Source organism: Acrocarpospora pleiomorpha (genome assembly GCF_009687885.1).
In the GTDB taxonomy this organism is placed as follows: Bacteria; Actinomycetota; Actinomycetes; order Streptosporangiales; family Streptosporangiaceae; genus Acrocarpospora; species Acrocarpospora pleiomorpha.
Genome location: NZ_BLAF01000041.1, coordinates 1 through 57,671, shown reverse-complemented (window position 1 = coordinate 57,671; position 57,671 = coordinate 1). Strand labels below are relative to the sequence as shown.

The 57,671-nt window shown below is 69.9% G+C and carries 52 protein-coding genes (1 of these 52 running past the window's edge); 34 read left to right on the top strand and 18 right to left on the bottom strand.

Annotation, left to right across the window (positions count from 1 at the left end):
- Positions 1-1,886 carry the 3' portion of a glycosyltransferase family 2 protein gene (locus Aple_RS31260; protein WP_246264903.1) on the top strand. The gene continues 907 nt to the left of window position 1, outside the view, so 1,886 of the gene's 2,793 nt are visible here — the last part of the coding sequence; its start codon lies beyond the left edge, outside the window; the stop codon is at positions 1,884-1,886.
- Positions 1,883-3,295, top strand: coding sequence for a DUF5719 family protein (locus Aple_RS31255; protein WP_155348312.1), 1,413 nt, complete (start codon positions 1,883-1,885; stop codon positions 3,293-3,295). The genes Aple_RS31260 and Aple_RS31255 overlap by 4 nt, the downstream gene beginning before the upstream one ends.
- Here Aple_RS31255 and Aple_RS31250 read toward each other — a convergent pair whose 3' ends face one another.
- The gene (locus Aple_RS31250; protein WP_155348311.1) at positions 3,296-3,724 is read right to left on the bottom strand and encodes a metallopeptidase family protein; all 429 of its coding nucleotides are present in this window, start codon (positions 3,722-3,724) and stop codon (positions 3,296-3,298) included.
- 127 nt (positions 3,725-3,851) lie between these two features.
- On the opposite strand from Aple_RS31250, the gene Aple_RS31245 reads away from it, so the two are divergent.
- Genes Aple_RS31245 through Aple_RS31225 form a run of 5 tightly spaced genes read left to right on the top strand, consistent with a single transcriptional unit; the run spans position 3,852 to position 7,852 of the window.
- Positions 3,852-4,217 carry a DUF3499 domain-containing protein gene (locus tag Aple_RS31245; RefSeq protein ID WP_155339014.1) on the top strand — a complete coding sequence of 122 codons (366 nt, stop codon included), beginning with the start codon at positions 3,852-3,854 and terminating at the stop codon, positions 4,215-4,217.
- Between the two features lie 55 nt (positions 4,218-4,272).
- The gene (locus tag Aple_RS31240; protein WP_155348310.1) at positions 4,273-5,625 is read left to right on the top strand and encodes a phosphomannomutase/phosphoglucomutase; all 1,353 of its coding nucleotides are present in this window, start codon (positions 4,273-4,275) and stop codon (positions 5,623-5,625) included.
- Positions 5,622-5,795: a Trm112 family protein gene (locus tag Aple_RS31235; RefSeq protein WP_155348309.1), complete on the top strand. Its 174-nt coding sequence runs from the start codon at positions 5,622-5,624 to the stop codon at positions 5,793-5,795. The genes Aple_RS31240 and Aple_RS31235 overlap by 4 nt, the downstream gene beginning before the upstream one ends.
- Complete coding sequence (locus Aple_RS31230; RefSeq protein ID WP_155348308.1) at positions 5,792-6,877, top strand: SIS domain-containing protein; 1,086 nt, start codon at positions 5,792-5,794, stop codon at positions 6,875-6,877. The genes Aple_RS31235 and Aple_RS31230 overlap by 4 nt, the downstream gene beginning before the upstream one ends.
- A 33-nt stretch (positions 6,878-6,910) precedes the next feature.
- A complete protein-coding gene (locus Aple_RS31225) occupies positions 6,911-7,852 on the top strand; it encodes a cation diffusion facilitator family transporter (RefSeq protein ID WP_155348307.1) in 942 nt (313 codons plus the stop codon).
- Here the strand turns inward: Aple_RS31225 and Aple_RS31220 are convergent.
- Positions 7,835-8,167: a MerR family transcriptional regulator gene (locus Aple_RS31220; protein WP_155348306.1), complete on the bottom strand. Its 333-nt coding sequence runs from the start codon at positions 8,165-8,167 to the stop codon at positions 7,835-7,837. The genes Aple_RS31225 and Aple_RS31220 overlap by 18 nt on opposite strands.
- A 105-nt stretch (positions 8,168-8,272) precedes the next feature.
- Between Aple_RS31220 and ahcY the strand changes: the two genes are divergently transcribed.
- Positions 8,273-9,700, top strand: a complete 1,428-nt coding sequence (gene ahcY, locus Aple_RS31215) for an adenosylhomocysteinase (RefSeq protein ID WP_155348305.1) — start codon at positions 8,273-8,275, stop codon at positions 9,698-9,700.
- Between the two features lie 45 nt (positions 9,701-9,745).
- Positions 9,746-10,978: an adenosylhomocysteinase gene (locus Aple_RS31210; RefSeq protein ID WP_155348304.1), complete on the top strand. Its 1,233-nt coding sequence runs from the start codon at positions 9,746-9,748 to the stop codon at positions 10,976-10,978.
- Here Aple_RS31210 and Aple_RS31205 read toward each other — a convergent pair.
- Both Aple_RS31205 and Aple_RS31200 read right to left on the bottom strand, forming a co-directional pair.
- The gene (locus Aple_RS31205; protein WP_155348303.1) at positions 10,975-11,625 is read right to left on the bottom strand and encodes a response regulator; all 651 of its coding nucleotides are present in this window, start codon (positions 11,623-11,625) and stop codon (positions 10,975-10,977) included. The two genes, Aple_RS31210 and Aple_RS31205, sit on opposite strands and share 4 nt — an antisense overlap.
- A complete protein-coding gene (locus Aple_RS31200; RefSeq protein WP_170321745.1) occupies positions 11,622-12,596 on the bottom strand; it encodes a HAMP domain-containing sensor histidine kinase in 975 nt (324 codons plus the stop codon). Before Aple_RS31200 ends, Aple_RS31205 begins: the two co-directional genes overlap by 4 nt.
- Positions 12,597-12,790: 194 nt before the next feature.
- On the opposite strand from Aple_RS31200, the gene Aple_RS31195 reads away from it, so the two are divergent.
- Both Aple_RS31195 and Aple_RS31190 read left to right on the top strand, forming a co-directional pair.
- A complete protein-coding gene (locus Aple_RS31195; protein WP_246264902.1) occupies positions 12,791-13,303 on the top strand; it encodes a CBS domain-containing protein in 513 nt (170 codons plus the stop codon).
- Positions 13,304-13,485: 182 nt separating this feature from the next.
- Entirely contained in the window at positions 13,486-14,772 is a 1,287-nt protein-coding gene (locus Aple_RS31190) for an ArsB/NhaD family transporter (RefSeq protein WP_155348301.1), read from the top strand.
- Here the strand turns inward: Aple_RS31190 and Aple_RS31185 are convergent.
- The gene (locus Aple_RS31185) at positions 14,765-15,139 is read right to left on the bottom strand and encodes a winged helix-turn-helix transcriptional regulator (protein ID WP_174889898.1); all 375 of its coding nucleotides are present in this window, start codon (positions 15,137-15,139) and stop codon (positions 14,765-14,767) included. The genes Aple_RS31190 and Aple_RS31185 overlap by 8 nt on opposite strands.
- Positions 15,140-15,237: 98 nt before the next feature.
- Here Aple_RS31185 and Aple_RS31180 point away from each other — a divergent pair, with 98 nt between their 5' ends.
- Positions 15,238-15,882, top strand: a complete 645-nt coding sequence (locus Aple_RS31180; RefSeq protein ID WP_155348299.1) for an NADPH-dependent F420 reductase — start codon at positions 15,238-15,240, stop codon at positions 15,880-15,882.
- Between the two features lie 47 nt (positions 15,883-15,929).
- Here the strand turns inward: Aple_RS31180 and Aple_RS31175 are convergent, their stop codons facing one another.
- Positions 15,930-16,556 carry a DUF305 domain-containing protein gene (locus tag Aple_RS31175; protein ID WP_246264901.1) on the bottom strand — a complete coding sequence of 209 codons (627 nt, stop codon included), beginning with the start codon at positions 16,554-16,556 and terminating at the stop codon, positions 15,930-15,932.
- A gap of 162 nt (positions 16,557-16,718) precedes the next feature.
- Between Aple_RS31175 and Aple_RS31170 the strand changes: the two genes are divergently transcribed.
- Positions 16,719-18,131, top strand: coding sequence for an LVIVD repeat-containing protein (locus Aple_RS31170; protein ID WP_155348298.1), 1,413 nt, complete (start codon positions 16,719-16,721; stop codon positions 18,129-18,131).
- Positions 18,132-18,387: 256 nt separating this feature from the next.
- On the opposite strand, the gene Aple_RS31165 is transcribed toward Aple_RS31170, so the two are convergent.
- Positions 18,388-19,380 (bottom strand): RDD family protein, encoded by a 993-nt coding sequence (locus Aple_RS31165; protein ID WP_218038576.1) that lies wholly within the window; start codon positions 19,378-19,380, stop codon positions 18,388-18,390.
- 27 nt (positions 19,381-19,407) lie between these two features.
- Between Aple_RS31165 and Aple_RS31160 the strand changes: the two genes are divergently transcribed.
- Positions 19,408-20,400 carry a stage II sporulation protein M gene (locus tag Aple_RS31160; RefSeq protein WP_155348297.1) on the top strand — a complete coding sequence of 331 codons (993 nt, stop codon included), beginning with the start codon at positions 19,408-19,410 and terminating at the stop codon, positions 20,398-20,400.
- 1 nt (position 20,401) lies between these two features.
- Here the strand turns inward: Aple_RS31160 and Aple_RS31155 are convergent, their stop codons facing one another.
- The 5 genes from Aple_RS31155 to Aple_RS31135 are packed head-to-tail and all read right to left on the bottom strand — an operon-like array spanning position 20,402 to position 25,634.
- Positions 20,402-21,724, bottom strand: a complete 1,323-nt coding sequence (locus Aple_RS31155) for a DUF58 domain-containing protein (RefSeq protein ID WP_155348296.1) — start codon at positions 21,722-21,724, stop codon at positions 20,402-20,404.
- Between the two features lie 7 nt (positions 21,725-21,731).
- Positions 21,732-22,685: an AAA family ATPase gene (locus tag Aple_RS31150; protein ID WP_155348295.1), complete on the bottom strand. Its 954-nt coding sequence runs from the start codon at positions 22,683-22,685 to the stop codon at positions 21,732-21,734.
- Positions 22,682-23,806, bottom strand: a complete 1,125-nt coding sequence (locus Aple_RS31145) for a DUF4350 domain-containing protein (protein WP_155348294.1) — start codon at positions 23,804-23,806, stop codon at positions 22,682-22,684. The genes Aple_RS31150 and Aple_RS31145 overlap by 4 nt, the downstream gene beginning before the upstream one ends.
- Entirely contained in the window at positions 23,803-24,423 is a 621-nt protein-coding gene (locus Aple_RS31140; protein WP_155348293.1) for a DUF4129 domain-containing protein, read from the bottom strand. Before Aple_RS31140 ends, Aple_RS31145 begins: the two co-directional genes overlap by 4 nt.
- Positions 24,420-25,634: a DUF7847 domain-containing protein gene (locus tag Aple_RS31135; RefSeq protein WP_155348292.1), complete on the bottom strand. Its 1,215-nt coding sequence runs from the start codon at positions 25,632-25,634 to the stop codon at positions 24,420-24,422. Before Aple_RS31135 ends, Aple_RS31140 begins: the two co-directional genes overlap by 4 nt.
- Before the next feature lie 305 nt (positions 25,635-25,939).
- On the opposite strand from Aple_RS31135, the gene mtrA reads away from it, so the two are divergent.
- The 6 genes from mtrA (at position 25,940) to Aple_RS31105 (ending at position 32,964) form a co-directional block, all read left to right on the top strand.
- Positions 25,940-26,617 (top strand): MtrAB system response regulator MtrA, encoded by a 678-nt coding sequence (gene mtrA, locus Aple_RS31130; RefSeq protein WP_061299380.1) that lies wholly within the window; start codon positions 25,940-25,942, stop codon positions 26,615-26,617.
- A gap of 10 nt (positions 26,618-26,627) precedes the next feature.
- Positions 26,628-28,397, top strand: a complete 1,770-nt coding sequence (mtrB, locus tag Aple_RS31125; protein WP_155348291.1) for an MtrAB system histidine kinase MtrB — start codon at positions 26,628-26,630, stop codon at positions 28,395-28,397.
- Positions 28,387-30,141, top strand: coding sequence for an LpqB family beta-propeller domain-containing protein (locus Aple_RS31120; protein WP_155348290.1), 1,755 nt, complete (start codon positions 28,387-28,389; stop codon positions 30,139-30,141). Before mtrB ends, Aple_RS31120 begins: the two co-directional genes overlap by 11 nt.
- A gap of 33 nt (positions 30,142-30,174) precedes the next feature.
- The gene (locus Aple_RS31115) at positions 30,175-30,885 is read left to right on the top strand and encodes a ComF family protein (RefSeq protein WP_155348289.1); all 711 of its coding nucleotides are present in this window, start codon (positions 30,175-30,177) and stop codon (positions 30,883-30,885) included.
- A 521-nt stretch (positions 30,886-31,406) separates the two neighbouring features.
- On the top strand, positions 31,407-32,075 hold the full coding sequence (gene hpf / locus Aple_RS31110) for a ribosome hibernation-promoting factor, HPF/YfiA family (protein WP_155348288.1): 669 nt from the start codon (positions 31,407-31,409) through the stop codon (positions 32,073-32,075).
- Positions 32,076-32,250: 175 nt separating this feature from the next.
- Positions 32,251-32,964 carry a response regulator gene (locus tag Aple_RS31105; RefSeq protein ID WP_155348287.1) on the top strand — a complete coding sequence of 238 codons (714 nt, stop codon included), beginning with the start codon at positions 32,251-32,253 and terminating at the stop codon, positions 32,962-32,964.
- A 283-nt stretch (positions 32,965-33,247) separates the two neighbouring features.
- Here Aple_RS31105 and Aple_RS31100 read toward each other — a convergent pair whose 3' ends face one another.
- Entirely contained in the window at positions 33,248-34,540 is a 1,293-nt protein-coding gene (locus Aple_RS31100) for a winged helix-turn-helix domain-containing protein (RefSeq protein ID WP_246264900.1), read from the bottom strand.
- Positions 34,541-34,667: 127 nt separating this feature from the next.
- On the bottom strand, positions 34,668-34,985 hold the full coding sequence (locus Aple_RS31095; RefSeq protein ID WP_155348286.1) for a hypothetical protein: 318 nt from the start codon (positions 34,983-34,985) through the stop codon (positions 34,668-34,670).
- Between the two features lie 250 nt (positions 34,986-35,235).
- On the opposite strand from Aple_RS31095, the gene secA reads away from it, so the two are divergent.
- Entirely contained in the window at positions 35,236-38,037 is a 2,802-nt protein-coding gene (gene secA / locus Aple_RS31090) for a preprotein translocase subunit SecA (protein ID WP_155348285.1), read from the top strand.
- 46 nt (positions 38,038-38,083) lie between these two features.
- On the opposite strand, the gene Aple_RS31085 is transcribed toward secA, so the two are convergent.
- The 3 genes from Aple_RS31085 to Aple_RS31075 form a co-directional block, all read right to left on the bottom strand.
- Positions 38,084-38,539 carry an Rv3235 family protein gene (locus Aple_RS31085; RefSeq protein ID WP_155348284.1) on the bottom strand — a complete coding sequence of 152 codons (456 nt, stop codon included), beginning with the start codon at positions 38,537-38,539 and terminating at the stop codon, positions 38,084-38,086.
- Between the two features lie 178 nt (positions 38,540-38,717).
- Entirely contained in the window at positions 38,718-40,040 is a 1,323-nt protein-coding gene (locus Aple_RS31080; RefSeq protein WP_155348283.1) for a PTS transporter subunit EIIC, read from the bottom strand.
- Positions 40,041-40,069: 29 nt separating this feature from the next.
- Positions 40,070-40,801: a GntR family transcriptional regulator gene (locus tag Aple_RS31075; protein WP_155348282.1), complete on the bottom strand. Its 732-nt coding sequence runs from the start codon at positions 40,799-40,801 to the stop codon at positions 40,070-40,072.
- 109 nt (positions 40,802-40,910) lie between these two features.
- Between Aple_RS31075 and Aple_RS31070 the strand changes: the two genes are divergently transcribed.
- From Aple_RS31070 to nagZ, 7 genes are all read left to right on the top strand, one after another.
- Entirely contained in the window at positions 40,911-41,945 is a 1,035-nt protein-coding gene (locus Aple_RS31070; RefSeq protein WP_155348281.1) for an SIS domain-containing protein, read from the top strand.
- A gap of 35 nt (positions 41,946-41,980) precedes the next feature.
- On the top strand, positions 41,981-42,217 hold the full coding sequence (locus Aple_RS31065) for a PTS sugar transporter subunit IIB (RefSeq protein ID WP_155348280.1): 237 nt from the start codon (positions 41,981-41,983) through the stop codon (positions 42,215-42,217).
- 11 nt (positions 42,218-42,228) lie between these two features.
- Complete coding sequence (locus tag Aple_RS31060) at positions 42,229-42,675, top strand: PTS sugar transporter subunit IIA (RefSeq protein WP_155348279.1); 447 nt, start codon at positions 42,229-42,231, stop codon at positions 42,673-42,675.
- The gene (locus Aple_RS31055) at positions 42,666-43,316 is read left to right on the top strand and encodes an HAD family hydrolase (protein ID WP_155348278.1); all 651 of its coding nucleotides are present in this window, start codon (positions 42,666-42,668) and stop codon (positions 43,314-43,316) included. Before Aple_RS31060 ends, Aple_RS31055 begins: the two co-directional genes overlap by 10 nt.
- 13 nt (positions 43,317-43,329) lie before the next feature.
- Positions 43,330-43,593, top strand: coding sequence for an HPr family phosphocarrier protein (locus tag Aple_RS31050; RefSeq protein ID WP_155348277.1), 264 nt, complete (start codon positions 43,330-43,332; stop codon positions 43,591-43,593).
- A gap of 1 nt (position 43,594) precedes the next feature.
- Positions 43,595-45,289 carry a phosphoenolpyruvate--protein phosphotransferase gene (ptsP, locus tag Aple_RS31045; RefSeq protein WP_155348276.1) on the top strand — a complete coding sequence of 565 codons (1,695 nt, stop codon included), beginning with the start codon at positions 43,595-43,597 and terminating at the stop codon, positions 45,287-45,289.
- A gap of 245 nt (positions 45,290-45,534) precedes the next feature.
- Positions 45,535-46,839 carry a beta-N-acetylhexosaminidase gene (nagZ, locus tag Aple_RS31040; protein WP_246264899.1) on the top strand — a complete coding sequence of 435 codons (1,305 nt, stop codon included), beginning with the start codon at positions 45,535-45,537 and terminating at the stop codon, positions 46,837-46,839.
- A gap of 80 nt (positions 46,840-46,919) precedes the next feature.
- Here the strand turns inward: nagZ and Aple_RS31035 are convergent, their stop codons facing one another.
- Positions 46,920-49,310 (bottom strand): tetratricopeptide repeat protein, encoded by a 2,391-nt coding sequence (locus tag Aple_RS31035; protein ID WP_155348275.1) that lies wholly within the window; start codon positions 49,308-49,310, stop codon positions 46,920-46,922.
- 541 nt (positions 49,311-49,851) lie between these two features.
- On the opposite strand from Aple_RS31035, the gene Aple_RS31030 reads away from it, so the two are divergent.
- The 6 genes from Aple_RS31030 to Aple_RS31005 all read left to right on the top strand — a co-directional run bounded on the left by Aple_RS31030 (position 49,852) and on the right by Aple_RS31005 (position 57,657).
- Positions 49,852-50,496, top strand: a complete 645-nt coding sequence (locus Aple_RS31030; protein WP_246264898.1) for an HAD family hydrolase — start codon at positions 49,852-49,854, stop codon at positions 50,494-50,496.
- A 268-nt stretch (positions 50,497-50,764) separates the two neighbouring features.
- A complete protein-coding gene (locus Aple_RS31025) occupies positions 50,765-51,271 on the top strand; it encodes a DUF6912 family protein (RefSeq protein ID WP_155348273.1) in 507 nt (168 codons plus the stop codon).
- Positions 51,272-51,649: 378 nt separating this feature from the next.
- On the top strand, positions 51,650-52,483 hold the full coding sequence (locus Aple_RS31020) for a siderophore-interacting protein (RefSeq protein ID WP_170321744.1): 834 nt from the start codon (positions 51,650-51,652) through the stop codon (positions 52,481-52,483).
- 93 nt (positions 52,484-52,576) lie between these two features.
- Positions 52,577-53,209: an HAD family hydrolase gene (locus Aple_RS31015; RefSeq protein ID WP_155348271.1), complete on the top strand. Its 633-nt coding sequence runs from the start codon at positions 52,577-52,579 to the stop codon at positions 53,207-53,209.
- A gap of 271 nt (positions 53,210-53,480) precedes the next feature.
- Entirely contained in the window at positions 53,481-54,188 is a 708-nt protein-coding gene (locus Aple_RS31010) for an HAD family hydrolase (RefSeq protein ID WP_246264897.1), read from the top strand.
- A gap of 67 nt (positions 54,189-54,255) precedes the next feature.
- Positions 54,256-57,657, top strand: coding sequence for an ATP-binding protein (locus tag Aple_RS31005; protein WP_155348269.1), 3,402 nt, complete (start codon positions 54,256-54,258; stop codon positions 57,655-57,657).
- Positions 57,658-57,671: the final 14 nt, after the last annotated feature.

The following is a 57,671-nucleotide window of genomic DNA, read 5'->3' as shown; positions in this document are numbered from 1 at the left end:
TGCTCTTCCATCCCGGCAAGCTGCGGCGCGCCCGCAAAGCCCGCAAGAAGAACCGCAAGCAGGGCTACGCCCTCGTCAAACCCCTGTTCACCCCGCCGAGCGCGGCCATCCGCCGGATCTTCGACATGATCCGCGGCCAGCTCGCGGGCGCGGGCCCCATGGACTCCGCCGGACGCCACCACGCCGTCGCCGCCTCTCCCGAGGAGGAGGGCGAGGAGCTGCTCAACGACGACGGCAGCGTGCTGCGCAGAGTGTTCGGCAATCCTGGCGTACGGCTCTGCCTGCTCCTAACCGCCGTCACGGTGGCCGCGCACTGGCGGATGGCCACCGGCGGCCTGCTCGGCGGGGGCGCGCTGGTTCCGGTGGTGGGCGGCGCGTCCGATCTGTGGGATCTCTACCTGGAAGGGGAGCAAGCTCCCTACGTGGCGGTCCTCGCGGCCCTGTCCACGCTGTTCTTCGGGAAGATCTGGCTGGCCGTCGCGGTGCTGCTGCTCGGCTGCGTCCCATTGGCGGGATTTTCGGCCTATGTGGCGACGCGCCGAATCATCCCGTACGTCCCGGCGAGGGTCTGGCTGGCCGCCACCTATGCGCTGCTCCCGGTGGCGACCGGAGTCGTGGCCGAAGGGCGGATCGGCTCGGCCGTCGTGATCGTGCTGCTGCCCGCCTACGCGTCCCTGGCCACCCGGGTGCTCTCCGACGAGGGCCGCCCGGCCCGCAGAGCCGCCTGGGGGCTCGGCTTACTGCTGGCGGTTGGAACGGCCTTCGTTCCGCTCTTGTATGGCTTCGTGTTCGTTCTGGGCGCGCTGGCGGCCCTCTCCTTCGGCGGCGTACGGCGCGGCGTCGGCGTCTCACTGGCGATCAGCCTCGCGGTCCCCATCCTGCTGCTGTTCCCATGGCTGGCCACATTCGCCGCGAATCCAATCAGAATCCTCCAAGAGGCCGGGCTCCCCCTGCCAGCGGACCCCCGCCTGCCCCCGGAAGCCCTCCTCACCCTCAACCCGGGCGGACCCGGCACCCCGCCGCTCTGGACCACCGCCGGACTGCTCGCCGTCGCCCTGGGAGCACTGCTGCTCCGCCGCCACCAGCTGATCGTCGCCGTCGGCTGGGGTGTGGCGATCTTCGGTGTGCTGGTGGCCACCGTGGTCAGCCGCCTGTCGGCGTGGCCGGGCGTGCCGCTGGCGTTCGCGGCCACCGGCCTGCTGGTGTGCACCGCGCTGGCCGCGCACCGGGTCGCCGAGTTCCGCAAGGCCGGCGGCTGGCGCAAGTTCGGCGCGCTGCTGATCTCGCTGGTGGCGTTCGCGACCCCGCTGGCCGCCGCCGGGCTGTGGATCTACGTGGGCGCGCGCGGCCCGCTGACCTGGAACATCCGGGACCCGCTGCCGTCCCTGGCCGCCGTCAAGTCCGCCAACGGCGAGGGCACGCTGGTGCTGCGATCCTCGGGCGGCGCGTTGTCGTACACGCTGCTGCGCGGCCGCAGCCTGCTCATCGGCGAGTCCGACGGCGTGACCCCTGACCAGCAGGTCACGGGCGCTGTCGCCGGGCTGGCCTCCGGCCGGGGCGGGCAGGACGCGGCGGCGCTCGCCGCCCGGGGCGTGCTGTTCGTGACCGTTCCCGCGCCCATCGACCCGCTGCTGCGCCGCGCGCTCGACTCGGAACCGGCGCTGACCCGGGTCAGCCTGTCCAAATCGTCGGGACTCTGGCGGATGGTGGTCCCGGTGGCTCCGCCGACGCCGCCTCCGCCGCTGGACTCCTTCCAGCGCGGCTGGCTGTGGGCGCAGGGCGGCCTGGTGGTGCTGGTGCTCATCCTGGCCGCGCCGGGCGCCCGCCCAGCCGAGCCGGAGGCCCAGTTCGAGGAGCAGGTCGCCGGAGAGCGGGTGCTGGTGTGAGACGCCTGATCGAGAACCGCTTCGGCCTGCTGGCCCTGGTCCTGATCGCGCTGGCCGCCGTGTACGGCGGCGCGTTCGTCAGCCGCCCCGCCCCCGTCAGGGTCGCGCCCGTCCAGCCGGTCAAGGCCGCGATCGAGTCGGTCTCCACCGTCTGCCCCGACCCGGGCGGCGCGACCATCAGCGCGGTGACCCCGCCGGGCCCGCGCGGCTCCGGCAAGGCCGAGGTCCTGGACGGCGACAAGCCCGTCACCCTCTCCGAGGCCGGGCGGCTCTGGCAGAAGACCGCCGCCAAGGACGCCGACCCGATCAGGGTGGTCGCCACCGGCGCGATGGCCTCGGGCCTGGAGGCGGCCCGGATCAGCAGGACGCTGTCCGGCGACGCCCGCGGCCTGTCCGGCGTGCGCTGCGTCGAGCCGGGCGCCAGCGCCTGGTTCGTCGGCCCCGGCCCGGCCGCCGCCGACCTCACCCTGCACCTGTCCAACGTGGAGGCCGCCCCCGCCGACGTCTCCTTCGTCGTGTACGCGGGCGAGGGCCTGGTCGTCACCGAGCAGTCCACCGGCATGGTCCTGAAGCCAGGCGAGCACCGGACCGTCAAACTCCGCGACGTGACCACCTCGCCCCTGGTCATGGGTCTGCACGTGATCGCGAGCCGGGGCCGGGTGACCGCCGCCGTGGAAGTCCTGCTCGGCGGTGGCAAGGGCGCCGACTGGCTGCCCCTGGCCGGGGAGCCCGCGACCCGCGTGGTCGTCCCCGGGATACCCGGCAGCGCGGGCCAGCGCAAGCTGTACATCACCGCCCCCGGCGAGCAGGACACCGTGGTCCAGGTCAAGGCCGTGCTCAAAGACGGCTCGTACGCCCTGAAGAACCGCGAGGACGTCAGCGTGCCCGCCGGCGCGACCACCACCATGGACCTGTCCACGGGCATCGGCGGCCAGCCGGCCGCGCTCGTGCTCACCTCGCCGATCCCGATCGTGGCCGGACTGGAGATCACCGGCACCGGCGACCAGCGGGACGTCGCGTTCACCGCGGGGGCGCCCTCCATCGACCTCGGCAGCGTCGTGGCCGACGGCAGGGCGGGCAAGACGCAGACCTCGCGCCTGATCCTCTCCGCGCCCTTCGAAGCCGCCACCGTCCAGGTCCAGCTCCTCCCGAAGGAGGGCGCACCCTCGGCCCCGACCGAGGTCGCGATCCCGGCCGGGCGCACCCGCGAGATCAAACTCAGCGGCGACGAGAAGGGCTTCAGCGTCGTGATCACCCCGCAGCCGGGCTCGGGTCCGGTCTACGGCGGCCGGGTGATCGAGGAGAAGACCTCCTCGGGCCAGCTCATCACCGCCCAGCCGCTCCAGATGGCCAGAACCTGGGCCCTGGTCCCGCCGACCACCGATTCACCGCGAACCGTGCTGCCCTGATCAGCTGTCGTCGTACCCCGGATCCACCGCCTCCGGGGTGAGGCCCAGCAGGTTGGCGACCTGCTCCACGACCACCGAGTGCACCAGACCGGCCAGATGTTCGCGATCCCGGGCGCGCGCCTCCATCGGCCGCCGGTAGACCACGATCATGGCCGGTTCGCCGCGCGCCGCCGGTTCGGCCCGTCCGAACGGGATCGGATCGGAGGCCAGCCGCCCGGGACCGTCGATCAGCTCGCTCGCCCTGGGCACCTCCTCCACCCCGAACTCCACCGCGGACAGCTCCCTGGACCAGCGCACCCGCAGCCGGTCCACCGCGTCCAGCACGAGGTCGTCGAAACGCTCGCCGCGTGACTTGGCGATCGGCACGTGGGAGGGGGCCAGCGGGCCACGCATGCCCCGGCCGTGGCGGTCGCGTCGTCGAGGACTCATCCGGCCAGCTTATTTGAGCCACGGAAAGGTCACGGACGGCCTCCTTAGGTGTCCGGATTGTGGCGACACGCTCGTTAAGAGGCGCGGGGTGGTGGCAATGTGAACGCGGACCGGATACGGTCCCTCCGTGAGCCCCGTCCGCAGCTGTTCCCGTACCGCCTGCAGGCAGCCTGCCGTCTTCACGCTCACGTACGTGTACGCCGACTCGACCGCAGTTCTGGGCCCGCTGGCGACGTACGTCGAGCCGCACTGCTATGACCTGTGCGCGGAACACGCCGAGCGGCTCACCGCGCCCCGAGGCTGGGAGGTGGTGCGGCTGCCGTACGAGCCGGGCGCCCCGAGTGGAGACGACCTGGAGGCCCTCGCGAACGCCGTGCGCGAGGCGGCGCGACCCGCGCCCGCCGCCGGGGAGCCGACCGGGCAGGCGGTCGAGGTGGGCCGCCGCGGTCACCTCCGCGTGCTGAAGTCCGCTCAACCTAACCGCGAACGGTGACCGGTTCGGCCCGATAGGCTCGAACCGTATTGTTCGCGAATACTTAGGGGCTGGAGTGGGCGACCTCGCCACGATCTTCAAGGCGTACGATGTGCGCGGCGTGGTTCCCGGCGAACTGGACGAGGAGATCGCCGAAGCCGTGGGGGCCGCTTTCGCCGAGGTCACCGGGGCGACGTCACTGGTGATCGCCCATGACATGCGGGACTCCTCCCGGCCGCTGGCCGCCGCCTTCGCGCGCGGCGCGACCGCCAGGGGCGCGGATGTGATCAACGCCGGGCTCGGCTCCACCGATCTGCTCTACTACGCCAGCGGCAGCCTGGACCTGCCCGGCGTGATGTTCACCGCCAGCCACAACCCGGCCCGCTACAACGGCATGAAGATGTGCCGCGCGGGCGCGGTGCCGATCGGCGGCGACACCGGCCTCATCGAGATCAGGGATCGAGCCGCCGAGCTGCTGGGCCGCCCGCTCGGCCACTCGACCGGCAGCGTCACGGAGAAGAACCTGCTGGCCGGTTACACCGGCCATCTCAGATCCCTGGTGGACCTGTCCGGCATCCGGCCGCTTCGGGTGGTGGCGGACGCGGGCAACGGCATGGGCGGGCTGACCGTCCCCGAGGTGTTCGCCGGGCTGCCGATCGCGCTCAGCCCGCTCTACTTCGAGCTCGACGGCGACTTCCCCAACCACGAGGCCAACCCGCTGCAGCCGGAGAACCTGCGCGACCTGCAGCAGGCCGTGCTCGACCAGGGCGCCGACCTCGGGCTCGCCTTCGACGGCGACGCCGACCGCTGCTGGGTGATCGACGAGCGCGGCGAATCGGTCTCGCCGTCCACGATCACCGCCCTGGTCGCCGCCCGCGAGCTGGCCAAACACCCGGGTTCGACGATCATCCACAACCTGATCACCTCGACCGGGGTGCCGGAGATCGTGCGCGAGCACGGCGGGGTGCCGGTCCGCACCCGGGTCGGGCACTCCTTCATCAAGGCCGAGATGGCCAGGACCGGCGCGGTCTTCGGCGGCGAGCACTCGGCGCACTACTACTTCCGGGACTTCTGGTTCGCCGACTCGGGCCTGCTGGCCGCGCTGCACGTGCTGGCCGCGCTCGGCGAGCAGGACCGCCCGCTGTCGGAGGTGCTCGCCGGTTATGCCCGGTACGCGTCCTCCGGCGAGATCAACAGCACGGTGGCGGACCAGGCCGCCGCGATCGCCCAGGTGCGGGCGGCGTTCCAGGCCCGCGACGGTGTTACGTTCGATGAGCTGGACGGTCTCACCGTGACCGGCCCCGACTGGTGGTTCAACTTGCGCGCGTCCAACACCGAGCCGCTGCTCCGGCTGAACGCCGAAGGCGCGGACGCGGCCTCGATGGCTGCGGTGCGCGACGAGGTTCTGAGAGAGGTACAAGGGATTTGAAGATCGACGACTGGCTGCTGGACATTCTGGCCTGCCCCTCGTGCAAGTCCCCGCTCCGGGCGTCCGCCGACAGCGACGAGCTGGCGTGCACCTCCGAATCCTGCGGGCTGGTCTATCCGGTGCGTGACGACATTCCGGTGCTCCTCGTGGACGAGGCCCGCAAGGCATGAACTGGCAGCCTGAGCAGCTCGACGACCAGGCGTACCTGGCCGGAGGGGATAGCGCGGGCATGCTGGTCTCGGTCGCCTCCTCGGCCGCCCAGATCCGCACGGCGCATCGGGCCGCCGTCGAGGCATCCGTGGACACGATCGCGTCCGAGGGGCGGCCACGGGCGATCGTGGTGGCCGGGATGGGCGTCGCCGGGCTCGCCGGAGAGGTGCTGGACGCGGTCTGCGGGTATGGCTCGTCGGTGCCGATCACGACCGTCCGGGATTACCGGCTGCCCGGGTGGGTGGGCGCGGCCGACCTGGTGATGGCGGCCGGTGACGACGAGGAGACCCTGACGGTCGCCGCCGAGGCCGCGCGGCGCGGCTGCCGCCTGCTGGCCGTCGGGGGTAAGGCCTCGTCCCTGCAGGCATTGGCCACCCGCAGGAACGCGCCTTTCGTGTCGGCATCCTCCGGGCAGGGCCTGTGGGGTTATGCCGTCCCGCTGCTCACCGCCGCGGCCTCGCTCGGCCTGGTGGACGCGGGTGTCGATCTGTTCGAGTCGGTGGCCAAACGGCTGGAGGATGTGGCCCACCGGTGCCGCCCCTCCAGCGAGTCGTTCATCAACCCGGGCAAGACGCTCGCCGACGAGATCGCCGAGACGATCCCGATGATCTGGGGCTCGTCCCGGTTGATGGGCGTCGCCGCGCACCGGCTGGCCACCCGGCTCAACGAGACCGCGCGCTATCCCGCCCTCTGGGGCGAACTCCCCGAGGCCGGGCACAACCAGGTCGCCGCCTTCGACGGCCCGCTCGCCCAGCGCGACATCTTCGCCGACGAGCCGACCCGCTCGCTGCGCCTGCTCGTCCTCCGCGACGCGGACGAGCATCCGCAGGCTGCCAAGGCCCGGCAACTGGCCGTACGGCTCGCGCAGGACCGCGGCGTGCACGTCTCCGAAATCGCCGCGGAACCCGGCCATCCACTGGAACGCCTGGCCACGGTGATCGGCCTGGGCGACTACGCCGCCGTCTATCTGTCGCTCGGTTACGGCATCGATCCGGCCCCTGTCTCGGCAATCACCGAACTGAGGGCAAGAATTGGCCAATAGGATCTCCTTGGTCGAGTTCTTGAGGAGTGTTGAGTGAGCGCGGGTGGCGGAACCAAGGCGATCATCGCGGCGTTGGCCGCCAATGCGGCCATCGCGGTGGCCAAGTTCGTGGCGTTCCTGTTCACGGGTTCGTCGTCCATGCTCGCGGAATCGGTGCACTCGGTCGCCGACTCGGGCAACCAGGCGCTGCTCCTGGTCGGCGGGAGGCGCGCGGCCCGGGATCGCACCCCGGCGCACCCCTTCGGCTACGGCCGGGAGCGCTACTTCTACGCCTTCGTGGTCGCGGTCGTGCTGTTCACCATCGGCGCGGTCTTCTCGCTGTACGAGGGCTATCACAAGATCTCGCACCCGGAGGAGATCACCTCGCCGCAGTGGGCGTTCGGGGTGCTGATCTTCGCGATCATCGCGGAGACGTTCTCGTTCCGCACCGCCATCGTGGAGTCCAACCACGTGCGCGGCACGCAGTCGTGGGTGTCGTTCATCCGCAGGTCCAAGTCGCCCGAGCTGCCGGTGGTGCTGCTGGAGGACCTGGGCGCGCTGCTCGGCCTGATCTTCGCGCTGTTCGGCGTGGCGATGGCGGTCATCACCGGCGACGGGATCTGGGACGGCATCGGCACCCTCATGATCGGCGTGCTGCTGGCCGTCATCGCGGTGATCCTGGCCCTGGAGACCAAGTCGCTGCTGATCGGCGAGGGCGCGGGCCCCGAGATGGAGGCGCAGATCCGCACCGCGCTGGAGAGCGCGCCCGAGGTGACCAGGATCATCCACATGCGGACGCTGCACCTCGGCCCCGAAGAGCTGCTGGTGGCCGCCAAGATCGCCGTGGACCACGACGACACGGCGGCCGAGGTGGCGCGCGGCATCGACGAGGCCGAGCAGCGCATCCGCGCCCAGGTCCCGATCGCCCGGGTGATCTACCTGGAGCCCGACCTCGACCGTTCGAACGGTGCCGCGAAGCTACCGGCCGCGGAGTAGCCGCAGGGCCTTCTCCTTCTCGAAGTCCAGGGCTCGGCGCGGCGCCTGGATCCGCCCGATCCGCAGGCCCAGGTCCCGCACGGCCTGGGCCACCGCCGGCTCCGACAGCGCCCGGAGCGCGAAGGCCAGCTCCGCGGGGGACACGTCGAAGCGCCGTTCCAGCTCGACCGCCTGGGTGACGGCCGCCAGCTCCTCCTCGCCGAACCGCCGGTGCGACCCCTTCTCGCGGACCGGCGGCAGCAGCCCGAGCGCTTCTCGGTAGCGGAGCATGCGCGGGGACATCCCCAGCCGCGCCGCCGCTTCGGTTATCCGCATCCGCCTATTCTTACATTCTTGTGTGAGGTTCGGCCCCTCGAGTAGGCACGAAGGCCGATCGGGCCCTTAAACTCGCAGATGTCGTTACGAGAGGGGACACCCCAGATGGACTTCAAGGTCGCCGACCTTTCGCTTGCCGGCTTCGGCCGCAAGGAGATCCGACTCGCTGAGCACGAGATGCCGGGCCTGATGGCGACCCGCAGCGAGTTCGCCGCCAGCCAGCCCCTGCGCGGCGCGAAGATCATGGGCTCGCTGCACATGACCATCCAGACCGCCGTCCTGATCGAGACGCTGGTCGCGCTCGGCGCCGACGTGCGCTGGGTCTCGTGCAACATCTTCTCCACCCAGGACCACGCCGCCGCCGCGGTCGTGGTCGGCCCCGAGGGCACCCCCGAAGAGCCCAAGGGCGTGCCCGTCTTCGCCTGGAAGGGCGAGACGCTGGAAGAGTACTGGTGGTGCACCGAGCAGGCGCTCGCCTGGCCGGACGGCACCGGGCCCAACATGATCCTGGACGACGGCGGGGACGCCACCCTGCTCGTGCACAAGGGCGCCGAGTTCGAGAAGGCCGGCGCCGTGCCGACCGCGAGCGAGGACGACCCCGAGGAGTGGGGCATCATCCTCGACCTGCTCCGCCGCACGGTGAACGACTCCAAGCGCTGGACGGCCATCGCCGCCGAGATCAAGGGCGTCACCGAGGAGACCACCACCGGCGTGCACCGGCTGTACGAGATGTTCAACAACGGCCAGCTGCTCTTCCCGGCCATCAACGTCAACGACTCGGTGACCAAGTCCAAGTTCGACAACAAGTACGGCACCCGCCACTCGGTGCTGGACGGCCTCAACCGGGCCACGGACGTGCTCGTCGGCGGCAAGGTGGCCGTGATCTGCGGCTACGGCGACGTCGGCAAGGGCTGCGCGGAGGCACTGCGCGGCCAGGGCGCCCGGGTCATCGTCACCGAGATCGACCCCATCTGCGCCCTCCAGGCCGCGATGGACGGCTACCAGGTCACCACCCTGGAGGACGTGGTCGGCAGCGCCGACATCTTCGTCACCACGACCGGCAACTTCGGCATCATCACCGCGGACCACATGTCGCAGATGAAGCACAACGCGATCGTCTCCAACATCGGCCACTTCGACAACGAGATCGACATGGCCGGTCTGGCCCGCATCCCGGGCATCGTGAAGGAGGAGGTCAAGCCCCAGGTGCACACCTGGACCTTCCCCGACGGCCACCAGATCATCGTGCTCGCCGAGGGCCGCCTGATGAACCTGGGCTGCGCGACCGGCCACCCGTCGTTCGTGATGTCCAACTCCTTCACCAACCAGGTGATCGCCCAGATCGAGCTGTTCACCAAGACCGAGCAGTACCCGATCGGGGTCTACGTGCTGCCCAAGCACCTGGACGAGAAGGTCGCCCGGCTGCACCTGGACGCGCTCGGGGTGAAGCTGACCACGCTCACCAAGAAGCAGGCCGAGTACATCGGGGTGGATGTCGAGGGTCCGTACAAGCCGGATCACTACCGGTACTAGGACGTTGAGGGGCCCCTTCACGGGGGCCCCTCGAACGGGGGAGTTGTGGACGGATCGCTGGCCGAGGCCGGGGAACGGCGGATCGGCTGGGCCTCGCGGTCGATGCCGGTGCTGACGGCGGTCGGGGCGCGGTTCGCCGGGGAGCGTCCTTTCGATGGCGTACGGATCGCGGCCTGCCTGCACGTGACGGCGGAGACCGCGGTGCTGATGGGCGCGCTGCGGGCGGGGGGCGCGGAGATCGCGCTCGCCGCCTCCAATCCGCTGTCCACGCAGGATGACGTGGCGGTGGCGCTCGGCGACTACGGGATCGCCGTGCACGCCCGTGCCGGGGTGGATCGGGACACCTACTACCGGCACATCCATCGTGCGCTCGACATCGCGCCGGATCTGGTGCTGGACGACGGCTGCGATCTGGTCAACATCCTGCACACCGAGCGGACCGAGATTCCGGTTCTCGGCGGCTGCGAGGAGACCACGACCGGGATCATCCGGCTCCGCCAGATGGCCGCGGAGAACGCGCTGAAGTTCCCGATGGTGGCGGTCAACGACACGCGTACCAAGCGCATGTTCGACAACCGGTATGGCACGGGGCAGTCGACGTTCGACGGCATCATGCGGGCGACAAATGCGCTTTTGGCGGGGCGTACGGTGGTGGTCGCCGGGTTCGGCTACTGCGGCCGCGGCGTCGCGGAGCGCGCCAAGGGTTTGGGCGCCCGCGTGATCGTGACCGAGATCGACCCGGTGAAGGCCCTGGACGCCTCCATGCAGGGCTACGAGGTGCGATCCATGGCCGAGGCCGCCTCGATCGGGGACGTCTTCATCACCGTCACCGGCAACCGGGACGTGATCCGCGCCGAGCACCTCGTCGAGATGAAGGACGGCACGATCCTTGCCAACGCCGGGCATTTCGACGTCGAGATCGACGTCCGAGCCCTGGCCGACCTCGCTTCGTCGGTGCACCCCGGTATTCGTCCAAACATGGATGAATACCTCCTGAATGGTCGCCGCCTCCTCCTGCTCGCCGAGGGCCGCCTGGTCAATCTGGCCGCCGCCGAGGGCCATCCCGCCGCGGTCATGGACATGTCCTTCTCCGCGCAGGCCCTCGCCGCCGCCTGGCTGGCGGGCGAGCACTCCCGCCTCGCACCCGGCGTGTACGACGTCCCCACCGAGATCGACACCCAGGTGGCCGGCCTGAAACTCGCCGCCGCCGGGATCACCATCGACACCCTCACCCCCGACCAGGAGTCCTACCTGCACTCCTGGCGGCTCGGCAGCTAGGGCTCGACGAGGCCGGAGCGGATGGCGTAGCGGGTCAGGTCAAGCCGGTCGCGCATGCCGAGCTTCTGCAGGATGTTCGCGCGGTGCCGGTCGACCGTCTTGACGCTGATGACGAGGGTCTGCGCGATCTCCTTGGCCGAATTGCCTTCGGCGATCAGCTTGACGATCTCCTCTTCCCGGGGGGTCAGGATGCTTTCCGGCAGGCGGTCGCCCTGCCGGGCGCGCTGCAGGTAGTCGCGGATCAGTGCGGTGATCGCACCGGGGTAGAGGAAGGGCTCGCCCCGGATCGCCGCCCGGCAGGCCTCCAGAAGATCGCGGTCGGCGACCGACTTGAGCACGTAGCCCGAGGCTCCCGCCTTGAGCGACTCGAAGAAATACTGCTCGTTGTCGTACATGGAAAGCATCAGGATGCGGATGCCGGGGGCGCGGCGCGAGATCTCGCGGGCCGCCTGGATGCCGGTCATGCGTGGCATGGCGATGTCCAGGATGGCCAGGTCGACCTGGTCGGGGGAGGCGGCTTCGACGGCTTCCGCGCCGTCGGCGGCCTCGGCGACCACCATCAGATCGGGTTCGGCGTCGATGATCAGCCGCAGCCCGTGGCGCACCAGGGCGTGGTCGTCGGCCAGCAGGATCCGTGTCTTGTTCACCGGCTTCGCTCCACCGTGTTGGGGATGACCAGGCGTACCTCGGTGCCACCGCCCGGTGGGGAGTCGATCGTCAGGCGGGCGTGGATGAGCAGGGCGCGTTCGCGCATGCCCCGGATTCCGGCGCCGTCCTGGCGTACGCAGCCGCGCCCGTTGTCGCGGATGCGCAGCGTCACCGCGCCGGGGTCCGCGGTGAGGGACAGCTCGACCCGGGTGGCGTGGGCGTGCCTGGCCACGTTGGTGAGGCTCTCCTGGGCGATCCGGTAGAGCACGAGTTCGGCGTCCGCTCCGAGGGCGGGCAGGTCGGCATCCACCTCGCGGGTCACCGAGATGCCGCTGACCTGCGAGAAGTCGCTGCTCAGGGAGCTCATCGCGCTGTGCAGCCCGAGATCTTCCAGGACGCCGGGGCGGAGGCGGCGGGCGACCTGCCGTACCTCGTCCAGGCTGGCGCGGACCGTTTCCTGGGCGGCGTGCAGCTCCGGGCGGAGGTCGTCGGGCGCGCGGTCGACCGCCCGCTTCAGGCCCAGCAGCACCACGGTCAGGCTCTGGCCGATCTCGTCGTGCAGCTCGCGGGCGATGCGCTGCCGCTCCCCCTCCTGCGCGGCCAGAGCGTGCGCGCTGCTCGCGCTGCGTTCGGCCTCCAGCCGGTCGAGCATCGCGTTGAAGGTGTGGATCAGGTGGGTGAGGTCGCTGTTGCCGCTGTCGGCCATCCGGTCCCCGGTGCGCAGCAGGTCCACCCGCTGCATCAGCGTGGCCAGCGCGTCCAGCGGGGCCAGGCTCGTACGCAGCAGCAGCGCGTTGGCGGCCAGGATCAGCGCCAGCCCGACCGTCAGGACCGGCACCTCGGTCAGCAGGATCGGCGAGGACACCGTGGCCGGGGACACAGCGAGCACGAGCGTTCCCGCCGCGAACACCAGCCCGTTGATCACGAACAGCCGCCAGAACAGCGCTTGGGCAGGGGTCCGGTCGCTCATATCACCAGCCTTTCGTCGCGGCAGCCCGCTGTCCATGCGGGTTGCCTCCCATCTGCGCAGGCCCTCTGCATGTCATACCCGGCACAGATGGGTGCTGGGACCGATGGTGGCCGGCCCCTGACTTCACGAAGACTGAAGTCGGATCGGGGCCCGATTCACCATCGCTTCAGGAACGGAGGCGTTTCGACGTGGATATGACCTGTACGACCGAGCCCGGCGACGACGCCGCGACCGCACTGGATGATGCCATGCAAGCACGTGACATCGCTGTGAGCCTCCCGACGGTGACCGCCGCCGACCCGGTCGTGAAGGCCATCCGGGTGATGGCGCTGGGCCGGTTGCCGGGACTGATCGTCGTGGACGACAAGGCCAGGCCCCGGGCCGTGCTGCCGGGGACCCAGGTGCTGCGCCTGGCGGTTCCCGTGCCGTACCAGGAGGATCCCGGGCTGGCCCGGACGATCGACGAGGAGCACGCCGACCAGTTCTGGCGGGAGCTGGCCGAGCTGACGGTGGGCGACTGCCTGCCGCGCCAGCCGCCGAGGCCGGTGACCGTGCCCGCGGGCGCGAACCTGCTCGAGGTGGCCGCCCTCATGGCCCGGCTGCACAGCCCGCTGGTGGCGGTCGTCGACCGGGACGGCGCGCTGGTCGGGGCGATCACCCTGGAGCGGCTGCTCACCAATCTGGCGCTGTCCGGCCTCGAAGACTGACCGAACCCGGTTCCGCCGTTCTCCACGGCCATTGAGTTCTCCTCGGCCATTGACGCGACCGTATGCCCTCGACCGGAGGAGATTTCCGTGTACCGCTCCCGCATGCCCCTTTCCCGCACGCCCAGGCCGCCCTGGCCCCAGCTCTCGGGCACCGGACGGGCCGGACCGCCGGGGCGTGACCGATGAGCGCCGTCATCGCTCTTGGGATCTTCTGCGTGGCGTTCTTCTTCATCGCCACCGAGAAGGCGGACAAGGTCAAGACGGCCCTCATCGCCGCGGGGGCGATGGCCGTGCTGGGGCTGATCCCCGGGAAGGACGTGTTCTTCTCCGAGCACGAGGGCATCGACTGGAACGTCATCTTCCTGCTGTTCGGCATGATGATCATCGTTGGGATCATCAAGCAGACGGGGGTGTTCGACTACCTCGCCATCTGGGCGGCCAAGAAGTCCAGGGGCAGGCCGTACCGGCTGATGGTCATGTTGATGGCCATCACGGCGATCGCTTCGCCGATTCTCGACAATGTCACCACGATCATGCTCGTCGCGCCGGTCACGGTGGTGGTCTGCAATCGGCTGCGCATCCCGGCGCAGCCGTACCTGATCGCCGAAGTGCTCGCCTCCAACATCGGTGGTGCCGCGACGCTCATCGGCGACCCGCCCAACATCATCATCGGCAGCCGTGCCGGGTTGACGTTCAACGACTTCCTCATCCACATGGCGCCCATCGTGGTCGTCGTGTTCGTGGTGTTCGTCCTGTTCACCCGGGTGCTGTTCCGCAAGTCGTTCCAGTACAACCCCGAGCATGTGGCGTCGGTGATGGCGCTGCAGGAACGCCGGGCCATCACGGACCCGCGCCTGCTGATCCGCTGCCTGATCGTGCTCGCCGGCGTCGTCGTCGGATTCGGCCTGCACGCCGTCCTGCACCTGGAACCCTCGATCGTCGCCCTGGTGGGTGCCGGCGTGATGCTGCTGGTGTCCCGCGTCGACACCTCGGATGTCCTGAGCGAGGTCGAATGGCCCACTCTGGTCTTCTTCATGGGCCTGTTCGTGATGGTCGCGGGCCTGGTGCACACCGGCGTCATCGCCACGATCGGCACCTGGGCCATCGACGCGCTCGGCGACAACTACTTCGTCGCGGCCACGAGCCTGCTGTTCGGCTCCAGCGTGCTGGGCGCCTTCTTCGACAACATCCCGTACGTCGCCACGATGGCGCCCATCGTCGAAGGAATGGTCGCGCAAACCCCCGACCCGCAGACCGGCCAGGCCCTGTGGTGGGCCTTCGCCCTAGGCGCCGACTTCGGCGGCAACGGCACCGCGGTCGCGGCCAGCGCCAACGTCGTCGCCCTCGGCATCGCTGCCCGAGCCGGCCACCGCATCAGCTTCTGGCAATTCACCAAGTACGGCATCTTGGTAACCATCCTGAGCACGCTGATGGCCTGGGTGTACGTCTGGCTGCGCTATTTCACCTAGTTTGTCGTAAACCTCCCGCGCTTTCCTGGGCGTCGAAAAGTTCGTCGCCGTGTTCGATCGTCCAGCGTGCGAGGGCCTGCATCGGGCCGTCGACCAGGCTCTGGCCCAGGCTGGTCAGGTCGTACTCGACGCGGGGTGGGGACTCGGCGTGGGCGTGGCGGGTGAGCAGGCCGTTGGCGAGGAGGCGGTGCAGGGCCTCGGTGAGGACCTTGTCGCTGATGCCGCCGATCGCGGCGCGTAGTTCGCGGCGGCGGCGTGGGCCTGGGCGGAGGGCTGCGAGGACGACGGGGTCCCAGGTGTGGGCGAAGAGGTCGGTGGCCGCGCGCAGGCGGCAGTCGGCGACCAGGTCGTAGCAGTGATCACTCATCTTGTTGGCCATTGTCGCGCGGTTGACATGCACCGATTGGTGCGTAACGCCTTCTCTACCGTAGCGGCCAGGCGAGTGCCGAGAGAGAGGGGAAGACCATGCGAATCGGGATCCTGGGAACGGGAACGCTGGCGGCGGGACTGGGTGCGGGCTGGGTGCGGGCGGGGCATGAGCTGGTGGTCGCCGGGCGGTCGCAGGCCAAGGCGCGGGAGCTCGCGGAGCGGCTGGGGGGAGGGGCGCGTGCTGTCACGGCCCGTGAGGCGGTCACCGGGCGCGATGCGGTGTTGCTCGCCGTGTTGTGGGAAGGCGTCGAGGACATGCTGGGAAGCGCGGGCGCGGGCGAGGGCCTGCTGGCGGGGACGGCGTTGATCGATCCCACGAACGCCGTCGAACATGGTGTCGGTGTGCTGGTCACCGGCCCCGGGGAGGCGATGGCGGAGCGGATCGCCAAGCTGTCTCCGGGAGCTCATGTCGTCAAAGCCTTCCATCTCTTTCCCGCGGAGATGTGGACCAGATCGCCAGGCGATGGTGAGCCCGCGACGGTGGCGATATGCGGCGACGATCCGGCGGCGCTGGAGGTCGTCGGCGCGCTCGTGCGTGATGTCGGCGGGGTGCCGGCCGTGCTGGGGTCGCTGGATCGTGCCCGCCAACTGGAGGAGGTCGCGGGTTTCGTGATCGGGCTGGCGTTCGGCGGCTCCGACCCCAACGCAGCCATCCCGCGCGTCCCGTCGGTGGTGCCGTGATCCTCGCCGGCGCCTCCTCTGCGCCAAGCGAGGAGCGGCCGGCGGGGCTAGCCGAGTAGGCGTTGGAGGCGGGTGATTTCGGCGCTCTGTTCGGCGACGACGTCCTGGGCCCAGGTGAGGACGCGGTCGTGGGAGCCGTTGATCAACTGGGTTTCGGCCATGGTGATGGCGCCCTTGTGGTGGGCGATCATCAGGGTGACGAAGAGGGTGTCGAAGGGTTCGCCCTTGGCGTTGCGGAGGTCGGTGAGCTGGGCGGGGGTGGCCATGCCGGGCATCGTGGAGTGGTCGGCGTGGTGGTCGGGCTCGCGGAGGCCCTCTTCTTCGAGCCAGGTGGTCATGGTCTGGATTTCGGGGCCCTGGGCGTCGTAGATGCGGTCGGCCAGGGACTTCAGGCGGGGGGACTGGGCGCGGTCGGGGGCCAGCGCGGCCATCTCCAGGGCCTGGCGGTGGTGGACGATCATGTCCTGGACGTAGCGGACGTCGGTGGCGTTGATCGTGGGGGAGGGGAGGGGGGCGAAGGTCTGGCCGGGGGTGAGGGTGGCGGCGACCTCGCCCGGTTTGCCGGGGACGATGACCGGGGCGTCGGTGATGACGTTGGGCGGATCGGCGGGGGATGAGCAGGCGGATAGGAGTGCGGTGGCCGCCAGGCTGATCATGAGAGCTCTGGTGCGCACTCGTCCCCCTTCTCGGTGTTTCCCTGGAACCTATGGCCCGGGGGTTGTGACAGTAAAGGAGACAGATCGTCAGTTATTTGTGACATCCTGACGGCTTGCCTGACAGCTCCGGTAAAGAAACGATCAGGGTGTTTGCATCCTTTTTACCCGGAGGTTCCCTCAATGTCCCCCCTCCGCAGGGCGGGGCGTCTGCTCGCCGTGTTTGGTGCCGCTGGAGCGTTAGTGCTCTCGACGACGCCGGCTCAGGCCGCTGACATCCTTCCCCCAGGCGCTATCGACATGAGCGATAACGTCGAACACGTCGCCAACCTGCCGCGACCCGATCCCCTGCTCACCACGATCAACACCGACATCGCCTTCCAGGGCGACTATGCGTACGTCGGTAACTATGGCGGATTTACCATCTACGACATCAAGCACCCGAAGAAGCCGAAGCTGGTCAGTTCGGTGCTGTGTCCTGGGTCGCAGATGGACGTCTCCGTCTACGGGAACCTGCTGTTCGGTTCTGTCGACTCCTCCCGCAGCGACGACTCCTGCACCAGCGTGGCCCAGTCGGCCGCGAACAAGGCGTCGTGGGAGGGCATCCGGGTCTTCGACATCAGCGACAAGCGCAACCCGCGCTACGTCAAGTCGATCGAGACCAACTGCGGTTCGCACACCCACACGCTCGTTCCTGGCAAGGACCGCAGGAGCGTCTACCTGTACATCTCCTCCTACAGCCCGTCGGCGTCGTTCCCGGACTGCCAGCCGCCGCATGACCTGATCTCGATCATCAAGGTCCCGCTGCGCGACCCGCAGAACGCGACCGTCGTCGCCACGCCCAACCTGTTCCCCGACGGCGGCAACCCCGGCGACGGCCAGCCGTACCCGAACGGGACCTCGGCGACGAGCGGGTGCCACGACATCACCGCGTTCCCGGACAAGGATCTCGCGGCCGGCGCGTGCATGGGTGAGGGCATCCTGCTGGACATCAAGAATCCCGAAGCCCCGCGGGTCCTGGACACCGTACGCGATGACGAGAACTTCGCGTTCTGGCACTCCGCGACCTTCAACAACCGCGGCGACAAGGTCATCTTCACCGACGAGCTGGGCGGCGGCGGCGCCGCGACCTGCAATGAGGCCATCGGGCCGAACCGCGGGGCGGACGCCATCTTCGACATCTCCCGGCGCAAGGAGATGACCTTCAAGAGCTACTACAAGATCTCCCGCCACCAGGCGGACACGGAGAACTGTGTGGCGCACAACGGCTCGCTGATCCCGGTGGACGGCCGCGACATCATGGTCCAGGCCTGGTACCAGGGTGGGGTCTCGATCTGGGACTTCAGCGACTCGAGCAACCCGCACGAGATCGGCTACTTCGAGCGCGGTCCGGGAGCCACCCTGTTCGACGGCTACTGGTCGGCGTACTACTACAACGGGTACATCTACGGATCCGAGTTCAGCCGTGGATTCGACGTTCTGAAGATCAACGACCGTCGCACGAAGGGTGCGAAGGACGTGAAGTTCGACATCTTCAACGTTCAGACCCAGGACACCTACAAGGAGCGCGGCGGCCACGGCCACGGGCACTGGTAGATCAGCCATGGGGACGGCCCTCGCCCGGAAAGGCGGGGGCCGTTCCGCGCGCGGGATCCGCGGGTACGACACGAGTCAAGGACTCGCGCCTCGCTCATTTTCGGCCAGTCACCTGGGCGCGGCGTGAAACGGGCGGGTACGGCCGGCGTGTCTCTCCCTCTCGCGCCAGCTGTACCCGCCCAACCCCACTGCAGGCGTGCCCCGTTGCCTGCGATCGTCACAGCTACCCAGCGATATGGGGCTAAACATCCCGTTCTCAGACGGGCGGTGCGAATCCCCCCGGGGTCGGCCCGGGCGTGACCTCCTCTGGTGGCCGCAGCGGAACCGGCGGTCCCGATGGGGGCGGGGGCATTCCGGGGGGCGGGGGCTGATAGCCCGGATAACCGGGATGGCCCTGGTGAGCCGGATAAGTCGGGTAAGCGGCCTGGGAAGGCTCGGTGAACGGCGTCGGATATGGCGTCTGGTACATCGGGGGAGGCATCGGGGTGACCGCCTGTCTGGCCTGCTCGAGCCGTACGGACTCGCGGCGGCGGCGCTCGGCCAGGACGGCGGCCAGGTACGCGTGCGGCGGCACGCCCGGCGGAGGCGGCGGGGAGACCACGGCCGCGACCTGGGCCGCGATGCGCATCCCCATGTCGTACTGCGCGAACGCGGTGAGCTGGTGCCACCGCGCCAGATACTGCCGCGCCATCGCCGCCGCCTCCTCGGTCAGCTGCGACAGCTCCAGCGTGGCCGCCCACCCGGCCAGCGGCGGCGGCATCTCCGGCGCGGGCCCGTCCCGCCGCGGCCCGCGCTCGGCGATCACGATGGTCCCGGCGAAGAGGTCGCCGAGCCGCTTCCCCCGGGGATTCAGCAGCGAGCAGATCACCGCGGGCGCGGCGCCGAACGCGAAGATCTCCACCGTGCCGGACAGCGCGCGGAACATCGCCTGCCGGAACCGCTGCGGCCCGCCGTCGTCGGACACCACCCGCAGGCCCAAGGCCATCTTCCCCGGCGTGCGCCCCAGCGTCAGCGACTCGAAGATCAGCGGGTAGCCGACCAGGAGCAGCACCAGGAACAGGATGACGACCGCGTTCATGATCGAGTCGTCGAACCCGGTGTCGCCCCAGAGGAAGCCGAGCAGGACGGCGGCCCCCACCAGCAGCACCGCCTGGATGGCCGCGTCGATGAGACGCGCCCCGGCCCGGATCGGCAGCTGGGCGATCTGAACGTCGACGACGACGGCGTCGCCGGTCACAACTTCGGACACATCCCGAACCCTACTAGGCTCCACATTGTGGACATCGACGCATTCGTAACCGCCCACCAGCCCACCTGGAACCGGCTGGAGCGGCTGGTGCAGCGGCGGCGCGAGCTGGACGGCGCGGAGATCGACGAGCTGGTCGATCTCTACCAGCGGGTCGCCACCCATCTGTCCATCGTGCGGTCGGGGTCCCGGGACCCGATGTTGATCGGACGGCTGTCGGCGCTGGTGGCCCGGGCCCGCGCGGTGGTGACCGGCGCGCACGCGCCCGCGTGGCGGGAGTTCGTGAAGTTCTGGACGGTGTCGTTCCCCGTCGTGACGTACCGGACGTGGCGGTGGTGGCTGGGGACGGCGGTGGTGTTCACCGCGGTCGCGGTGCTGTTCGCGGCCTGGGTGTCCGGCAATCCGGAGGTGCGCGCCGCGGTCGGCACCCCGGAGGAGATCAAGCAGCTGGTCGAGCACGACTTCGCGAACTACTACAGCGAGAACCCGGCCGGTTCGTTCGCCACCCACGTCTGGCTGAACAACGCCTGGGTGGCCGCGCAGTGCATCATCTCGGCCGCCGTCATGGGCCTGCCCATCCCGCAGATCCTGTACACCAACGCCGCCAACGTGGGCGTGACCGGCGGCCTGATGATCGACGCGGGGCGCGGCGACGTCTTCTTCGGCCTGATCACCCCCCACGGCCTGCTGGAACTCACCGCCGTCCTGCTGGCGGCGGCGGCCGGTATGCGGGTCGGCTGGACGGTGGTCTCACCGGGGCCCCGCCCGCGGAGCCAGGCCCTGGCCGAGCAGGGCCGCGCGGTGATGACCCTGGTCATCGGCCTGTTCGCGGTGCTGCTCGTGGCCGGTCTGATCGAGGCGCTGGTGACCCCGTCCCCGCTGCCCACCTGGGCCAGGATCGGCATCGGCGTGCTCGCCGAGGCCGCGTTCCTGAGCTACGTGATCGTCTACGGCCGCCGCGCCGCCCGCGCGGGCGAGACCGGCGACATCGACAACGCCCCCGACTTCGCCCCCGCGAGCTGATCTACAACCGCCCGGCCGCCTTCAACGCCAGGTACGCGTCGGCGAGCGCGGGCGCCGCGTCCTCGGGCAGCGCGTCCACCACCTCCACGCCGTGCCGGCGCAGCCGCGCGGTGATCCGCCGCCGCTCGCCGCGCAGCTTCTCCGCCGCCGCGGCGTCGTAGACCTGCTCCGCGCCGTCCCGCCCGGCGGCCAGTTCGGCCACCCGGGGATCGGCCACCGCCGCGACCAGCACCTGATGCCGCGCCGACAGCTGGGGCAGCACCGGCAGCAGCCCCTCCTCCAGCGCGGCCGCGTTCAGGTCGGTGAGTAGCACCACCAGGCAGCGCCGCCGGGCCCGGGTGAGCACCGCCGCGACCATGCCGGGCGCGTCCGCCTCGACCAGCTCCGCCTCCAGCGGCGCCATCGCGTTCACCACCGCGGACAGCGTCTCGGTCCGGGACGCGCCGGACACCCAGGCCCGTACCGCCCGGTCGTGGGCCAGGAAGTCCACCCGGTCCCCGGCCTTGGCGGCCAGCGCGGCCAGCAGCAGCGCCGCGTCCATGGACCAGTCCAGCCGGGGCCACCCGGTCGGGTCACCCGAGGTCGGATCGACGCCGACCCGGCCCGCCGAGGTGCGCCCGGTGTCCAGCACGATCAGCACCCGCCGGTCCCGCTCGGGCCGCCAGGTGCGCACCACCACGTCGTGGCGGCGCGCGGTGGCCCGCCAGTCGATCGAGCGCACGTCGTCGCCGGCCACGTACTCCCTGAGCGAGTCGAACTCGGTGCCCTGGCCGCGGACCAGCGCCGGGTGCCGCCCGTCCAGCTCGCGCAGCTTGGCCAGCCGGGATGGCAGGTGGCGGCGGCTCAGGAACGGCGGCAGCACCCGGACCGACCACGGCACCCGGTGCGAGCCCTGCCGGGCGGCGATGCCGAGCGGGCCGACCGCCCGCACGGTGACCGCCACCGCCTGGTGGTCGCCGCGCCGCAGCGGGCTCAGCCGGAACACGATCCTGCGCCGCTCGCCTGGCGGCACGTCCACCGGCTGCTCCCGGGGCATGGCCCGCACGCTCGGCGCCCAGGCGTCCCGCAGCCGCCCGCGCACCCGCCGGGCACCCGGGTTCTCCACCAGCAGGGTGACCTCGGCCGAGTCGCCGAGCCGGAGCGCGCTGTCGCCCTGCCGCTGGAAGCGCAGCGCGTGCACGCTCCCGGCCAGCGCCAGGTCGACGCCGATCAGCACGGCCAGCAGCCCGAGCAGCACCGCGAAGACCAGCCCCGGCCGGGGCGAGAGCACCACCAGGAGCGCGCCCGCCAGCGCGATCAGCCCAGCCCTGCCGGTCAGTGCCACGCCGGGCTCACCTGGGCACGGGGACGGCGGCGAGCACGCCGTCCAGCAGGCCGTCCGGCGTGGCGCCCTCCAGTTCCGCCTCCGGCCGCAGCTGGATCCGGTGCCGCAGGGCGGGCCTGGCCAGCGCCTTCACGTCGTCCGGCGTCACGTAGGTCCGGCCCGACAGCCACCCCCAGGCCCGCGCGGCGGCCAGCAGCGCGGTCGCGCCACGCGGCGAGACGCCCAGCTGGAGCGACGGGGACTGCCGGGTGGCCCTGGCAATGTCCACGATGTAGCCGAGCACCTCGGGGGAGACGTGCACCTGGCTGACCGCCATCCGCCCGGCCTCCAGGTCCGCGGCCGAGGCCACCGGCTTGATCTCCGTCAGGTCGCGCGGATCGAAGCCGCGAGCGTGCCGGTCCAGGACCGCGATCTCCTGATCCCGGGGCGGCACCGGCACGGTCAGCTTGAGCAGGAACCGGTCCAGTTGGGCCTCGGGCAGCTGGTAGGTGCCCTCGTATTCGATCGGGTTCTGGGTCGCGGCCACGATGAACGGGTCGGGCAGCGGGCGGGCCGAGCCGTCCACGCTCACCTGGCGCTCCTCCATCGCCTCCAGCAGCGCCGCCTGCGTTTTCGGCGGGGTCCTGTTGATCTCGTCGGCCAGCAGCAGGTGGGTGAAGACCGGGCCGTCGTGGAACTCGAACGCGGCCGTCTTGGCGTCGTAGACCAGCGATCCGGTGATGTCGCCCGGCATCAGGTCGGGGGTGAACTGCACCCGCTTGAAGTCGAGGGAGAGGGCCGCGGCCAGCGTACGCACCAGCAGGGTCTTGGCCACGCCGGGCACGCCCTCCAGGAGCACGTGGCCCCGGCAGAGCAGCGCGATCACCAGGCCGGTGACGACGGCGTCCTGGCCGACCACCGCCTTGGCGACCTCCGCGCGGAGCGCGGCCAGCGCCTCCCGGGAGGCGTCAGGTGTCGTCACGAGTCTCTTACCTGCCTTTCAATAACGTCGAGTTGCCGGGCCAGCGCGACCAGTTGCGCGTCGTCGGCGGGCGCCGGGCCGTAGAGGACCGACCGGATCTGTCCGGCATCCTGCCCGATCCGTACGGCTATCGCCGAAACGATCGCGTCCGCCGCGCTGCCCGGCGCGAGTCCCAGCCGGGGCACGATCCGGTCCAGGGTGGCGGCGCGGAGCGCGTGCCCGGCCCGGTCACGGGCCCGGCGAGCCCGGTAGAGGCGGCCCCGGCCCTCCACGGTCTCGGCGGCGCGCACGATGACCGGCAGCTTCTCGGTCACCACCGGACCGAGCCTGCGGCCCTGCGCGATCGCGATCAGCCCGACCGCCACGATCAGGCTCCAGACCAGCCAGGTGAGCTGCTCGGGGAGCAACTCCTCCAGGGTCGCGGGCGGCTCGTTGCCCAGCGGGATCCGGGGGGCGAACCAGGTGACCTGCGAGCGGGTGCCGACCAGGTTCACGGCCAGGGCCGCGTTGCCGTCCTCGATCAGCCTGCCGTTGGTGAGGAACTGGCCGGAGCCGACGATTGTGGTGGTCCTGCCGTTCGGCCGGAACCGGATCAGGGTGCCGTCGTAGCAGCGGGCGTCCGGGCCGGTCACCTGGTAGTAGGAGCCGCCCATGCGGGCGTTTCCGGCCTGGACGGCCTCGCGCATTCCGCATCCGGGTTCCCGGCTGCGCACTTCTTCGTACGATCCTTCGGTGACGCCGGGGGCCAGTTCGTCGAGGACCGTGTCGAACGGCTCGATCAGCAGCCGGTCGCCGGGCAGCTCGTCGATCCGGTCCAGCAGGTCGTCGTCCATCAGGTATTCGGGGCGGGCCAGCACCACCAGCGAGTCCGGCGTCGCGACGCTTCTGGCCTCCTCCAGGGTGCGCACCTGCACGACCCGTACGCCCTGATCGGCCAGGATCTCGGCGAGCGCGCGCGCTCCGCCGGACCCGGTGGCCTCCGCGTCCAGGTAACCGCCGGGGCGTGGCGTGGACACGCCGACCATCAGCACGGCGAAGGCCGAGATGAGCAGCAGCGTGCCGAGCACGCCGCGCCAGGTCCGCCACCGATCCCGGATCCGCGGCGAGGTGGGCACGCTCATCCGGCCACCAGCATCGGCCGGGCCCGCTGCAGCCGCTCGTCCAGCGCGGTCAGCAGGGCGTATCCGGCGGGCGTGCCGGGCGCCTCGCCGTAGGTGACGTCGTCGAAGTGACGCGCGGCCGCGGCCAGGTCGGCCCGGAACTCGGGCAGCGCGGCCCCGGCCTCGGCGGCGAACTCGTCGGCGGTGCGCCCGGGCTGCGGTTCCACGATCGTGCGTTCCTCCAGGTCGCGGGCGATGGCCCGGAGCCGCTCCCGGACGGCGGCGGCCCACTCCTGCCGCTGCGCGTGCTGCTCGGCGGCGGCCCGGTGCTCGGCGGCCGACCTGATGTGCTCGTCGTAGAGCACGGCCGCGCCGGACGCCGCCCTGGTCGCCCGGGTCGCGGTGCGCAGCAGCAGGACGGCCAGGCCGATCACGATCAGGCCGAGCACGACCAGCGCGAGCCAGCCGCCCGGCACCTGCCCGGCCGCCTGGAGCAGGTTGTCGATCCACTCCGCGACCCAGCCCAGCAGCCGGTCCGTCCAGGACTCCTTCGGGTAGGCCGGGTCGGCCAGCTCGCGGATCGCCGCCTCCCTGGCGGCCTCCCTGCCGAGGTCGACCGGGACGTCCCAGCCGGTCACGGCTGCCAGGGGCCCGGCGGACGGTAGCCGGAGCCGTACGTCGGATGCCAGAGGTCCTGCGGCCCGGTGGGCATGGCGCCGCGCTGCCGTTCCAGCGCCTCGGTCTGCAGGACCAGGTCGAACGCCTCCGCCCGCATCCGGCGGTCGGCGTAGAGCAGGGTGTTGACGGCGGCCGAGAACGGGCTGGCGAGCACGCCGCCGATGATGGCCCCGACGGTGGCCAGCGCCATCGACAGGTAGAAGCCGGAGGTCACCTCCTGGAGGCTCTCCGCGTCCTCCCCGATGAAGGTTCCGACGATCTGGAACGGGGCGCCGATCGCGCCCTGGACAAGGCCGGCGACGATCGCGGTCAGCAGCAGGATGCCGAACACCCGCCAGAAGTCGCCCCGCACCAGCCGGAACGACCGGCCGATGGCGGCGAACACGCCGATCCGCTCCAGCACGATGGCCGCGCCGGCCAGGCTCATCTTGGTGTAGAGGAACACCGCGCCGATGACGCCGCCGACGAGGAGCAGAAAGAACAGCAGCATCGCCGCCGCGCCCAGGAAGGACACCGCTACGACGATCAGCAGGAACGGGACCACGATGATGCCGAACACCATGAGAGTCTGCAGCAGGCCGAGCCCCAGCAGCGGCAGCACCCGCCCCGCCGTCTGCCGCCAGGCCTGGCCGATGGAGATCGACTCGCCGAACACCGACCGCCCGACCACGCTGGTCAGGATTCCGGTCAGCACCACCATGGAGATCACGGACACGATGAGGCTGAGCATCGCCCCGCTGAACAGCCCGGCCAGCGATCCCATGATCGCGTCCGGGTCGTCCGCCACCGTGCGCTGGTCGAGGGTGAGCAGGTCGAGCGTGGCCTGAGCGGTGGCCGCCTGGATCGCGAACGCCACCAGCTGGGTCACGGTCACCACGACCGCGGCGAGCCCGAGCGTCGCCTTCGGGTTGGCGCGAATGGCCGCCACCGCGCCGTTGAACATGTCGCCTATGGTCAGCGGGCGCAGCGGGATGATCCCCGGCTTCGGCGGGGGCGGCGCACCATAGGGGTTGTACGGCATCTGCGGATACGGACCGTACCCCGGCGGCGGAGGCGGTGGCGGGGGCTGCTGACCGGGGGCCGCCCAGGAACCCGGGCCGGGCGCGCCGTACGCGGGGGGCTGCTGAGCTGCCCACCCGGGCGGCGGGTTCTCGTGGGGACCGTCTGTCATGTCCCAATCCTGGCATGATGTACGGCTACCCGGAGTCCTCCGTATGGGGAAACCATGAAGCTGGGATGGCAGAAACGCGCTGACGAAGCGCAGACTTGGAACGTGACCGCACTATGGAGTTCCCGCGACGCTGGCCTTATACAGGTCAGAATCGGGTCAGATCATCGCGCGTTCCACCACAAGCCCCTAAACTCCATCCTTTGTCATGGTCGTGTATCACCCATGGGGTGGTCGCGGGTAACCTTCCCAGAAACCCGAAATCCCCCCAATACCTCCCAACCTGCGCTAAGAACGAATGAGGGGCCATGAAAGGACGCGTGCTGGTCGTCGACGACGACGCCGCTCTCGCCGAGATGCTCGGCATCGTGTTGCGCGGAGAAGGGTTTGAGCCGTCGTTCGTGTCCGACGGCGACAAGGCGCTCGACGCCTTCCGCGACACCCGCCCGGATCTGGTCCTGCTCGACCTGATGCTGCCCGGCGCCGACGGCATCGACGTCTGCCGCCGGATCAGGGCCGAGTCGGGCGTGCCCATCGTCATGCTCACCGCCAAGAGCGACACCATCGACGTGGTGCTCGGCCTGGAATCCGGCGCCGACGACTACATCGTCAAGCCGTTCAAGCCGAAGGAGCTGGTGGCGCGGGTGCGGGCGCGGCTGCGCCGTACCGACGAGCCGACGCCGGAGATCCTGCAGATCGGCGACATCACCATCGACGTCGCCGGGCACTCGGTGAAGCGGTTCGAGGAGACCATCAACCTGACTCCGCTGGAGTTCGACCTGCTGGTCGCGCTGGCGCGCAAGCCGCGGCAGGTGTTCACCCGGGAAGTCCTGCTCGAACAGGTCTGGGGTTACCGGCACGCGGCCGACACCCGGCTGGTCAACGTGCACGTGCAGCGGCTGCGGGCGAAGATCGAGAAGGATCCCGAGCATCCGGAGATCGTGGTGACGGTCCGGGGCGTGGGATACAAGGCCGGCCCCGCGTAGCCGAACCGGCATGCCTCCCCCCTCGGCGTCGGCGACAGGGCGGAAACCCTCGGGTTCCGCCCTGAAAGCGCGTGGCAAGCGGCCGCGGCGCACCTTACGGCAGATCGCGCGCGGGGTGCGGCGGCGCGCCCGGCGGCTGGCCGGGCGGCTGCGCGGCGCCTACCGGCGCTCGCTCCAGCTGCGGGTGGTGACCAGCACGCTGGTCGTCTCGATGGTCGTGGTGGCCGTGCTGGGCGTGTTCCTGTTCCAGTCGATCACCGACGCGATGATCGCCGGCCGGACCCGGGCGGCGACCGCGGAGGCCAAGGCCAACGTGTCCAGCGTCGCCGGCTACTTCACCGTCTCGCAGAACGACGTGCCGCCCAAGGGTGACGACCACGGCATCGCCGTCAGCACCCCGGTCGAGCTCGCTGCCCGGGCCCTCGCCGAGCGCGCCGGATCCCGGTACGACGTGATCATCCTGAACAAGAGCCGGGTCGGGCAGGACCGCGCCACCGGCAACATCGACGTGGCCAGCGTGCCGGAACGGCTCCGCCGCGACCTGCAGAAGAGCGGCTCCACCACGCTCTCCTGGCGGCAGCCGGCCACGCTGCGCTACCTGGACCACGCCGAGCCCAACCAGATCGGCTTCGTGGTCGGCTCGCTGGTCTTCAGCCCGGACGGCACGTACGAGATCTACCACCTGTTCCCGCTGCAGGAAGAGGAGGAGACGCTCTCCTCGGTGCTCCAGCTGCTGATCATCGTGGGCGCCGGCCTGGTCCTGCTGCTCGCCGCGATCGCCTCGCTGGTCACCCGCCAGGTCGTCACCCCCGTACGGCTGGCCCGCCAGGCCGCGGAACGCCTGGCCTCCGGCCGCCTGGAGGAACGCCTCAAGGTCCGCGGCGAGGACGACCTGGCCCGGCTGGCCACCTCCTTCAACGAGATGGCCAGCAACCTGGCCCTCAAGATCCACCAGCTGGAGGAGCTCTCCCAGGTGCAGCGCCAGTTCGTGTCCGACGTCTCGCACGAGCTGCGCACCCCGCTGACCACCGTACGGATGGCCGCCGACCTGCTGTATGAGGCCCGTGAGGACTTCGACCCGATGGCGGCCCGCTCGGCCGAGCTGATGCAGGCCCAGCTGGAACGCTTCGAGTCGATGCTGGCCGACCTGCTGGAGATCAGCCGCTACGACGCCGGCGCGGCCACCCTCGACCTGGACCCGGTGGACATGCGCGACGTGGTGCTGCGCGCGGTCGGAGACTCCGAGGCGCTGGCCGAGCGGCACGCCACCCGGTTCGAGCTGCGGCTGCCCAACGAGCCGTGCATGGCCGAGTGCGACAGCCGCCGGGTCGAGCGCATCCTGCGCAACCTGCTGTTCAACGCCATCGAGCACGGCGAGGGCAAGGACATCGTGGTCGCCCTCGGCGCCGACCGGGACGCGGTGGCGGTGGCCGTCCGCGACCACGGGGTGGGGTTGCGGCACGGCGAGGAGAACATGGTCTTCGACCGGTTCTGGCGGGCCGACCCGTCCCGGGCCAGGACCATCGGCGGCACCGGGCTCGGGCTCGCCATCTCCCGCGAGGACGCGATCCTGCACGGCGGCTGGCTGCAGGCGTGGGGCTCGCCCGGGGAGGGCACCCAGTTCCGGCTGTCGTTGCCCCGGATCGCGGGAAGCGAGCTGAAAGGCTCGCCGCTGCCGCTGGTGCCGCCCGAGGTGGAGATGCGGCGCACCTGGCGCGGGCAGGCGACGCCCGTGCTGTCGGCCGCGGCGGGCGAGTCTGGGGTGTTCGATGTCGACTAGACGCTATCTGGCGGGTCTTGTCGCGCTGGGCGCACTGTCGGCGTGCACGATCGTGCCGTCCAGCGGCAATCCCACCACGGTGGAGAAAGAGGACGGCGGCAGCGACCCGCTGAGCCAGCCCTACGTGCGGGTCATCGCCACCGCGCCCAAGCCCGACGCCACCCCGGTGGAGATCGTGCAGGGCTTCCAGGCGGCCATGGCCGGGTTCGACGACACCAGCCGGGCGATCGCCAGGACGTACCTTACCCCGGAGACGCAGGCGACGTGGAATCCGGCGAAGGCCAACACGATCATCTGCGACTGCAAGTTCACCCCGGCCGAGATGCCCGATCAGGACGCCACGGAATACGCGGTGCCGATCACGGGCAAGCAGATCGCCACCATCGACCCGGAGGGACGCTACCTGCCCGCCGCCGACTCCGAGAACAACGCCTGGGACCCGATCTCGCTGGTGAAACTGAACGGGCAGTGGCGGATCTCGGCGGCCCCCGCGGCGCTGCTGCTCCGGCCCGATGACCTCTCCCGGGCCTACCGCACGGTCACCCTCTACTACCCCGACCTCGCGGGCCAGGGCCTGGTCTCCGACCGGGTGCGGCTGGCCATCGACCCGGTCCGGGGCTTCCCCGAGTCGCTGATCGAGCGGCTGCTGCTCGGGCCGAGCAAGCCGCTCTCCGAGGGCGTGCGGAACGCCTTCCCGCCCGGCACCGAACTGCGCGACATCCGGGTCGAGGACAACGCGGTGGTGATGGACTTCAGCGCGCAGCTGGCCGAGCTGGCCGCCTCCCCCGAAAGCCTGCGGGCAATGAAGGCCCAGCTGGCCTGGACGTTCACCGCGGTCGCCCCGCAGATGCCGATCGTGGTGACGATCAACGGGGAGCCGTTCCCCGGCGGCACGCTGCGCTTCCAGCGCGGCGACTTCGGCGAGTTCGATCCGTCCGTGCTGGCCAAGGAGCCGCCCGGCTACTACGTGCTGGACGGCACCCTGGTCAAGGAGTCCAAGAGCAACGAGCCGCCGACGCAGGTGCTCGGCGCGGCCGGGGAGCCCAACCAGGCCTTCGACCATCCGGCCATGGCCGAGCTCCCCGCCGGCCGGGTGGCCGCGCTCCGCCCCGAACCCGGGATCTGGGTGGCCGACCTGGCCGAGGGCAGCCAGTGGCAGCGCTGGATCAGCGGCCAGGGCAAGCTGACCCCGCCGTCCTGGGACCGGTACGGCGAGGTCTGGTCGGTCGAGAAGACCGGCCCGGATGACGTCCTGGGCTCCAGGGTCTGGCGGGGCGTGAACGGGCAGGCCATCCCGGTCACCGCGCCCGCTCTCGAAACCGCGAACGTGAAGGCGTTCCGGGTGGCCAGGGACGGGGTCAGGGTCGCGGTCATCGCCGACCACGGCGGCGGAGAGCAGGTGGACATCGGGATCATCGTCCGGATGGGCGACTACCGGGTCGGCGGCCTGGAGACGCTGATCCCGCCGGAGCCGGGCCGGACCATCCTCGACATCGCCTGGCAGGACGACGGCACGGTGCTGGTCCTCACCAAGGCCAAGCAGCAGTCGCTGCTCGTCTACTCGATCTCCGGCGGCGACGCCCCGGACACGCCCACGATGGACAACCGGATCAACTCGGTCACGGCCGCGCCGGGCGCCATCCTCGCGGCCGACGAGAACGGCGCGCTCCGCCGCTGGGACGGCACGAGGTGGAACGCCCCCGTCAAGTCGGGCGTGACCTACGTGCTGTATCCGCTGGGCTGAGGTTCTGTCGGTGCCGTCCGCCATTGTGGGCGGGTGCTCGACCTGCTCCTGCCGCCGCGCTGCGCCGGATGCGGCCGCGCGGGCTTCCTGATCTGCCCGGTCTGTACGGCGCTGCTGCGCGGCCTGCCGTCGCCGCGGCCTCCCGAGAATCCGCCGCCCGGGTTGCCGGAGTGCTGGGCCGCGGCGGAGTACGCGGGGGCGGTGCGGCGGTTGCTGCTCGCTTTCAAGGAGCGCGGGAGGGTATCGCTAAGGCCACAGTTAGGTGGCTGTCTGGCGGCGACCATCGCCGTCGCGGTGGGTGATTCGCGCCGTGCGCTGGAGCTCGTGCCCGTGCCGAGTTCCCCGGCCGTGACCCGCCGCCGGGGGCATGATCCGGTGCGGGGGATGGCGGCGGTGGCCGTACGGGATCTGCGGGGGTCCGGGTGGCCGGTCAGGCTCGCGCCGGTGCTGCGGCAGCGGCGGCGGGTGGCCGATCAGGCGGGGCTGAGCGCGCCCGAGCGGGCCGAGAACTTGGCCGGTGGGTATGTGGTCGCCGCAGGTCGGGTTAGGCCGTCTGCGGGCCCGATGGCCGTGCTGGTCGACGATGTGGTGACGACGGGGGCGACGCTGGCGGCCGCCGCGTCGGCATTGCGCGCGGCGGGGGTGGCGGCGCCCATCGCGGTGACGGTCGCGGCCACGAGGAAGCGGGTGACCGCAACGCGACACGCCCGGGATGATCAAAATTTGGTCCGTGACCCTAGGTAAAGAAACAGTTAAATAACGGTCTGGCCCGATGGTCACACCGCCATGGCCTGACCACGGCAGCCCCCCTGGTCAGCCTGGTCGACCGGCGTTCGCTTAGCAGAGGCAACCGCCACGAACACGGCAACCTCCCACCCCGCCCGCCACCGGGGAAAATCACCGACCGTGATCTTCCGCGCGAGCGCACGGCTGACATTCGGCCCGGTAGCGACTAGCGTTCAGGACATGGCACCCGTTCGGGTCCGTGGTTGCGCCGGACCGACTCCCGTGAGGGTTTCGGCCTGGCTAGCCGATGCCAGCCGCAGGCAAAACGGTCCACGTAAGGCGACTCTTGGTCGACCGATCACGGTGCGGCTTAGAGGTAAGTCCTGCCTTCCCGGGGGTCCAGATGGCCCCCGCCAGGAGAGAAGGGCAGTAGTGGCACAGAGCCGCGAACCCCTCAGCAGGCGGATGTGGGGACGAAGACCAGGTCGGCCGGACGGGTGCTCCTTCATGTCAGTCGAGAGGCGAAGGGGGGCTTTTGCGTGGACATCATCGTCAAGGGACGGCACACCGGAGTGAGTGACCGTTTCCGTGATCATGTGACGACCAAGCTGGCCAGAATCGAGCGTCTGGACAACAAACTCATCCGCGTGGACGTGGAAGTGTCCAAGGAGCGGAATCCGCGGATGGCGGATCAGCGAGAGCGAGTGGAACTCACCATCCACTGCAAGGGCCCGGCGATCCGGGCCGAGGCGGCCGCGGACGACCGGTTCTCCGCCCTCGACATCGCTCTCGGCAAGCTCGAGTCACGGCTGCGCCGGATCAGCGATCGGCGCAAGATCCATCACGGGAAGAACTGCCCGCCCTCGGTGGCCGAGCTCACCGCGGCGCTGGCCGACGTCAACCAGGAATCCGACTCGACGCGGATTCGTGTACCCGAGCCAGAGCCCCAGTACGACTACGTCCCACCGCAGAAGCGCAACGGCTATACCGAGCCCATCATCCCGATCGAACAGGACGGCGACGGTCCGCTGGTCGTCCGGGAGAAGTTCCACCAGGCCGACCCGATCACCATCGACCAGGCCCTCCTGGAGATGGAACTGGTCGGCCACGACTTCTTCCTGTTCCGCGACAAGGAGGGCGGGCAGCCCAGCGTCGTCTACCGGCGCCGTGGTTACGACTACGGCGTGCTGAGGCTCGTCGAAAGCTGACCCCGAGTCGCCCTACCCTTCATGCAGGAACTCGGCGCCCCACATCATCGTTGATGGTGCGGGGCGCCGGGCGCTCAACGGTACCGACGAAGATCGATAATGAAGATCCTCGCCAGGGCTGGAAGCCATGCCATGATGGCGGTCCAGCGACCTTGGCCCCCCACGAGGAGGAGCTGTGAGTGAGCGCGGCGAGCGGGACGAGGTGGCCCGCTCTGCTGGTCGTAACGAACCGATCCGTGTCCTGATAGTCGACGATCACGCGTTGATCCGGCGCAGCCTGGAGCTGGCGCTGGCCGCGGAGGATGACATCGAGGTCGTCGGGGAGGCGAGCGATGGCCAGGAGGCGGCCGAGCTCGCCGAACGCCTGCTGCCCGACGTGATCCTGATGGACGTGCGCATGCCCCGCAGGGACGGCATCCAGGCCGCCCGGGGCATCAAGGAGAGCATGCCGTCCGCCCGGATCATCATGCTGACCGCCAGCGACGAGGAGGAGGACCTCTTCGAGGCGTTCAAGGCCGGCGCGACCGGCTACCTGCTCAAGGACGTGCAGATCGACGAGGTCCCCGACGCGGTCCGCGGCGTGCACGGCGGCCAGTCCTTCATCAACCCGGCCATGGCGACCAAGCTCATCACCGAGTTCGCCAGCATCAGCCGCAAGGAAGCCGAACGCCCCCCGCAGCTCCCGGTCCCCCGCCTCACCGACCGCGAGATGGAAGTCCTCCGCCTGGTCGCCAAGGGCATGAACAACCGCGAAATCGCCAAGGACCTGTTCATCTCCGAGAACACCGTCAAGAACCACGTCCGCAACATCCTGGAGAAACTCCAGCTCCACTCCCGCATGGAAGCCGTCGTCTACGCGGTCCGCGAACGCCTCCTGGAGATCACCTGACGCCCGCCGCGCGCCGCGCGGAGCTTCGCGCGCGGGCGCGCCGTCTCGGACTGCTGGTGGAACTCCCGCCGCGTCCGAGGATGACCGACGCTGAACGGCAGCAGGCGCGTGATTCGACTCGGGGGATCGGCCCGATCGTGGATTCGCTGTTCGCACAGGGGCGATAACCGATTCAGCTCACCCGGTTGATGTGGATTTGAGCGCAGTTGACCCGGGTGGCTGCATCGGTCGGGGCCGTAGGCGTCCAGGGAATTGGTGCCAGGTTGCAGGGACGGTAGCGGGATCAGGTCACTCGGTCGATGCGGATTTGAGTGCAGTTGACCCAGCTGGCTGCTTCAGTCAGGGCCGCGTGGACGGCGTCCAGGGATTTGGTGCCGGGTTCCAGGGTGACCTGGCGGGCGATGAGGGTGTCGCCTTCGCGGGCCGGGTCGACGCGGGCGACGAGTTTGCCGCCGGAGAGGATCGGCATCGCGAAGTAGCCGTGGACGCGTTTGTCCTTGGGGACGTAGGCCTCCAGGCGGTGGGTCATGCCGAAGACGCGTTCGGTGCGGGCGCGGTCCCAGATGAGGGAGTCGAAGGGGGAGAGCGGGGTCGTGCGGTGGCGGCCCCGGGGGTCTCCCGCGGCGAGGGCGGCGGGGTCGGCCCAGGCGTTGGGGGTGCGGCTGCGGGCGGCGGGGAGGCCGGTCATGGTCACAGGGGTGCCGCGGGTGCGGGCGGGAGGCCAGCCGGAGACATGGACGGGGACCAGGCCGGAGGCGCCGCTCTGGAGGGCCTCGTCGAGGTGGGCGGCGTGTTCGCCCTTGACCCGGGTGTAGTCGACGAGGTCGGCGCGGGTGGCGACGGCCAGGGACTCGCCCGCGACGCGGGTCAGACGGGTCACGGCTTCGGCGTCGGCGAGTTCGGTCTCGCGCAGGTGCGCGGGGACGACCCGCTCGGCCAGGTCGTAGACGCGGCGCCAGCCGACCCGCTTGACGCAGACGACCTCGCCGATGTCGAGCAGGAACTCGATGGAGATCTTCGAGTCGGACCAGTCCCACCAGGGGCCGCCGTTCTTGGCGCCGCCGATGTCGGTGGTGGTCACCGGGCCCTCGGCGCGGACCCGGTCGAGGACCTTGTCGATGGTGGCGGGGACCTCGTGCCAGCGCACGCCGCGGTCGCGGTAGGCGCGGCGGCGAAAGCCGAACAGCGGCCAGTGTTCGAGGGGGAGGACGCAGGCGGCGTGGCACCAGTATTCGAAGGCGTCGCCGCTCCAGTAGGCGCGTTCGACCGTGTCGCGGCCGACCGCGCCGAGGCGGGCGTAGGCGACCAGTTCGTGGGAGCGAGCCAGCACCGAGATCGTGTCCAGCTGGACCGCGCCGAGGCGGCGCAACATCGCGGGGGCGCCGCCGCGGCGGCCTTCGGCGCCCAGGAAACCCTGGGCGCGAAGAATCAGCCGCCGAGCCTCGTCGGCCGTCAGATCGTGCACCATCTCGAGCCCGGTCGGATGTCCCGTCGCGGGAACTGTCGTGGGCCCTGCCTTTCGGACCGGCTCAGGTTCGGACGAATGCCCCGCGTCGGGCGCCGTCTCGGGAACCATGCTGGGAACTGTCTCAGGCCCTGCCTTGCGCACCGTCGATTCCGTCACAGGCCCGATGGTAGAACCCGCCACCGACAAAACGGCTACACCGGTTTCGGCTCACCCGACAAATCCGGATTTATCGGGATCAGTTGGCCTCGAGGGCCTTGCGCTCGTGTTCGGCCTGCTCCAGCCTGGCCTCGTGCGGCGAGTGGTGTTCCTGCGCCGCCAGGGCCCGGGGCGCGTCCACGATGACGTCGGAGAAGATGTCGAAGATCAGTGCCAGCAGGCCGCCGACCCCGCAGATGCCCACGCCGACCCAGACGAACAGCCAGTTGGGGCCCGAGTTCCCGCCGAGCCCGGTCAGCGCCACCCCGCCGACGGTGAACCCGATCAGGATGACGGAGACGGCGAGCCACGATTTGGCGCTGCCCCCGTGACTGCCCTGGTGCGCAGTTTCTGCCATATCCGCTACCTACCTGACCCGCCCCGCCGGAACACGGAGCCTCGTTCGTACGTTTGTCAGGGTTGAGCCTAGCGACATGCCCCCTCGGTGCGCCCCTGGGACCTCCGCTCTTCCTCTACCCGGCGTCAGACGGCTGTGTCGGGTGGCTGTGTCCGGTGGTGGAACCGCCTACGATGGCTTCGGGGAAGTATGTCTTGTCCTCAACCTCGGTGGATGAGCCGGGGTAGACCTGCGAGGAGCTTTACTAACCGTGGCAGCCATTCTCGACAAGATTCTTCGCGCCGGCGAAGGCAAGACTCTGCGTAAGCTCAAGCGCCTCGCCGACCAGGTCAATTCCATTGAGGAAGATTTCAAGAGCCTGACCGACGCCGAACTGCGCGAGCTGACCGCGGACTACAAGCAGCGGCACGAGGCCGGCGAGTCTCTCGACGATCTGCTTCCCGAGGCGTTCGCCACCGTGCGCGAGGCCGCCCGCCGGGTGCTCGGCCAGCGGCACTTCGACGTGCAGATCATGGGTGGCGCCAACCTCCACATGGGCAACATCTCCGAGATGCGCACCGGTGAGGGCAAGACCCTGACCTGCACGCTGCCGGCCTACCTCAACGCCATCACCGGCAAGGGCGTGCACGTCGTCACGGTCAACGACTACCTGGCCAAGCGCGACGCCGAGACCATGGGCCGGGTGCACCGCTTCCTCGGTCTCGAGGTCGGCGTGATCCTGGCCAACATGCCCCCCGACGAGCGCCGCAGGCAGTATGGCGCCGACATCACATATGGCACGAACAACGAGTTCGGCTTCGACTACCTGCGTGACAACATGGCCCAGTCCAGCGAGGAGTGCGTGCAGCGCGGGCACCACTACGCGATCGTCGACGAGGTCGACTCCATCCTCATCGACGAGGCGCGGACCCCGCTGATCATCTCCGGCCCCGGCGAGCAGTCCGGCAAGTGGTATGCCGAGTTCTCCAAGATCGTGCCGAGGCTGCGCCGGGGCACCGAGGGCAAGGACGGCCAGGAGAGCACCGGCGACTACGTGGTCGACGAGAAGAAGCGCACCGTCGGCATCCTGGAAATGGGCGTCGAGAAGGTCGAGGACATCCTCGGCATCGACAACCTTTATAAGCCTGAGCACACCCATCTGGTGCAGTTCCTCAACAACGCCCTCAAGGCCAAGGAACTGTTCAAGAAGGACAAGGACTACATCGTCGTCGACGGCGAGGTCCTGATCGTCGACGAGTTCACCGGCCGCGTGCTGCACGGCCGCCGCTACAACGAGGGCATGCACCAGGCCATCGAGGCCAAGGAAAGCGTCAAGGTCAAGGACGAGAACCAGACCCTGGCCACCATCACCCTCCAGAACTACTTCCGGTTGTACGGCAAGTTGGCCGGCATGACCGGCACCGCCGCCACCGAGGCGAACGAGTTCCACCAGACCTACAAGCTGGGCGTGGTCCCGGTCCCGACCAACATGCCGATGATCCGCAAGGACCAGGCCGACGTCGTCTACAAGAGCGAGGACGCCAAGTTCCAGGCCTGCGTGGAGGACATCAAGACCCGGTTCGAGAAGGGCCAGCCGGTCCTGGTCGGCACCACCAGCGTGGAGAAGTCCGAGCGCCTGTCCCGGATGCTGAAGCGCCAGGGCGTGCGCCACGAGGTGCTGAACGCGAAGAACCACGCCCGTGAGGCCGCGATCATCGCCGAGGCGGGCCGCAAGGCCGCGGTCACGGTGGCCACCAACATGGCCGGTCGCGGCACCGACATCATGCTCGGCGGCAACCCCGAGTTCCGCGCCGACCTGGAGCTGCGCCAGCGCGGCCTGGACCCGGTGGAGACTCCGGAGGAGTACGAGAAGGCGTGGCCCGAGGCGCTGGAGAAGGCCAAGGAGGCCGTCAAGGCCGAGCACGAGGAGGTCGTCTCCATCGGCGGTCTCTACGTGCTGGGCACCGAGCGGCACGAGTCGCGCCGCATCGACAACCAGCTCCGCGGCCGGTCCGGCCGGCAGGGCGACCCCGGCGAGTCCCGCTTCTACCTGTCCCTTGAGGACGACCTGATGCGGCTGTTCAACTCGGCCCGGGTCGAGATGATCATGACCAGGCTGAACATCCCCGAGGACCAGCCGATCGAGTCGGGCATCGTCTCCAAGGCCATCGCCTCCGCCCAGCACCAGGTCGAGCAGCAGAACTTCGAGATCCGCAAGAACGTCCTCAAGTATGACGAGGTCATGAACCGCCAGCGCAAGGTGATCTACGCCGAGCGCCAGCGCGTGCTGGAGGGCGCCGACCTGCACGAGCAGGTCCGCACCTTCATCGGCGAGGTGGTGGACGACTACGTCAAGGCCGCCACCTCCGAGGGCTTCTCCGAGGAGTGGGACCTCGACAAGCTGTGGAAGGCGTTCGGCGAGCTCTACCCGGTCAAGATCACGGCCGCCGAGCTGACCGAGGAGGCCGGGGGTTCCAAGGCCGACCTGGACGGCTCCTTCATCGCCGAGAAGACGAAGGTGGACGCGCTCAGCGCCTACGACCGGCGCGAGGAGGAGTTCGGCACCAAGGTCATCCGCGAGGTGGAGCGCACGGTCGTGCTCTCGGTCATCGACCGGAAGTGGCGCGAGCACCTCTACGAGATGGACTACCTCCAGGAGGGCATCGGCATGCGCGCCTATGCCCAGAAGGACCCGCTGATCGAGTATCAGCGCGAGGGCTACGAGATGTTCGCCGCGATGCTCGACGGCATCAAGGAGGAGTCGGTCCGCTGGCTGTTCAGCGTGCAGATCCAGGTTCAGGAGAACCCGATCAGCTACGAGGAGGGCGAGGGCGACTCGGCCGTCGCCGAAGCCAGCTCGATCATCTCCAGGGCGTTGCGCCGGCCGTCCCGCCCCGCGGAGATGATCTACTCCGCTCCCGGGGAGAGCGGCGAGGTCGAGGTCAACCGGGTGCGGTCCACGCCGGAGCAGCGGGCGGCCTACGGGAACGTGGAGCGTAACGCGCCGTGCCCGTGCGGATCCGGTAAGAAGTACAAGCGCTGCCACGGAGACCCGAAGCACGCCAACGCCTGAACGGTTCTGACGGAGCCCGCGCCCTGGTGGCGCGGGCTTCGTCGTCTCAGGCGGTTTCGAAGTCGGTGATCAGCCACTGGGCGCCGAACTTCTCGAGGCGGATGGCGAGGGCGCGGCTGCGCGGGCCGCAGTGCACGAGCAGGCACATTTCCACCGCTCCGGGGCGGGGGGACTGCACGTGGGGGACGCCGACCATCGGCGCGCGCGGGGTTTCGATCATCTTTCCGGCTCGGATCAGTTCGGTGTAGGCGCGTTCGGACATGCGGTCCTGGATGGTCTCGGGCGGTCTTCGACCGGCGAGGATCTCGGCGAGCGCCTGGCCGAGGCCGCGCAGGCGTCGTTCGTTGGGGATGGAGCCGGATGTCCCGATCGCCAGCGGCCGCCGCTCCCGTACGGGCTGGGGCGCCAAAGCCAGGGAACCGGTGGTTCGCGGCTGTTCGTCGTACGGCGGGTCGGCTGGGGGGACGGGCACGAGCCGGGGGAGGGGGATCGGCTGGGGCATCGAGTCTCCGAGGGGGTCGGACAATCAGACCCCTACAAGAGATTCCGGCCCACCCTGCGAAATATGCCCGCGCCATTTTCTTGGGCCCGGTACGGCGATTCGCCCGCAGTCGCCACGAAGATCCACCACGCTGGCGCACCAGCTTCGGGGAACCGGCCGACCGCAACCGATCAGCGAACTAGGCTCGGGACTGTGTCGTTTCGGTGCTTTCGCCGGAATCCACGTCCGGTTCCGGCTCCCGGCCCGGGGTCATGATGTTCAGCCGCCTGATCAGGAAGCTGAAGACCACGTAGTAGACCGCCGCGTAGATCACCCCGACCAGCATGATCAGCCAGAAGTTGTGCGTGTTGCCCTTGCCGATGTTCAGCAGCGCGTCCGTGGCCCCGGCCGAGAAGCCGAAGCCGAGCCGCGCGTCCAGCGCCGCAAGCAGCGCCATGGACAGGCCCGTCAGCAGCGCGTGCACCACGAACAGCACCGGCGCGACGAAGATGAACGCGAACTCGATCGGCTCGGTGATGCCGGTGACGAACGAGACCAGCGCGGCGGAGATCATGATGCCGCCGACCGCCGTCCTGCGGTGCGGCGGCGCGGCCCGCCAGATGGCGATCGCGGCCGCCGGCAGGCCGAACATCATCACCGGGAAGAAGCCGGTCATGAAGGAGCCCGCACCGTCCGCGCCCTGCAGGTAGCAGGTCAGGTCGCCGGTGAACTGGGTGCCGTTGACCACGCAGCCCGGCACCTGGAACCAGACGATGGAGTTGATGATGTGGTGCAGGCCGAGCGGGATGAGCAGGCGGTTGGCGGTGCCGTACACCCCGGCGCCGACCTCGTTGTGGTCGGCCAGCCAGGAGCCGAAGTTGTTCATCAGCTCGCCGATCGGCGGCCACACCAGGCCGAAGACGACACCTAACAGCACGCCCGCGAACGCGGTGACGATCGGGACGAACCGGCGCCCGCCGAAGAACGCCAGCCAGGCGGGCAGCTTGATCCGGTAGTACCGCTGCCAGAGCAGCGCCGCCACCAGGCCGATGACGATGCCGCCGAGCACCCCGGTCGGGTTCCCCGCCGCCCAGTTGATCACCTCGACCGGCTTGCCGTCCGCCCCCACGACCTGCTGCGACACCCGCTGGTGTACGACATCCGCCGCCGGCGCGTCGAAGAACAGGCCCTTGGAGACCCGGTCGAAGATGAGGTATCCCACCAGCGCGGCCACCGCCGTGGAGCCGTCCGACTTACGGGCGAAGCCGATCGCGACCCCGATCGCGAACAGCAGCGGCAGCGCCCCGAACAGCACGTCCCCGGCGTTGGCCAGCACCTTCGCCACGTTCGCCATCCAGCCGAACCCGGCCACGTCGGCCAGGCCGCCCGGCTCCGCGCCGTTGGAGCCCAGCATGTCCGGCTGGCCGAAGCGCAGCAGCAGCGCGGCGGCGGGCAGCACGGCGATCGGCAACATCAGCGACCGGCCGAGGCGCTGGAGCACGCCCATCACGGTGGAACTCATCGGTGATCCTCCAGGGAGAGGGGAGGTTGTTAACGCCTCGGCTCCAGGAGGGTGCGGAGCTGGTAGCGGTCGGCGCGATAGGTCGATACCCCGAGTTCCGCGCATGCCCCACCGACATAGGAACGCCGGGCCAGCAGCAGCACGGCGCCGCCGCGGGGCAGCTTGAGCAGGTCGGCGTCGCTCGGATCGGCGATGCCGCCGTCGATGGTCAGCTCGCCGGCGTCCAGCACGAGTCCGTACCGCGATTCGAGCAGCGCGTAGAGGGAACGGCCGGACAGGTCGTAGGCGTCCAGGTCGGGGGCGAGCGCCACCGGGATGTGCGCGCGTTCGACGCACAGCGGTTCCCCGTCCGCCGTGCGCAGGCGCTCGATGAAGTGCACCGCGTCGCCGGGCTGGATGCCGAGCTCGCGGGCGAGATGGGCGCTGGCCCTGACCACCCGGCGATCCAGGTCGCGGGAGCCGGGCTCCAGGCCACGGGCGCGCATGTCGTCGCTGAAGGAGGTGAGCTGGAGCGCCAGCTCGATCTTCGGGCGGGCGACGAAGGTGCCCTTGCCGGGGACACGATGCAGGCGCCCCTCGGAGACCAGGTGATCGACCGCCTGCCGTACGGTCATCCGGGAGAGGCCGAAACGCTGGCAGAGCTCACGTTCTGACGGGATCGCCGCGCCGATCGGGAGTTCGTTGCTCTCGATCAGGTCCAGCAGGATCTCGCGCAGCTGGAAGTACTTGGGCACCGGGCTGTCGGGATCGATCTGGGCCACTGTTGCCTCCCCTCTCGTATTAGGTAGGGTTCCTACTGGTCTAGTCCGGACTAGACCACAGGCCCGAATTCTCTGTCAACGTACGGACCTATAACGGGATGAGCACCAGATGACGACGAAAATGCGTAGCGAGATAGCCGAACAGCCCGCCGCGCTCCGAGCCACGCTGGACGCCCTGCTGCCGCAGGTCGGGGAGGTACGGCGGCTGGGGGAACAGACCCGTCAGCTGCTGTTCATCGCCCGGGGGACATCCGACAACGCCGCAGTCTACGGCCGATACCTCATCGAGGCGCACGCAGGACGCCTGTCCGCCCTGGCGGCGCCGTCGATCGCCACCACCTACCGGCGGCGGCTGGACCTGGACGGGGTGCTCGCGGTGGCGGTCTCCCAGTCGGGGCGTACCGAGGAGATCGTGGAGACGCTGGAGTGGGCCGGCGACTGCGGGGCGCGGACGGTGGCGATCACCAACGGCGGGCCGGAGAGCCCGCTCGCGCTCGCCGCCGATCTGGCGCTGTGCACGGTCGCGGGGGAGGAGAAGGCGGTTCCGGCCACCAAGACCTACACCACCCAGCTGGCCGCGATGGCGGTCCTCGCGCTGGGCCTGGGGGCGGACGTGAACGCGGCCGACCTGGACCGGGTGCCGGACGCGGTGGACAAGCTCATCGACAACCCCGGCGATCTCGACGCGCTCGTGGAGGGCCTGGCGGACAAACCGGGTGTCGTGGTGTCGGGCCGAGGGCTCGCGTTCTCCACGGCGCTGGAACTGGCGCTGAAGCTCAAGGAGGCCTGCTACCTGCACGCCATGGGGCTCTCCTACGCCGATCTGCTGCACGGGCCGATCGCGGTGGTGGACGAGGACACGCCGGCCATTCTGGTCGCCGCCCAGGACGGGCCGACCCTGCCCGGGACGATCGCGCTGGCCGAGCGGGTGACCGGAGCGGGCGCGGCGGCGTTCGGGGTGGGGGGCGGGACCCGGCTGGCGGCCGTCTCGACGGCGTCCCTGCACGGGCCCGACCTGCCGGAGTGGGTCGCGCCGCTCGGCCTCATCGTCCCCGGGCAGCTGCTCACCGAGGCCCTCGCGCGCAGGCTCGGCATCGATCCGGACGCTCCGCGCGGCCTGAACAAGGTCACCCAGACCGATTAGGGTGAGTCACCGATCCGTAACGGAGGAGGCTGACCATGGCGGCAGACGCGCGGGCGATCATCGCCGGTCTCGGTGGGGTGGACAACATCATCGAGATCGACCCCTGCATCACCCGGCTGCGCACCGAGGTGCGGGACGCCGCCAAGGTGGATCAGGCCGCGCTCAGGGCCGCGGGCGCGCACGGGGTGATGTCGGCGGGCAACATCATCCAGGTCATCGTGGGTCCGGAGGCCGACACGATCGCCAGCGACATCGAGGACATCATCGGCTGAGGGGGAACTTGTTGACACCTGTGCTGGCTCCGATGGCGGGTGCGGCGATCAGCCTGTCCGCCGTGCCGGATCCGGTGTTCTCCCAGGCCATGATGGGTCCGGGCGCGGCCATCGACCCGGCGCGCGAGCCCGGTCTGGCGCTCGCCCCCATCTCCGGGACAATCGTGAAACTGCACCCGCACGCGTACGTGATCGTGGGCGCGGACGGGCGCGGCGTGCTGGTGCACCTGGGGATCGACACGGTCCAGCTGAAGGGGGCGGGCTTCGAGTTGCTCGCCGGCGAAGGCGACCTGGTTCCGGCCGGGCAGCCGGTGGTGTCCTGGAATCCGGCGGCCATCGAAGCGGGTGGCCGCTCGCCGATCTGTCCCGTGGTGGCGCTGGACGCGCCCGCCGCTTCCGTCCTGCGGGTCGCCGCGGGTCCCGTACACGCCGGAGATGAGCTTTTTCAATGGGGATGAGGGCCGCGGCGCTGTTCGACCTGGACGGCACGCTGATCAACTCCGAGGCGCGCAGCCTCGTCGTCTGGGGCATGCTGCTGGACAGCCACGGCGTCGAGCACGACGAGAACGTGCTGCGCGGGTTCATGGGCCGCCGCGGGCCCGACGTGCTGGGCGAGCTGCTGCCGGGTTACGACGTGCGCGCGCTGCTGGCCGAGATCAACTCCTACCTGGCGCTGCCCGGCCTGCCCGAGGTCGAGGTGGTGCCCGGCGCGGCCGACTACGTCCGCTCGGTCGCCGCCTCCGGCGCGCCCACCGCGCTGGTCACCTCCGCGCGCCGCTGGTGGGCCGAGGACCGGCTGCGCTGGCTCGGTGTGTACGACCTGGTCCAGACCATGGTCACCGCCGAGGACGTGACGGCAGGGAAACCGGACCCGGAGGCGTACCTGACGGCGGCCGCCCGGTTAGGGGTGGAACCCGCCGACTGCGTGGTTTTCGAGGACTCACTCGCCGGGATTGCCGCGGCGCGGGCGGCGGGTATGACGTGCGTGGGACTCGCGACCACCCATCATCCCGGCGAATTGGCGCATGCAGATCTGGTCGTGGCCGATCTCACTGGTGTGAAATGGCCAATAACCGGGTGGTCTGGACCGCCCGCGTAGCAGAGGAGTTTCCGTGGCCGAGCGCAAGGTAACCGTCGAATCCGAGGTGGGCCTGCACGCCCGCCCCGCCGCGACGTTCGTCCAGACCGCGACGAAGGCGCCGATGGACGTGACCGTCGTGAAAATGGGCAGCGGCGGGACCCCGGTCAACGCCAAGAGCATCCTGTCGGTGCTCGCGCTGGACGTCCGGCATGGCGACACCATCATCATCAGCGCCGAGGGGGACGGGGCCGACTCGGTCCTCGACCAGCTCGCGGCCATAGCGTCGGCGAGCTGACATGACGGCCTCCGCTGTGGAGTTGCGTGGCTCGGGGGTCAGTCCGGGGGCGGGGTATGGTCCCGTACACGTGCTGGTCGGGGCGATTCCGGAACCCGCGCCCGGTTCGCGGTATGACGGGGAGGCGGCGGCCGAGCGGAAGCGGGCCGCGGACGCGCTGGAGCGGGTCGCCGACGATCTCGAGGCGCGGGGGGCCAAGGCCGGGGGAGCGGCGCAGGACGTGCTGGGCGCGCAGGCCATGATGGCGCGCGATCCCGGGCTCGAAGTCGGGGTCGCCGAGCTCATCGACGAGGGCACGGCCGCGCCGCGCGCGGTTTTCGAGGCGTTCGGGCGGTATCGGGAGCTGCTGGCCGCCGCTGGGGGGTATCTGGCGGAGCGGGTGGCCGATCTGGACGACATCCGGGATCGGGCCATCGCGTTGCTGACCGGGTTGCCCATGCCGGGGGTGCCGGAGTCGGCGGCGGAGCCGTACGTGCTGGTGGCCAAGGATCTCGCGCCCGCCGACACCGCGCTGCTCAACAAGAATCTGGTGGCCGCGTTCGTGACCGAGGAAGGCGGGCCGACCAGCCACACCGCCATCCTGGCCCGGGCCATGGGCGTGCCCGCCGTCGTCGGCTGCGCGGGGGCGACCTCGCTGCCGCAGGGGGTCTGGGCGCTCGTGGATGGGGCTTCCGGTTCTGTACGGCTCTCGCCTGAGCGGGCCGACGTGGACGGACTGCTCGGGGCGGCGGCTGCGCGGGAGGCCGTGCTGGCGGCGAGCATGGGTCCGGGGGCGACGTCGGACGGGCACGCGGTGCCGTTGCTGGCCAACGTCGGAGGGCCGCGGGATCTGGAGTCCGCGCTGGCGCACGGGGCGGAAGGGGTCGGGCTTTTCCGGACCGAGTTCCTCTTCCTCGATCGTGCGGAGGCGCCGACAGAGGAGGAGCAGGAGGCGGCCTATCGTGCCGTTTTCGATGCTTTTCCTGGGGGGCGGGTCGTGGTGCGGACCCTGGACGCCGGGGCTGACAAGCCGTTGGCGTTCCTGCCGCCGTCGGGCGAGGAGCCCAATCCGGCGCTGGGCGAGCGCGGCCTACGGCTTTTCCGGAAATATCCGGAAATGATGGGAAGTCAGCTTCGGGCGCTCGCGCGGGCGGCCGCCGGCACGCAGGCGCAGGCGTACATCATGGCGCCGATGGTCGCCACCGTCGAGGAAGCCTCCTGGTTCGTGTCCGCCTGCCACGACGCCGGCCTGCCCAACGCCGGAATCATGATCGAGATCCCGTCCGCCGCGCTCCGCGCCCACCACCTCGCCACCGCCGTCGACTTCTTCTCCATCGGCACCAACGACCTCACCCAGTACGCCCTCGCCGCCGACCGCCAGGTCAGCGGCGTCGCCGAACTCCAGGACCCCTGGCACCCCGCCGTCCTGGACCTGATCGCCCTCACCGCCACCGGCGCCGCCACCACGGGCAAATCCTGCGGCGTCTGCGGCGAAGCCGCCGCCGACCCCACCCTCGCCTGCGTCCTCGTCGGCCTCGGCGTTACGTCCCTGTCCATGGGCTCGCCCGCCCTCCCCTGGGTACGCGCCGCCCTCAGCCGCCACACCCTCACCCAATGCCGCGCCGCCGCCGCCGCGGCCCGCGCCGCCCTCTCCGCCGCCACCGCCAAATCCGCCGCCCGCAACGAACTCCCCGGCCTCGCCGACCTAGGCTTATGATCTGGGCTTTGTAACTCGGCCTCGGGTTCTTTGATCCCGGGCCGGGTTGTCGACTCGCGTGCGGCTCCTCCTCCGGGTGGAACAGGGCCTGGGGGAGGAGCCGCGCGCACCAGATCTCAGAGGCGGTTGTCGGTGGGTCCGGCTACGGTGAGAACATGCTTGGGCACAGTACGGTAGGGCGACCTGGTCGGCGCATGACGGCTCCCCTCGCACGCGCATGGATGGCGGCCTTAACCTCCATGCCCGTGCGTGCGACGTTGCGCGTCTCCGCAGGGGTTTGCGTCACATTCGCGATGGTCGTCGCGTGTTCAGCGGCCGGCTCCTCGGCCGGGCGCACCACACGCCCATCCCCGTCGGCCGCGTTATCCAGCCCGCCCATCACCCCGACCGAATCCGAGGCCCCCTCGCGCATCTCCGCCGCCATCCAGCGCATGACGGTCGAGGAAAAAGTCGGCCAGCTCTTCATGCCTGTGCTGTACGGCTCCCGCGCCGACGCGACCCACCAGGAGAACCAGGCCCGTTTCGGCGTCGGAACCCCCGCCCAGGTGATCGAGAAGTACCACCTCGGCGGCATGATCCTCTTCCCCGGCACCGGCAACATCGTCGACGCGAGACAACTGGCCCAACTCACCGCCGGCCTGCGCGCCGCCTCCCCCGACGTCCCCTTCCTCATCGGCGTCGACCAGGAGAACGGCCTGGTCTCCCGCCTCGGCGACCTGGTCACCAAACTCCCTGGCGCCCAGACCCTCGGCGAAACCGGAAACCCCGCCAATGCCCGCGCCGCCGCCAAGATCACCGGCACCGAACTCCGCGCCCTGGGCATCTCGATGGACTTCGCCCCCGTCGCCGACGTGAACGTCAATCCCAGGAACCCCGTCATCGGCCCCCGCGCCTACGGCTCCGACCCCGACCTGGTCGCCGACATGGTCAGCGCCGCCGTCAAGGGCTTCCACGACAGCGGCATCGCCGCCACCGCCAAACACTTCCCCGGCCACGGCGACACCGCCACCGACAGCCATACCGCCCTCCCCGTCATCCGCCACACCCGCGCCGAATGGGAACGCCTCGACGCCCCACCCTTCCGCGCCGCCATCACCTCCGGCGTCGACGCCATCATGACCGCCCACATCCTCATGCCCCGCCTCGACCCCTCCGGCGACCCCGCCACCCTCTCCAAGAAGATCCTCACCGGCCTGCTCCGCAACGAACTCGGCTTCAAAGGCGTCATCTCCACCGACGCCCTCAACATGGAAGGCGTCCGCAAGAAATACGGCGACTCCGAAGTGGCCGTCCGCGCCATCCTCGCCGGCGCCGACATCCTCCTCATGCCCCCCGACCTCCCGACAGCCTACGAAGCCATCCTCACCGCCATAAAGTCCGGCCGCATAACCCAAACCCGCCTAAATCAATCCGTCCACCGAATCCTCAAACTAAAATTCACCCGCTCCCTCGACAACAAAAACTTCTTCCCGCCCCCCAACAAAGCCCCCTCGCTAATCAAAACCTCAGAACATCGCCAGAAGGCCGCCCGTCTAACCGCAAAAGGCTGACCATCCCAACCGGCTTCCCGCCATCGCTTCGCACTTCCGTCAGCTTCCTCATGCCTTCTGCAGCGCGGTGCCGAGGCCGTTCAACTCCTCGGCTCGGTGACGCCCAATTCCGTCAGCTTGCCCTGCGTCAACTCGATGCCGTAGGCATCGCCGAGTTCCTGGAAGACGGTCAGGGCCTCTTCCTGGACGGTCACGGCTTGTTCGAGTCGCCCCGCTTCGGTAAGGGTCACGCCGAACTCGTACAGTGCTTGTCCTGTGCGGTAGCGGTCAGCGGTCTCCCTGAATATGGTCACGGCTTGGTGGTGGGCGGCGGTGGCCTGGTCGAACTGCCCCAGTTGGCGCAGAGCTTTGCCCAGGTTGTTGTAGCCCATTCCCTCGCGGGTGCGGTCGTGGGCTGTCCGGTGGATGTCGATCGCCTGACGGTAGGCGGCGATCGCCTCGTCGGTGCGGCCGGTTTGGCGGAGGGCTATGCCAAGGTTGTTCATGACCATTCCCTCGGCGTGCCGGTCACCGGTCTCGCCGAAGATCGCCAGCGACTCGCGGTGGGCCGTGATGGCCTCCTCGAACTGTCCCAGGTCCGCGAGGGCCAAGCCGTATCCGGTCAAGGCACCCGCTTCCCGCTGCCGGTCCTCGGCCTCCCGGTATCGAACGACGGCCCCGTTGTAGGCGGTGGCGGCCTCCTCGAAGCGCCGCATTTCGCGCAGGGCGATGCCCAGGTTGTTCATCGCCATGCCCTCCCCGTGCCGGTCACCGATCCGTTCACACAGGGCTCTGGCGTCCTCGTGGGCGAGGACGGCTTCGTCGAACCTGCGCGCTTGGGCCAGCGCGACACCAAGCCCTGTCAGTGCCCGTGCCTCGCGCTGCTGGTCTCCTGTTTCCCGAAGGATTCCCGCCGCCTCTCGGTGGCTGGCGGCGGCCTCCTCGAACTGCCGCGTCTCACGTTGCGCGATGCCCAAGTTGTGCAGCGCTCGGCTGGTACCGTTCCGGTCTCCCACGGTTCGGGCCACGTCCAGCGCGACGGAGGCGACGGCGATCGCCTCGTCGAAACGGCGCCGCCAGTTAAGGAAGTCGGCCAGCGCGAAGGCGAGCCGGATGCCGCTGTCAGCGTGACCGGTCGCGGCGGCGAGGGCCACTGCCGCCGTCAGGTTGGGGCGCTCGGTGTCCAGCCAGGCCAGGGCATGCTCGCGGGACGGGAGCATGGGGGAGCGCACCGCGCCCGCGGGCCGATCCACATAGGTGTCAGCGGCTTCGGTTGCTCGGACGTAGTGGTCCAGCAGGCGTCCCGTGGCCGCCGTCCGCTGGTCGGCGTCGTCGGCCCGGCCGTGATCGTCGGCGTACAGGCGGACCAGGTCGTGCATGCGCCAGCGACCCCAGGTCGGCTGAGGTTCGACCAGATGAGCGTCGGCAAGATGTTGCAGTAGTTCCCCGGCCCGGTCGGAATCTGTGCCGGCCAGGCGGGCGGCGGCATCAGTGGACAGATCGGGGCCCGGGTTGAGGGGCAACAGCCGGAACAGCCGAGCCTCATCGGTGTCGAGGAGCTGGTACGACAAGTCGAAGGCGGCGCGTACCGCCCGGTCCGGACGGCGCAACTTGTCCAGACGGGTGTGCTCGGCCTCAAGGGCGGCAGCGAGGTCCGCGGCGGGGCGTTGGGGGGCCGCGGTAAGCAGGGCGGCGGCGATGCGCAGTGCTAGCGGCAGGCCGGCGCACAGGTGGGCGATCGACGTGGCCGCCGCGGGGTCCTCAGCGATGCGGGCGTCCCTGTCCCCGCGGGCGTGGCGCAGCGTCTGGTCGAGCAGGGCGATGGAGGCGGACTCGTCGAGCGTGTCGAGATCGTGCAGGCGGGCGTCGAGTCCGTCAAGGGTGTGGCGGGAGGTGACCAAGGCAGCGGTGGCGCCGTCAGTGGGCAACAGCGGGCGGGCCTGTTCGGCGCTGGAGACGTTGTCGATGACCACGAGGACCCGACGGCCCTTTTCAGCGTAGGCGGCCAGCACACTGCGGTACAGCCGCTGCCGGTCCTGCAGACCGTTGGGTATGTGCTCGCTAGGGAGACCCAGGGCTCGCAGAAAGCCGTCCAGGGCCCGCTCGGGGGACAAGCCAAGCATGGGGTCGTAGCCGAACAGGTCGGTGAACAGCACCCCGCCGGGGAACCAGCCTGATCGTTTGACCGCCCGGGCGGCGGCCTGGACGACCAACTCGGTCTTCCCAACGCCGGCCAGCCCCGACACCGCGGTCACCGGCACCGCCTGCGTCCCGCCCGCGCCGGCTTCCCCATCGTCGAGGGGGGCGAGATTGTCCAGCAGGCGTTCGACATGCTCGTCGCGACCGGTGAAGACGGCAGCGGGGCCGGGCAGGCCGGCCATCGCCGGGCTGATCTGCGCCGGTACCTGGAGGGTGACGTGCCCGCCCTGCACCACCACCCCGATGATCAGGCTGTCGGAGATGACGTTGCTGACCTCGCCCGTCCCGCTCACTCCTGCTCATCCCCATCAGCGGGCTCGTTAGCCCCCACCACCGCCGGCACGGCCACGGCACCACCCGCCCAGCGGGCACCACGCGATGACATACCGCCATCATCCCGCCACAACAAGATCACAACGAGGTGATTGCGGAGAGAAGCTCTCGGTCGCCGCGTGCCACTCGCGGCTCGCGTCGGCATGTGAAGACGACTCTGGTCATTCGTGCACACGGCTTCTGGCATTGACAGCCAGCCCGGCCTGGGTGCGTCCAGGGCCTCAAGAAGGGGTCTTGGAGTGCTTTGGTTGGCGATCATCGTGGTGATCGGCTAGACCATCGCGTCGACGTAGTCGTTGAAGATATCCAGTTCCCGTCCTGTGAGTGGCCTGCCTGGGCGAGCTTGAGGTCCGGCGCCGTCGGTCAGGTCCAGCGGGGGGCGGCGTCCATCCGACGGTTGTCGATATCGGCCGGCATCTCCCGGTGAACTCGGGCCGGCGTATTAGGCTTGAGGGGTTTTGGGTGGAGAGTCATGGGGTGGGAGGGTTTGTGGTTGAGGGTGTGTTGATTGACTGGGGTGGGGTTCTTACTACTGGGTTGGGGGAGGCGATTGATGAGTGGATTGTTGCGGATCGGATTGATGGGGCGCGGTATCGGGATGTGATGCGGGAGCTGATTCGGCATGCCTATGAAGGGGCGGCCGATGGGGAGAACACGATTCATGCACTTGAGCGGGGGGAGATCTCCGCGGCTGAGTTTGAGCAGGGGCTCGCTACTCGGTTGCTTACCGTGGATGGGGTTCCGCCGCTGGCTGACGGGCTGTTGAGCCGGATGTTCGCGGGATTCCGGCCGGTCGAGTCGATGAACGAGATGCTGCGGCGGGCTCGTGCAGCGGGGCTGAAGACGTGCCTGGTGTCGAACTCGTGGGCCAATGACTATCCGCGGGATGACTGGGACGCGCTCTTCGACGCGGTGGTCATTTCCGGTGAAGTTCGTATGCGCAAGCCCGAGCCTCGGATCTTTCATCACGCCCTTGGCCTGCTCGACCTCGCCCCCGACCAGTGTGTCTTCGTCGACGACATCGAAGCCAATGTCGTCGCCGCTCGATCCCTTGGCCTCCATGGGCTCCACCACCACACGCCCAGCGTCACGATCACCCGACTGGAAGCTCTCACCGGCCGCCGTTTGGGGGACGGCATCGCCTGACGCACGTCCCTGTGGTGCTTTTTGGGATGGGCGTGCCGGGATGGTTCTCGCGAGAACTCCTGCGGTGCTGGCACACTCGGGGGTGATCGGCAGCGTTCCAGGCCACTGGGAGCCCCGGACCGTGCGGAGCTCCTGGCATCAGAGCGTCTGTGGCCACACCTCCAGATCCGACCACCCCAGATCCGCCCACCTTCAGATTCGACCACAATCAGACCACGTCGGATCCGACTAGATCCGACGTTTCAGATTCGACCATCTTGAGGACCTCATGCGTGTCTACCTGCCGTGCACGCTTCCGGCGCTTGCCCGCGCGGTGACCACCGGCGAACTCGGTCCGGCACCGCTGACCGGATTCGCGGTGACGCCCGCGCTGGTCGAGTGGTACGTCTCCGGGGACACCGAGGAACTGGAGTATGTCGCCCTGATGGAGGCAGCCCGTGCGTCTCTGCGCATGCTCGCTGCCGACAAAGCCGACGGTTTCGCGGCCCCCGCCCGTCGTGTCGTGGTTGCCGCCGAGGTGCCCGACGCGACGACCCTGGTGAGCCCGGACCTCGACGACCGCGGCCGTGTCCGCGTCCTGGAGTCGGTCCCCCTGGCGAAGCTGGCCTCGGTCCACATCGACGACCTGTCCGCCCAAGAGGACGTCACCGCCGCCATCATCGCTCTCCCCGCTGCCGACGAAGGCGATGACGACGCCCAGTTCACCGTCGATGGTGCGGACGCCCACGAACTCCTCTGGTACGCGACCCAGGAAATCCCCGACCTCCTCACCTAGCAGAACCGTCCGAACTCGCCTAGCGCGGTGTCTTGCCGGGGTGAAAGCGGCAAATCGCTGAGTCCGGTGAGCCATCGTGGCCCGGCCACGGGTCGTAGGTGACCGCACTAGCCAGAACCGACCGACCCCTTTCCGCGTTGAGGGGCCGATGAGCAAGGTCGCAGGGGTGTTCGTGCTGTGCTCAAGAGGTCGGCATGCCGTGTGTGCGCCGTAGCGGTGTATGCGCCCCTGTGGGACGCAGGTCAGGAGCATTGACGGGTGGTAAGTCGAGATATATCTTGAATTTCCTGGATGGGTGGTTCGTTGTCGATCGGATGGGTTGGGGGTGTGGGGCAGGGTCCGTGGTGGCTTTGTTCCGGGGTTATGGGTGCATCTTCTGTGTCGCGGACGTTGGGGCAGCGGGTTCGGGATCTGATTCTGGTCACGGGGCTGGTGACTGAGGTCCGGATGGTCGCGGGGAGGATGCTGGGGATTCGGGTGGAGGGGGAGGGGATCGGTGACCTTGCGTGGGTGGCCGGGCAGCAGGTTCGGGTTCTGGTCACGGATCCCTTGACGTTTCAGAATTGGCGGCGGCCTCGGGATTTCTTGCGGACCTATTCGGTCTGGGATCTCGATGGAGGGCTGGAGCTACGTGTCCTCGATCACGGGGACGGGCCGGGGGCGCGCTGGGCGCGGGGGCTGAAGGTGGGAGATGAGGTGACCTTCAACAAGCCGGAGGGGGCGTTTGTCGCGCAGAAGGCGGCATTTCACCTGTTCGTAGGGGAGGAAACCGCAGCGGTGGCGTTCGGGCCGATGATTCGTGGGCTGGATCCGAGCGCTTCGGTGTACGGGGTTGTTGAGGTCGCCGGGCCGGAGGATCAGCTTGAACTCGGGGACCGGATTCAATGGATCTTTCGTGGGGAGCGGAGTGCCGCGGAGTCGGACGCCCTAGTTGAGGCCGTTCGAGAGTTAAGCCTTCCGGGTGACGACGGTGGCCATCGCGGCGACGGCAACAGCGACGGCAAGGGCGGCGGCAGCGGCGGTGCCGACGGCGGTGGCGAAGGTGGCGGCGAAGGCAGGAATAAGAGCGGCGGGGGTGCGGTCGCTTACGTGGCGGGGGAGGCGAGGACGGTTCAGATGGTTCGTGAGCATTTGGTGCGGGAGCGAGGGTGGTCGCGGCGGGCGGTGCTCACCAAGCCGTTCTGGACGCCGGGGAAGATTGGGATGGAATAGCGGCGCGAGATGACCCGGGTCGGTGGGTGGAGAGATGACGATGGGGTGGGTGGCCAGGGGGTTGTCGGTGGGGTCGATTAAAGTTGGGGGACGATGACACACATTGTTTGGGACTGGAATGGGACGCTCTTCCACGACACGGATGCGGTTGTGGGGGCTACGAACGAGATTTTCCGGCCGTATGGGGTGGGACCTTTCGATCTTGAGAGGTTTCGGGAGGTTTATACGCGGCCGATCTGGGTGGCGTATGAGCGCATCATCGGGCGACCGCTGGCCGAGGGCGAGTGGGAGAAGCTCGATCATGGGTTTCATGAGCACTATCACCGGCTGATGCTGGCGTGCCGCCTGGCCGAGGGTGCGGCGGCGAGCCTGCGGGCCTGGGAGGGCTCGGGACGGACGCAGTCGCTGTTGTCGATGTGGGGGCACGATCGTCTGGTGCCGAAGGTGGGGGAGTTCCAGATCGATCACCACTTCACCCGCGTCGACGGGCTCCGGGCGGCTTCCGGTGGTCCGAAGGCGGAGCACATGGTGCTGCATCTCAAGGCGCTCGATCTCGATCCCAGCAAGGTCGTGGTGATCGGCGACAGCGTCGACGACGCACATGCGGCCGAGCATGTGGGGGCACGGGCAATCCTCTACACCGGCGGCATGACGCGCCGCTCGGAACTCGAGCGAGTAGGCGTGCCTGTGGTGGACTCCCTGGCGCAAGCACTCGACCTCATCTGAAGCTCCGACATCTGAAGATCCGCGGGTCACCGGTCATCGCTTGGTGGCGGCCAAGGCCGGTGGTCGGCTGTCGCGGCGGGGGCCGGAGCGGCGCGTGACGGGTGGTCATTCTGGTTGCGGCTCCGCAGGGGTGGGTCCGCGGCGGGGTGGAGGGGGACGATCTGCGCCGAAGAGGGCAATCCATCTGGCATCGGATGGGCTAAGGGGGAGGCGTTGGCCGTACGCTGGGCGGAGTTGAGTTCGTCCCTCGGAGGTCGCGATTAACCGGCTCGTGCTCTGGAATGTCGATCTGACGCTGGTGGACGTCACGATCGTTGCGCGGGACGCGTACGCCGACGCGTTCCGGATGGTCACCGGGCGGCCGCTGGTGAAGCTGGCGGTGGCCATGGGGCGGCCCGACTCGGAGATCATCTTTGAGACGCTGGCGATCAACGGGATCCAGGTGGAGGACTACCATCTGCCCCGGTTCATCGACGCGCTGGCCGTGGCGTTCACGGACAAGCGGCGGCGGCTGGACAAGGAGGGCCGGGTGATGCCGGGCGCCAAGGACGCGTTGAAGGCGATCTCCCGGCTGGACGGGGTCGTGCAGTCGGTGCTGACTGGGACGATCAAGACCAATGCCGTGCACAAGCTGGCCGCCTTCGGGCTGAACAAGTGGGTGGACTTCGAGGTCGGGGGGTACGGCGAGGAGGTCTACCCCAAAGCCACCCTGCTCCAGGTCGCGCAGGGCCGGGCCAAGGACAAGTACGGTTCCCGTTTCGACGCCGGGAACACCGTGCTGATCGGGGACTCCACCCGTGACGTGCAGGCCGCCCAGATCGGCGGCGCCGGGATGATCGCCGTCGCCTCGGGCCGCTCCACCGAGGCCGAACTGGCCGAAGCCGGAGCCGACATCGTGCTCCCCGACCTTTCCAACGCCTCCGAAGTAGTGGCCGCCATCGCCCGCCTCACCAGCCCGGTCAACCGCAAAGCCAGCTGACAAAGGCTCTGTCGCCTCACTATTAAGGCGATATATCGCTACAAAGCCCGGTTGCGTGGAGGTACGGATGCGTTTCCAGGTGCTCGGGCCGCTTGAGGCGTTCACCGTGGACGGTCACCCGATCGCGCTCGGACCCCGGCGGCAGCGGGCGGTGGTGGCCCGCCTGCTCCTCGCGGGCGGCCGCGTGGTCCCGGCCGATCGCCTGGTCGAGGACCTCTGGAGCGACTCGATCTCCTCGGGCGCCTCCGGTCTGCTCCAGTCGAACATCTCGCTCCTGCGCCGGATCCTCGAACCCGATCGCCCGCCCCGCGCCCCCGCGAAGGTCCTCGTCAGCGCCGCCCCCGGCTACGCCCTGCGCATCCAGCCCGGCGACCTCGACTCCTGGCTCTTCGAACAGGAAGTGCGCCAGGCCGAGGAGTCCGGCCTGGCCCGCGCCCCCGGCCAGGCTCTCACCCTGCTGGATCGCGCGCTCGCCCGCTGGCAGGGCCCCGCGTACTCGGAGGTGGCGGCCGAGGAGTGGGCCGGACCGGAGGTCGTACGCCTGGATGAGTTGCGGGCGCACGCCCGGCAGTTGCGCGCGATGGGCCTGCTGGCGTCGGGCCGGGCGGCCGCGGCCGCCGCCGAGCTGGAGGTGCTGGTCGCCGAGTCGCCGCTGCGGGAGGAGTCGTGGCGGCTGCTGGCGCTGGCGCTCTACCGGTCCGGCCGCCAGGGCGACGCGCTGTCGGTGCTGCGCCGGGCCAGGGACGTCCTGGTCGCGGAGCTCGGGGTGGACCCGGGCCCGCGGCTGCGCGAGACCGAGGTCGCGGTCCTGGCGCAGGATCCCGCCCTCGACCACGCGGCGATGCTGTTCGGCCAGGCGGAGGGCCGCGGGTTGGCGAATCTTGCCGATATCGACCCAGGTCCGGGCGGCGCGACGGAACCGGGCGAGCACGCCAACCAGCCTCGGGGCGGGCCGGATATGTCACGCTCCCGTATGAAAAATCCCGGCATAGGTGATCCAAGATCAGCCCCTCGGCTGATCGGCCGGGACGGTGAGCTCGGGACGCTCCTCGACGCCGCCCAGATGATCGCCTCAATCGGCAGCCGTGGCACCGCCCTGATCTCCGGAGAGCCGGGAATCGGAAAGAGCGCTCTGGTCGGAGCGCTCGCGGCGGAGCTGGAAAGCCGTGGCTGGCTGGTCTCCTGGGGTCGCTGCCCCGAGGCGGAGGGTTCGCCGGCGCTCTGGCCGTGGGCCCAGGTCATGACCACCCTCGACCCGCTCGTGCCGCGTACTCGCGAGGAATGGGAGGTGCTCCGGCTGGGCGCGTCCACCACCCAGTTCCACGTGCACCGGGCCCTGTCCGGATATCTGGCCCGGGTGGCGGAGACCCGCCCGCTGCTGGTGGTGCTGGAGGATCTGAACCGCGCGGACGAGGCCACGCTCGCCGCGCTGCGGGATCTCGCCGCCGACCGGCAACCGGCCGGGGTCTTCGTGGTCGGCACCTACCGGTCCGCCGAGATGGGCGAGGAGCTGGCCGAGACGTGTTCCACCCTGGCCAGGCAGGAGGCGACGCGCATCGACCTGGCGGGCCTGGCCGCCGCCGACGTGGCCGCGCTGGTGCGGCTGACCTGCGCCGAGGTCGACGCCGAGGACCGAGCTGACGACCGGTCTGTGGCCGCCATCGCGGCGCGCGCCGACGGGAACCCGTTCTACGCCAGGGAGACCGCCCGGCTGCTGGCCAGCGAGGGCGTGCTGGTCGCCACCAGTGAGGTCCCGGCCGGTGCCGCCGACGTGATCAGGCGCCGGGTGGCCCGGCTGCCCGCCGTCGCCAGGAACGTGCTGCGCACGTTCGCCGCGCTCGGCCGCGAGGGCGAGGTCTCCGTGCTGGTACGGGCCGAGCAGCATCACGCCGACGAGGTCTACGACGCCCTGGAGATCGCTGTCGTCACCGGCCTGCTGGAGGAACCCGCTCCGGGCCGGGTACGGTTCGCGCACGCTCTGGTCATGGACACCATCTATGGTGACCTGCCGAAACTCCGGCGGGCCCGGCTGCACTTCAGGATCGCCGAGGCGATGGAGGAGCTGCGCCCGGCCGACGTCGGCGCGCTGGCCCACCATTTCGCGGAGGCTGCCACGCTGGGATGTGCGGACAAGGCGGTGCGGTATTGCCGGGCGGCGGCCGTACAGGCGGAGCAGCGGTTCGCCTTTCGGTCGGCGGTGGCGCTGTGGGCGCGGGCGCTGGCCGTGCACCTGCTGGATCCGGGCGGGGATCGGCGGGTACGCGCTGAGTTGCTACGCGAGCGGGCCAGGGCCGAGCAGTTGGCCGGGCTGTCGCAGTCGGCGCGGGAGTCGCGGGCGGAGGCGATCCGGGCCGCCGAGGTGACGGGGGATCGGGCGCTCACGGCGGCGGCGATCACTGCTATCGATACCCCGATGATGTGGAACAACCGCACCCACGGGCAGACGGATGTGGCTCATGTGGAGCTGATCCGCCGCACTCTGGCCGGGCTGCCGGATGGGGAGAGCGAGTTGCGTGCCCGGCTGCTGGCGACGCTGGCGCTGGAGGCGGCGATCTGGCACGACCCGGCGGGCGCGTCCGCCGCGGCCGAGGAGGCGGTCGTGCTTGCCAGGGGTCTTGGCGACGCCTCGGTTCTGGCGGTCGCGCTCAACGCTCACTACTACGTCAACCGGGTCCCGGGGCAGTACGACCTGGTGTTGGAGATCGGTGCCGAGCTCATGGAGCTGGGGCGGCGGGAGCGACTGCCCGGCGTGGAGGCGCTCGGGCTGCTGTCCCGCAGTTCCGCGTTGATGGCGCGGGCGGACGTCGACGAGGCGGCGGCCCTGGTGGAGGCGGCCCGGGAGCTCGCGGGCCGGTACGACCTGCGCGAAGCCGCCGCCCTCGCCGGACTGGCCACCGCCGCCATCCAGCGAATGCAGGGGGACGAGGCCGAAGCGGCACGCGGCTTCGCGAAGGTCGCGGCAGACGCTACTGAAGCCGAAATGTGGGACATATACGGCACGATGACTGTGGTCCGCGTCATCCATCTGCATCAGCAGGGACGTCTGGCCGAGGCCGATCCGGAGATCCAGCAGCTGGCCGACGGCTATCCCCAGGCCGCTCGGTCGCTCCTCTCGGCCCGCATGGCGATGGACGGCCACCCGCAGGCCGCGGAACTGCTGCGCGAGGAACCCGCCTTCGACTACCTCTGGCTGCTCATGCAGGCATTCCGCGCCGACGCCGCCATCACCCTGGGGGATCGGGACATCGCCGAACAGATCTACGCACAGCTATTGCCCTACCGGGACTGCGTCATCGGCGGCGAGACCATATCCATGATCCTTGGGCCGGTCGCCGAATGTATGGCCCGGCTCGCCGTGCTGCTCGGCAGGGATCCGTCCGACGACTGGCGACAGGCCCTCAAGGTCGCACAACGCGCACGAGCCCCCCGCTGGGAGGCCCGCGCCCGCACCGCTCTCCAGGAGAAATAGGTGGTTCTCCCACC

Bases quoted from the DNA above. Each gene is read 5' to 3' on its own strand.
- Aple_RS31070 (WP_155348281.1), top strand. From the start codon at position 40,911: ATGACGACGAAAATGCGTAGCGAGATAGCCGAACAGCCCGCCGCGCTC.
- Aple_RS31065 (WP_155348280.1), top strand. From the start codon at position 41,981: ATGGCGGCAGACGCGCGGGCGATCATCGCCGGTCTCGGTGGGGTGGAC.
- Aple_RS31180 (WP_155348299.1), top strand. From the start codon at position 15,238: ATGCGAATCGGGATCCTGGGAACGGGAACGCTGGCGGCGGGACTGGGT.
- Aple_RS31120 (WP_155348290.1), top strand. From the start codon at position 28,387: ATGTCGACTAGACGCTATCTGGCGGGTCTTGTCGCGCTGGGCGCACTG.
- Aple_RS31080 (WP_155348283.1), bottom strand. From the start codon at position 40,040: ATGAGTTCCACCGTGATGGGCGTGCTCCAGCGCCTCGGCCGGTCGCTG.
- ptsP (WP_155348276.1), top strand. From the start codon at position 43,595: ATGACGGCCTCCGCTGTGGAGTTGCGTGGCTCGGGGGTCAGTCCGGGG.
- Aple_RS31230 (WP_155348308.1), top strand. From the start codon at position 5,792: ATGAACTGGCAGCCTGAGCAGCTCGACGACCAGGCGTACCTGGCCGGA.
- Aple_RS31085 (WP_155348284.1), bottom strand. From the start codon at position 38,539: ATGCCCCAGCCGATCCCCCTCCCCCGGCTCGTGCCCGTCCCCCCAGCC.
- Aple_RS31170 (WP_155348298.1), top strand. From the start codon at position 16,719: ATGTCCCCCCTCCGCAGGGCGGGGCGTCTGCTCGCCGTGTTTGGTGCC.
- ahcY (WP_155348305.1), top strand. From the start codon at position 8,273: ATGGACTTCAAGGTCGCCGACCTTTCGCTTGCCGGCTTCGGCCGCAAG.
- mtrB (WP_155348291.1), top strand. From the start codon at position 26,628: ATGCCTCCCCCCTCGGCGTCGGCGACAGGGCGGAAACCCTCGGGTTCC.
- Aple_RS31220 (WP_155348306.1), bottom strand. From the start codon at position 8,167: ATGCGGATAACCGAAGCGGCGGCGCGGCTGGGGATGTCCCCGCGCATG.
- Aple_RS31195 (WP_246264902.1), top strand. From the start codon at position 12,791: ATGACCTGTACGACCGAGCCCGGCGACGACGCCGCGACCGCACTGGAT.
- mtrA (WP_061299380.1), top strand. From the start codon at position 25,940: ATGAAAGGACGCGTGCTGGTCGTCGACGACGACGCCGCTCTCGCCGAG.
- Aple_RS31200 (WP_170321745.1), bottom strand. From the start codon at position 12,596: ATGAGCGACCGGACCCCTGCCCAAGCGCTGTTCTGGCGGCTGTTCGTG.
- Aple_RS31025 (WP_155348273.1), top strand. From the start codon at position 50,765: ATGCGTGTCTACCTGCCGTGCACGCTTCCGGCGCTTGCCCGCGCGGTG.
- Aple_RS31145 (WP_155348294.1), bottom strand. From the start codon at position 23,806: ATGAGCGTGCCCACCTCGCCGCGGATCCGGGATCGGTGGCGGACCTGG.
- Aple_RS31015 (WP_155348271.1), top strand. From the start codon at position 52,577: ATGACACACATTGTTTGGGACTGGAATGGGACGCTCTTCCACGACACG.
- Aple_RS31100 (WP_246264900.1), bottom strand. From the start codon at position 34,540: ATGGTTCCCGAGACGGCGCCCGACGCGGGGCATTCGTCCGAACCTGAG.
- Aple_RS31055 (WP_155348278.1), top strand. From the start codon at position 42,666: ATGGGGATGAGGGCCGCGGCGCTGTTCGACCTGGACGGCACGCTGATC.
- Aple_RS31185 (WP_174889898.1), bottom strand. From the start codon at position 15,139: ATGAGTGATCACTGCTACGACCTGGTCGCCGACTGCCGCCTGCGCGCG.
- Aple_RS31250 (WP_155348311.1), bottom strand. From the start codon at position 3,724: ATGAGTCCTCGACGACGCGACCGCCACGGCCGGGGCATGCGTGGCCCG.
- Aple_RS31095 (WP_155348286.1), bottom strand. From the start codon at position 34,985: ATGGCAGAAACTGCGCACCAGGGCAGTCACGGGGGCAGCGCCAAATCG.
- Aple_RS31005 (WP_155348269.1), top strand. From the start codon at position 54,256: ATGCGTTTCCAGGTGCTCGGGCCGCTTGAGGCGTTCACCGTGGACGGT.
- Aple_RS31190 (WP_155348301.1), top strand. From the start codon at position 13,486: ATGAGCGCCGTCATCGCTCTTGGGATCTTCTGCGTGGCGTTCTTCTTC.
- Aple_RS31135 (WP_155348292.1), bottom strand. From the start codon at position 25,634: ATGACAGACGGTCCCCACGAGAACCCGCCGCCCGGGTGGGCAGCTCAG.